This window comes from Streptomyces sp. NPDC050423 (assembly GCF_040655445.1).
Classification (GTDB): domain Bacteria; phylum Actinomycetota; class Actinomycetes; order Streptomycetales; family Streptomycetaceae; genus Streptomyces.
The window spans coordinates 112,988-163,222 of the sequence record NZ_JBFAJY010000012.1 but is presented as its reverse complement, the minus strand read 5'-3'; the positions used below and the strand labels follow the sequence as shown (position 1 = coordinate 163,222).

The 50,235-nt window shown below is 71.9% G+C and carries 41 protein-coding genes (1 of these 41 running past the window's edge); 28 read left to right on the top strand and 13 right to left on the bottom strand.

The features are described from left to right. The first annotated feature begins 279 nt into the window (after positions 1-279). Together AB0I52_RS12245 and AB0I52_RS12240 are read left to right on the top strand one after the other, a co-directional pair. Positions 280-459: a hypothetical protein gene (locus AB0I52_RS12245; RefSeq protein WP_363071539.1), complete on the top strand. Its 180-nt coding sequence runs from the start codon at positions 280-282 to the stop codon at positions 457-459. 120 nt (positions 460-579) lie between these two features. Next, positions 580-987: a rodlin gene (locus AB0I52_RS12240; RefSeq protein ID WP_363071537.1), complete on the top strand. Its 408-nt coding sequence runs from the start codon at positions 580-582 to the stop codon at positions 985-987. A 130-nt stretch (positions 988-1,117) separates the two neighbouring features. On the opposite strand, the gene AB0I52_RS12235 is transcribed toward AB0I52_RS12240, so the two are convergent. Next, positions 1,118-1,618 (bottom strand): DUF5949 family protein, encoded by a 501-nt coding sequence (locus tag AB0I52_RS12235; protein WP_363071535.1) that lies wholly within the window; start codon positions 1,616-1,618, stop codon positions 1,118-1,120. Between the two features lie 343 nt (positions 1,619-1,961). Between AB0I52_RS12235 and rsgA the strand changes: the two genes are divergently transcribed. Both rsgA and AB0I52_RS12225 read left to right on the top strand, forming a co-directional pair. Then, entirely contained in the window at positions 1,962-3,149 is a 1,188-nt protein-coding gene (gene rsgA, locus AB0I52_RS12230; RefSeq protein WP_363071533.1) for a ribosome small subunit-dependent GTPase A, read from the top strand. A gap of 70 nt (positions 3,150-3,219) precedes the next feature. Beyond that, positions 3,220-4,587: an AlkA N-terminal domain-containing protein gene (locus AB0I52_RS12225; RefSeq protein ID WP_363071553.1), complete on the top strand. Its 1,368-nt coding sequence runs from the start codon at positions 3,220-3,222 to the stop codon at positions 4,585-4,587. Positions 4,588-4,593: 6 nt separating this feature from the next. On the opposite strand, the gene AB0I52_RS12220 is transcribed toward AB0I52_RS12225, so the two are convergent. From AB0I52_RS12220 to AB0I52_RS12210, 3 genes are all read right to left on the bottom strand, one after another. Further along, complete coding sequence (locus AB0I52_RS12220; RefSeq protein ID WP_363071531.1) at positions 4,594-6,975, bottom strand: glycoside hydrolase family 95-like protein; 2,382 nt, start codon at positions 6,973-6,975, stop codon at positions 4,594-4,596. A gap of 177 nt (positions 6,976-7,152) precedes the next feature. After that, positions 7,153-7,635 (bottom strand): DUF456 domain-containing protein, encoded by a 483-nt coding sequence (locus tag AB0I52_RS12215; RefSeq protein ID WP_363071529.1) that lies wholly within the window; start codon positions 7,633-7,635, stop codon positions 7,153-7,155. A gap of 111 nt (positions 7,636-7,746) precedes the next feature. Then, the gene (locus AB0I52_RS12210; protein WP_363071527.1) at positions 7,747-8,736 is read right to left on the bottom strand and encodes a helix-turn-helix domain-containing protein; all 990 of its coding nucleotides are present in this window, start codon (positions 8,734-8,736) and stop codon (positions 7,747-7,749) included. Positions 8,737-9,210: 474 nt separating this feature from the next. Between AB0I52_RS12210 and AB0I52_RS12205 the strand changes: the two genes are divergently transcribed. Then, positions 9,211-10,743 carry a protein phosphatase 2C domain-containing protein gene (locus AB0I52_RS12205; RefSeq protein ID WP_363071525.1) on the top strand — a complete coding sequence of 511 codons (1,533 nt, stop codon included), beginning with the start codon at positions 9,211-9,213 and terminating at the stop codon, positions 10,741-10,743. Between the two features lie 115 nt (positions 10,744-10,858). Next, complete coding sequence (locus tag AB0I52_RS12200) at positions 10,859-12,601, top strand: pyruvate dehydrogenase (protein WP_363071523.1); 1,743 nt, start codon at positions 10,859-10,861, stop codon at positions 12,599-12,601. A gap of 53 nt (positions 12,602-12,654) precedes the next feature. Here AB0I52_RS12200 and AB0I52_RS12195 read toward each other — a convergent pair whose 3' ends face one another. After that, a complete protein-coding gene (locus AB0I52_RS12195) occupies positions 12,655-15,768 on the bottom strand; it encodes a glycoside hydrolase family 38 C-terminal domain-containing protein (protein ID WP_363071521.1) in 3,114 nt (1,037 codons plus the stop codon). A 193-nt stretch (positions 15,769-15,961) separates the two neighbouring features. Here AB0I52_RS12195 and AB0I52_RS12190 point away from each other — a divergent pair, with 193 nt between their 5' ends. The 6 genes from AB0I52_RS12190 (at position 15,962) to AB0I52_RS12165 (ending at position 21,968) form a co-directional block, all read left to right on the top strand. Next, positions 15,962-17,131: an FAD-binding oxidoreductase gene (locus AB0I52_RS12190; protein WP_363071519.1), complete on the top strand. Its 1,170-nt coding sequence runs from the start codon at positions 15,962-15,964 to the stop codon at positions 17,129-17,131. Between the two features lie 131 nt (positions 17,132-17,262). Beyond that, positions 17,263-17,601, top strand: a complete 339-nt coding sequence (locus AB0I52_RS12185; protein ID WP_363071518.1) for a (2Fe-2S)-binding protein — start codon at positions 17,263-17,265, stop codon at positions 17,599-17,601. Further along, a complete protein-coding gene (locus AB0I52_RS12180) occupies positions 17,582-19,048 on the top strand; it encodes an NAD(P)/FAD-dependent oxidoreductase (RefSeq protein ID WP_363071516.1) in 1,467 nt (488 codons plus the stop codon). The genes AB0I52_RS12185 and AB0I52_RS12180 overlap by 20 nt, the downstream gene beginning before the upstream one ends. A 100-nt stretch (positions 19,049-19,148) precedes the next feature. Beyond that, a complete protein-coding gene (locus AB0I52_RS12175) occupies positions 19,149-20,057 on the top strand; it encodes a dihydrodipicolinate synthase family protein (RefSeq protein WP_363071514.1) in 909 nt (302 codons plus the stop codon). A 70-nt stretch (positions 20,058-20,127) separates the two neighbouring features. Continuing rightward, complete coding sequence (locus AB0I52_RS12170; RefSeq protein ID WP_363071512.1) at positions 20,128-21,129, top strand: proline racemase family protein; 1,002 nt, start codon at positions 20,128-20,130, stop codon at positions 21,127-21,129. 116 nt (positions 21,130-21,245) lie between these two features. Beyond that, on the top strand, positions 21,246-21,968 hold the full coding sequence (locus AB0I52_RS12165) for a GntR family transcriptional regulator (protein WP_363071510.1): 723 nt from the start codon (positions 21,246-21,248) through the stop codon (positions 21,966-21,968). Between the two features lie 43 nt (positions 21,969-22,011). Here AB0I52_RS12165 and AB0I52_RS12160 read toward each other — a convergent pair whose 3' ends face one another. Then, entirely contained in the window at positions 22,012-23,478 is a 1,467-nt protein-coding gene (locus AB0I52_RS12160) for an aminopeptidase P family protein (RefSeq protein ID WP_363071508.1), read from the bottom strand. 243 nt (positions 23,479-23,721) lie between these two features. Here AB0I52_RS12160 and AB0I52_RS12155 point away from each other — a divergent pair, with 243 nt between their 5' ends. Then, on the top strand, positions 23,722-26,109 hold the full coding sequence (locus AB0I52_RS12155) for a M9 family metallopeptidase (protein ID WP_363071506.1): 2,388 nt from the start codon (positions 23,722-23,724) through the stop codon (positions 26,107-26,109). 43 nt (positions 26,110-26,152) lie between these two features. On the opposite strand, the gene AB0I52_RS12150 is transcribed toward AB0I52_RS12155, so the two are convergent. Both AB0I52_RS12150 and AB0I52_RS12145 read right to left on the bottom strand, forming a co-directional pair. Beyond that, on the bottom strand, positions 26,153-26,542 hold the full coding sequence (locus AB0I52_RS12150; RefSeq protein ID WP_363071504.1) for a barstar family protein: 390 nt from the start codon (positions 26,540-26,542) through the stop codon (positions 26,153-26,155). 80 nt (positions 26,543-26,622) lie between these two features. Then, the gene (locus AB0I52_RS12145) at positions 26,623-27,015 is read right to left on the bottom strand and encodes a ribonuclease domain-containing protein (RefSeq protein ID WP_363071502.1); all 393 of its coding nucleotides are present in this window, start codon (positions 27,013-27,015) and stop codon (positions 26,623-26,625) included. 273 nt (positions 27,016-27,288) lie between these two features. On the opposite strand from AB0I52_RS12145, the gene AB0I52_RS12140 reads away from it, so the two are divergent. After that, positions 27,289-27,651 (top strand): ATP-binding protein, encoded by a 363-nt coding sequence (locus AB0I52_RS12140; protein ID WP_363071551.1) that lies wholly within the window; start codon positions 27,289-27,291, stop codon positions 27,649-27,651. Positions 27,652-27,720: 69 nt separating this feature from the next. Here AB0I52_RS12140 and AB0I52_RS12135 read toward each other — a convergent pair whose 3' ends face one another. Both AB0I52_RS12135 and AB0I52_RS12130 read right to left on the bottom strand, forming a co-directional pair. After that, positions 27,721-28,800 (bottom strand): DUF2637 domain-containing protein, encoded by a 1,080-nt coding sequence (locus AB0I52_RS12135; RefSeq protein ID WP_363071500.1) that lies wholly within the window; start codon positions 28,798-28,800, stop codon positions 27,721-27,723. Positions 28,801-28,991: 191 nt separating this feature from the next. After that, a complete protein-coding gene (locus AB0I52_RS12130; protein ID WP_363071498.1) occupies positions 28,992-29,840 on the bottom strand; it encodes a (2Fe-2S)-binding protein in 849 nt (282 codons plus the stop codon). 145 nt (positions 29,841-29,985) lie between these two features. Here AB0I52_RS12130 and AB0I52_RS12125 point away from each other — a divergent pair, with 145 nt between their 5' ends. After that, on the top strand, positions 29,986-30,759 hold the full coding sequence (locus AB0I52_RS12125; RefSeq protein WP_363071496.1) for a GntR family transcriptional regulator: 774 nt from the start codon (positions 29,986-29,988) through the stop codon (positions 30,757-30,759). A 35-nt stretch (positions 30,760-30,794) separates the two neighbouring features. On the opposite strand, the gene AB0I52_RS12120 is transcribed toward AB0I52_RS12125, so the two are convergent. Together AB0I52_RS12120 and AB0I52_RS12115 are read right to left on the bottom strand one after the other, a co-directional pair. Beyond that, on the bottom strand, positions 30,795-31,580 hold the full coding sequence (locus AB0I52_RS12120) for a hypothetical protein (protein WP_362954659.1): 786 nt from the start codon (positions 31,578-31,580) through the stop codon (positions 30,795-30,797). A 324-nt stretch (positions 31,581-31,904) separates the two neighbouring features. Next, the gene (locus AB0I52_RS12115) at positions 31,905-33,638 is read right to left on the bottom strand and encodes a PucR family transcriptional regulator ligand-binding domain-containing protein (protein ID WP_363071494.1); all 1,734 of its coding nucleotides are present in this window, start codon (positions 33,636-33,638) and stop codon (positions 31,905-31,907) included. A 317-nt stretch (positions 33,639-33,955) separates the two neighbouring features. On the opposite strand from AB0I52_RS12115, the gene AB0I52_RS12110 reads away from it, so the two are divergent. The 13 genes from AB0I52_RS12110 to AB0I52_RS12050 all read left to right on the top strand — a co-directional run bounded on the left by AB0I52_RS12110 (position 33,956) and on the right by AB0I52_RS12050 (position 50,125). After that, on the top strand, positions 33,956-34,846 hold the full coding sequence (locus tag AB0I52_RS12110) for a xanthine dehydrogenase family protein subunit M (RefSeq protein WP_363071492.1): 891 nt from the start codon (positions 33,956-33,958) through the stop codon (positions 34,844-34,846). A gap of 2 nt (positions 34,847-34,848) precedes the next feature. Continuing rightward, positions 34,849-35,442 (top strand): (2Fe-2S)-binding protein, encoded by a 594-nt coding sequence (locus AB0I52_RS12105; protein WP_363071490.1) that lies wholly within the window; start codon positions 34,849-34,851, stop codon positions 35,440-35,442. Between the two features lie 3 nt (positions 35,443-35,445). After that, complete coding sequence (locus AB0I52_RS12100; protein ID WP_363071488.1) at positions 35,446-37,830, top strand: molybdopterin cofactor-binding domain-containing protein; 2,385 nt, start codon at positions 35,446-35,448, stop codon at positions 37,828-37,830. 266 nt (positions 37,831-38,096) lie between these two features. After that, complete coding sequence (locus AB0I52_RS12095; RefSeq protein ID WP_363071486.1) at positions 38,097-39,554, top strand: NCS2 family permease; 1,458 nt, start codon at positions 38,097-38,099, stop codon at positions 39,552-39,554. Between the two features lie 36 nt (positions 39,555-39,590). Further along, the gene (locus AB0I52_RS12090; protein ID WP_363071484.1) at positions 39,591-40,742 is read left to right on the top strand and encodes an XdhC/CoxI family protein; all 1,152 of its coding nucleotides are present in this window, start codon (positions 39,591-39,593) and stop codon (positions 40,740-40,742) included. 107 nt (positions 40,743-40,849) lie between these two features. Next, positions 40,850-44,605: a S8 family serine peptidase gene (locus tag AB0I52_RS12085; protein ID WP_363071482.1), complete on the top strand. Its 3,756-nt coding sequence runs from the start codon at positions 40,850-40,852 to the stop codon at positions 44,603-44,605. A gap of 242 nt (positions 44,606-44,847) precedes the next feature. Continuing rightward, the gene (locus tag AB0I52_RS12080; RefSeq protein WP_363071480.1) at positions 44,848-45,150 is read left to right on the top strand and encodes an urease subunit gamma; all 303 of its coding nucleotides are present in this window, start codon (positions 44,848-44,850) and stop codon (positions 45,148-45,150) included. Continuing rightward, positions 45,147-45,485 carry an urease subunit beta gene (locus AB0I52_RS12075; RefSeq protein WP_363071478.1) on the top strand — a complete coding sequence of 113 codons (339 nt, stop codon included), beginning with the start codon at positions 45,147-45,149 and terminating at the stop codon, positions 45,483-45,485. The genes AB0I52_RS12080 and AB0I52_RS12075 overlap by 4 nt, the downstream gene beginning before the upstream one ends. A gap of 1 nt (position 45,486) precedes the next feature. Continuing rightward, positions 45,487-47,190, top strand: coding sequence for an urease subunit alpha (locus AB0I52_RS12070; RefSeq protein ID WP_363071476.1), 1,704 nt, complete (start codon positions 45,487-45,489; stop codon positions 47,188-47,190). Continuing rightward, a complete protein-coding gene (locus tag AB0I52_RS12065) occupies positions 47,190-47,855 on the top strand; it encodes an urease accessory UreF family protein (RefSeq protein WP_363071474.1) in 666 nt (221 codons plus the stop codon). Before AB0I52_RS12070 ends, AB0I52_RS12065 begins: the two co-directional genes overlap by 1 nt. Positions 47,856-47,922: 67 nt before the next feature. Beyond that, positions 47,923-48,579, top strand: coding sequence for an urease accessory protein UreG (gene ureG, locus AB0I52_RS12060; RefSeq protein ID WP_363071549.1), 657 nt, complete (start codon positions 47,923-47,925; stop codon positions 48,577-48,579). Continuing rightward, on the top strand, positions 48,576-49,292 hold the full coding sequence (locus AB0I52_RS12055; RefSeq protein WP_363071472.1) for an urease accessory protein UreD: 717 nt from the start codon (positions 48,576-48,578) through the stop codon (positions 49,290-49,292). Before ureG ends, AB0I52_RS12055 begins: the two co-directional genes overlap by 4 nt. An 89-nt stretch (positions 49,293-49,381) precedes the next feature. Beyond that, complete coding sequence (locus AB0I52_RS12050; RefSeq protein WP_363071470.1) at positions 49,382-50,125, top strand: SDR family oxidoreductase; 744 nt, start codon at positions 49,382-49,384, stop codon at positions 50,123-50,125. Here AB0I52_RS12050 and AB0I52_RS12045 read toward each other — a convergent pair. Then, positions 50,112-50,235: the end of an MFS transporter gene (locus tag AB0I52_RS12045; RefSeq protein WP_363071468.1), read on the bottom strand. It continues 1,145 nt past the right edge of the window; the window shows 124 of its 1,269 coding nt (coding positions 1,146-1,269); its start codon lies beyond the right edge, outside the window; its stop codon occupies positions 50,112-50,114. The two genes, AB0I52_RS12050 and AB0I52_RS12045, sit on opposite strands and share 14 nt — an antisense overlap.

The window sequence follows — 50,235 nt, the reverse complement described above, 5'->3', positions numbered from 1 at the left end:
GCCCGAATACTGGATGTATTCGGGCGTTCCGACAACGCAGCGAGGTGCCGTAGCTGTCGTCGTGCGCCCGCCAGGAATTGCGGGACAGCCCTTAGTCGCATCTGTCGTACCCGTGGGGCCGACCCGTCCACGCGGCAGCCGGATTCCGGCCGCCCGGACGCGTCGGCCCCACGGCGTTTCCCGGGGCGCAGCCCGAAACTCCTCCGAAAGGACGGGTCCGCTGGGCCGGTTGCCGTAGTGGCACCGGGCCGTTCCCGCCGTACCGGGTATGGCCCTCTCATGGACCAGTACGACAGCAGGAGCCCGCAGGACCGCCGCCGCCCGGAAGGCCTCACGCCGATCTACGACCGCCTTCTCGCCGAATGGCAGGCGTCCCGGGGCGACCCGGAGCCCGACCCGCCCCGAGCTGGCGGCCTCGTGCCGGCGGCGCGCACCTCGGGCGAGGCCTTCCGAGGTTGACGGAAAGGTGTCGAACTTACGCTGGATCGAACCCATTTGAGTGGAACTGCGGAACCGATGCACTCGCTGGGGGGTTGATCAGTACGTTCCTGAACGGAACGCTCCGAAAGGTGAAGTGTGATGAAGAAGATGATGGCCGGCGCGGCAGTAGCCGTGTCCATGGTCGGACTGTCCGCCGCAGTGGCCCCCGCGGCCATGGCGATCGGTAACGACCAGGGCACGACGTCGGTCAACGGCAACGGCGCCCAGTCCTCGTTCGGCAACAGCGTGACCCGGGGCGACGGCAGCCCGCAGGCCCAGCTCATCCAGGGCTCGCTGAACAAGCTCTGCCTCGGCGCGCCGATCAAGGCCAACGTCGGTTCGCTGATCGGGCTCGTCCCGATCGCGGTCCAGGACGTCCAGGTCCTGTCCTCGCCGCAGAACCAGCAGTGCGCCGACAACTCCGTCCAGGCCAAGGGTGACGAGCCCCTGTCGCACCTGGTGGACGACATTCCGGTCCTCTCCGGGAACGGCGTCGCCAACAACTGACGCCTGACACACGTGTCGCGGGCGGTCCGGGAAGTCCCGGGCCGCCCGCGGTCCGTCCGGCGGGGCACCTGATACGCGCGATGCCCACCGCTCCACGGGGGCGGTGGGCATCGTCCGTGTCCGGGGGCGGTCAGCCCAGGCTGCGCACCGGCAGGACGCAGTGGGCGGAGGTCGCGATGACCTCCGGGTCGCCGGCGAAGGACCGCAGCGAGTCCTCGGTCACCGGACGCCCCGGCGCCCCCTGCGGCCACGGGCGGGTGGCGAACATCGCGTGTACCTCGCCCTGTTCGCGGGCGGCCGCCAGCCACTCCGGCCGCGCCGGGTACTGGGCGGTGAAGTGGGGCAGTGTCAGGACGGCCTGACCCGCCTGGATGAGGAGCTTCACCGGGAGCCCGGGGTTCTCGTCGGCGCGCACGGGACCGCCGCCGACCGGAAGGCCGCTGCGCTCCAGGGCGATGTGCATGGCGCTCTCGCCGGCCGCCGGGCCGTCCGACCCGTCGCCGAGTGAGTACACGAGGAGGAAGGCGACGTCCTGCCCGTTGTGGGGATGTTCGCCGCTCCAGCCGATCAGGGTGAGGGTGCCCAACTGGGCCTGGGTGAAGGTGCCGGTGGCTGTCTGGGGGGAGGTCATGTCCGGCACCCTAACCGGCTGCGACCGGTCGATCTCCATGCGTATCACCCGATCGGGGGAGAGTTGCGGATATCGGTGGTCCGCGCCCCCGTACCGCGTTAATTCGGTTGACGCTCCCCGCCCGCTCCGGGCTATCGTTTGCGACGTTACGGAGGGCGGACGAGACCGCTGCTCCCGGACCGTGCGTGAACCAGGAGGTGAGGACATTGATGACTGTCGTTGCGGTGGGCGCTGCCCACAAGCCGAAGTGCATCGTTCCCACCCCCGTGGCCGCCGGCTGACCTTCTTCGAGACTTCCGCGCCGCCGTGCGCAGTGCCGGGGCCACCCTGTGAAGGGTCTCCCTTGTCTTTCCCGTCTTCATCCTCTCTTTCCTCCCTCTCCTCCTCCGCCCCGCAGGACTCCTCGCCGTCGCACCCGCTGGCCGCGTACGGCTGGGACGACGACTGGGTGGCCGAGTTCGCCCCGTACGCCGCGCAGGGGCTGCTGCCCGGACGCGTGGTGCGGGTGGACCGCGGGCAGTGCGACATCGTCACCCCGCGGGGCACCCTCCGCGCCGACACCGCGTTCGTCGTGCCCCGCGACCCGATGCGGATCGTCTGCACGGGCGACTGGGCCGCCGTCGACCCCGAGGGCGATCCGCGGTTCGTCCGTACGCTGCTGCCCCGGCGCACGGCGTTCGTCCGCTCCACCTCGTCCAAGCGCTCCGAGGGCCAGGTGCTCGCCACCAACGTCGACCACATCGCCATCTGCGTCTCACTGGCGGGGGAACTCGACCTGGGGCGGGTCGAACGGTTCCTGGCCCTGGCCATGTCCAGCGCCGGCGGTGACGCGCTGCTGCGTGACGGGGCGTCGGCCGGGGACGGGGCCGCCGAGACGGTCGTCGTCCTGACCAAGGCCGACCTGGTCCCGGACGCCGCCACGCTGTCCTACCTCGTCCAGGACGTCGAGCGCCTCGCGCCGGGGGTGCAGGCGCTGCCCGTCAGCTCCGCGACCGGTGAGGGCGTCGACGTGTTCGCCGCGATCGTCTCCGGCGGTACGAGTGTGCTGCTCGGGGCCTCCGGCGCGGGCAAGTCCACCCTCGCCAACACTCTGCTCGGGCACGACGCGATGGAGGTGCGGGCCACCCGCGACATGGACGGCAAGGGCCGGCACACCACCACGACCCGCAATCTGCTGGTGCTGCCCTCCGGCGGGGTCCTGATCGACACCCCGGGGCTGCGCGGAGTCGGCCTGTGGGACGCGGAGACCGGCGTCGGCCAGGTCTTCTCCGAGATCGAGGCGCTGGCCGAGCGGTGCCGGTTCCAGGACTGCGCCCACGAGGCCGAGCCGGGCTGCGCGGTGCTGGCGGCGCTCGAGGACGGATCGCTGCCCGAACGGCGCATGGACAGCTACCGCAAGCTGCTGCGCGAGAACCAGCGCATCGTCGCCAAGACCGATGCCCGGGTCCGCAACGAGCTCCGGCGCGACTGGAAGCGCAAGGGCGCCGAGGGCCGGGCCGCCATGGAGGCGAAGCGCGGCCGGGTCAGGTAGCCGGGTCCCCTGGTCGGCGTCCGAAAACCGCGAGTGCGGTGGTGCGCGATGTCGCACACTGGACGGTGTGATGGACGAAGAGACCAGGTACGAGGCGGTGAGCAGCCGCGACGCGCGTTTCGACGGAGAGTTCTTCTTCGCCGTCGAGACGACCGGCATCTACTGCCGGCCGAGCTGCCCAGCCGTCACCCCCAAGCGGAAGAACGTCCGCTTCTACCCGACCGCGGCCGCCGCCCAGGGCAACGGCTTCCGGGCGTGCCGACGCTGCCGCCCGGACGCCGTCCCCGGCTCCGCGGACTGGAACGTCCGGGCCGATGTGGTCGGCCGCGCCATGCGGATGATCGGCGACGGTGTGGTCGACCGGGAGGGCGTCCCCGGTCTCGCCGGCCGGCTCGGCTACAGCTCACGGCAGGTGCAGCGGCAGCTCAACGCGGAGCTGGGCGCCGGTCCCGTCGCCCTGGCGCGCGCCCAGCGCGCGCACACCGCACGGGTCCTCCTCCAGACCACGGCGCTGCCCGTCACCGAGATCGCCTTCGCCGCCGGTTTCGCGAGCGTGCGCCAGTTCAACGACACGATCCGGCAGATCTACGCCCGTACCCCCAGCGAGCTGCGGACCGAGGCGGGCACCGGCCTCGGCGCCGCGGTCAAGGAGGCGCGCACCACTGGAATCCCGCTCCGGCTCGCGCACCGGGGACCGTACGCCGCCCGCGAGGTCTTCGACCTGCTCGCCGCCGGGACGGTCGCCCGCGTCGAGGAGGTCAGTGGCGAGCCCGGCAGCCGTACCTACCGGCGCACCCTGCGCCTTCCGTACGGCACCGCCATCGCCGCCGTGGACGAGCGGTCCGCCGGGAACTGGCTGGAGGCCCGGATCCACCTCACCGACCTGCGCGATCTGACCACGGCGGTGCAGAGGCTGCGCCGGCTCTTCGACCTGGACGCCGATCCGTACGCCGTCGGCGAACTGCTGGCCGCCGATCCGCTGCTCGCCCCGCTGGTGGCCGCCCGCCCCGGGCTGCGCTCGCCGGGTGCGGCGGACCCCGAGGAGTTCGCCGTACGGGCCCTGATCGGTCCGGCGGCTGCCGAGGAGCTCGTGGAGACGTACGGGAAGCGCCTGGACGTGCCCTGCGGCGGGCTCACCCATGTGTTTCCCGAACCGGGCGTGCTGGCCGGTTCGGCGTCCGACCCTCGGCTGCGTGCGCTGGCGGCGGCGCTCTCCGACGGGAGCGTGCGGCTCGACGCGGGCGCCGACCGGGACGAGGCCGAGCAGGCGCTGCTGCGGCTGCCGGGTATCGGCCCGGCGACCGCGGCGCTGATCCGGATGTGCGCGCTGGGTGACCCCGACGTCGATCCGTACGGAACGCCCGGCTCGCACCGGTGGCGGCCGTGGCGCTCCTACGGCGTACGCCACGCGGAGGTCGCGGGCCGGGCGTCCGGGTAGCGGCGGTCAGGCCGGCAGGCCCCAGCTGGGTGCCGGCTCGTTCGCGGTGACCGGGCGGACGGTCAGGTCCGGGCGGTCACCGGCCGCGGTGATCAGCGCCGAGTCGCCCTCGCGGAGCCGGATGCGGACCGATCCGTCGGCCAGTTCCTCATGGCCCAGGGGGCGGCCGTGCCGGTCGCGGACCTCGATCGCGCCCTCGATGCCGTGCCGCACGACACAGGGCGCGCCCGCCTCGCTCGTCAGACGCACCCAGCGGGTCCGGCCCTCTTCCCGTACCGCGCTGAGCAGGAAGGCACCCTGCGTGCGGAAGTCGTGGACGGTCAGCTCACGCCAGGCGGCGGGCAGCGCGGGGAAGACCCTGATGGTGCCGCCCCAGGACTGGCAGACCATGTCGTGCAGCGACTGGGCCGCCGACAGCGGGGTCTCGATGACCGGGCCGGACTCCTTGTACATGGTGTTCGCCTGGATGAACCGGCTCATCAGCCGGCCGAGGTACTTCAGCGCGTCCTCGCCCTTGCCGAGCAGCGCCGACATGGAGGCCGCGCCGGTGAACGTATAGCCCTGGAGGGCGCCCTCGAAGCCGACCCAGTGGGCGAGGGACTTCTCGATCAGGGCGCGCTCCGCGTCGGTGGAGCCGTTGATCTCGTACAGCGGGTAGACCGCGAGCATGTGCGAGTAGTGGCGGTGGGACATCGCGAACGGCACGCCGGCGCCGATCATGAAGCCGTTCTCGTCCACCGGGTACGGGGCGAGCCTGGCCAGGACCTCTTCCCAGCGGGCGGTCAGCGGGTCGCGGACGCCCAGTTCCCGGGCCGAGTCGAGCAGGGTGCGGCAGCCCCAGCGCAGCAGCATCAGGTCGTAATTGCAGTCGGGGGCGTTGACGCCGTACTCCGGGGAGAAGGTCGCCGGGAGGTGCAGCTTGCCGTCGGCGCCCGGGGCGAGGAAGTGCAGGTAGTAGTTGACGGCCTTGCGCAGCAGCGGAAACAGCGTGTCGCGCAGGATCGAGCGGTCCATGGTGTGCCGGTAGGAGAGCCAGACGTTGTGCAGGGCCCAGGTCAGGTTGCCGACCTCGGGCGTGGGCGGGTCCTGGCCGGGGATGCCGACCCCGTATCCGCCGTCGGCGACGGCCGCGCCGTTGACCAGCTGCGGGTCGGTGGTCCGGGGAATGCCCGCCGAGTCCGCCCGGTAGGGGGCGGCGACCTCGCGGGAGAGCTGGTCGCGGAACTCGCTCAGGGCCCGGGTGACGGCGTCCAGCTCCAGGTGGTTGGAGCCGTGGATCAGCCAGTACTCCAGCTGGACGTTGAGGTTCCACCAGGTGTTGGGCCAGGGTGTGGGCTCCAGCCAGGGGCCCGAGGTGGCCATCACGGGCGCGTCCTTGCGCGCGGCCGACGCCGTTTTGTAGAGCTGGATCCAGTAGAACCGCTGGAGCCGGGCATCGGGCAGGGACAGGAAGCTCTTCCGGTAGAAGCGGTCCCACCAGAGCCGGTGCGGGGCGGCCAGCAGGGTGTACGGGAGGGCCGAGGCGACCGTGACGGTCCGCAGCGCGCGGTCGCGGGCGGTGTTCTTCGGGTGGGAGTGCGCGACGCTCGCGTACAGGGTGCGGCCGGCGCCGCGCGCCCGCTCGCGCCAGGCGGTGACGTGCTGTCCGCCGCCGAGCAGCGACTGCACGGCGGCGGAGGTGGCGCCGTGCTGCTCGACGACGGCCGGGGGATTGCCCGTGTAGCCGTCGGGCAGCGGCTTGAAGGCGGCCCGGGGGCTGATCGCCTCGGCCGGGTGGAAGACCCAGCGGAAGTCCTTCTCGCCCGCGCTCGGGGTCACCTCGACGGCCAGGACGTCGCCGGTGGACCGGACGAAGGCGCGGAGCGTGAGGGTGCCGGCGGAGGTGGTGACCGTGCCCTGGAGTTCGGCCGTGCGCAGCCGCATCCGCCAGTCGACGCCCGTGATGGTGCCGGCCGGCTCCAGGGTGAAGTGGCCGATCGGGAGCCGGGCCAGGCCGAAGAGCGAGCCGTACTCGGGGCGGTGGTCCTGGACCTCGGAGTGCTGGACGTTGAACCGGATCGCCGTGGTCTCGGCGCCGGGCTCCGCGTAGATGCCGGAGCCGAGCCGGCCGTTGCCCAGGTACGGGCCCTCGTACCAGGTCTTCGGCAGCTTCTGCCAGTGCAGATCGGCGTCGTCGAGGACGGTGTTCCAGCTGTCGGCGGGGGAGTGCACCGCGACCGGGGCCGTCGCGGCGGCCGCCGGGGCGGCGGCCTGGGCGGGGACGGCCGCGCCGCCCACCACGAGGGCGCCGCCGAGCGCGGTCCCGGTGGCGAGGACGGTTCTGCGCGAGGGCGCGGGCGACGGGGATTCGGTCCGGGGGGAGGCGGCGGGGTCCGGTGCTGTGGGCAAGGCATCTCCTGGCGACTCGTACGCAGTCGGGCGCAGCAATTCATCCGAGCTATGTCCTCACGGAAGGTAGGCTTGTGCCATCCGGGCGTCAATAGGGTGCGAGAGATCCGATGTGTTTCTATCCATGTGATCGGATTCCGTCTACGTGACGTCAGCGCCGGAGCGGCACGCCCCGCGTCAGCGCCAGAGCAGCACGCCCAGCCATGCCCCTGTCACCAGCAGACAGGCGAACAGTTCGACCAGTACGGAGTAGCCGGTGGCCCGCATCACCGAGCGGACCGAGGCCCACCCCGCCCCCCGGCTGCCCAGTCGCAGCCGCTCCGCCCCGTAGATCACGCCCACGTACCCGGCGATCGCGCCGACCACCGGGACGACGAAGAAGCCGGCGATCGCGCCGATCCCCCCGAGCATCAGCGTCCGGCGCGGCACACCCGACTCACGCGGGCGGCGCGGTGCGAGCAGCGGCTTCAGCGCCTGGTTCAGCAGGAGGAGGGCCGTGGCGCCGATCAGCACGCCCCAGGCGGCCGGGGTGTTGTCCGCCAGTGCCCACCACAGCACGGCGGCCCACACGATCGCCTGACCGGGCACACCGGGCACCAGCACACCGATCAGGCCGAGCAGGATGACCAGGCCGACGGCGACGAGCTGCCACACACTCATCTGACAAGCGTGCCGGAATCCGGCCGGTCCCGCCCGTCGTCAATATCCCCAGCGGCGCCGTCGGCGCAGCTCAGAGGGCATCTCGCCCGGGATTCGAGGACCGACGGCCGCTCAGGCGCGCGGCTCGCGGGACACCCAGCCCCGCTCGTAGGCGTGCCAGCCCAGCTGCAGCCGGGTCGACACCCCGGTGAGCTCCATCAGGCCCTTGACCCGGCGCTGCACGGTCCGCAGCCCCAGTTCCAGCTGCTTCGCCACACTGGCATCGGTCAGCCCGGCCAGCAGGAGTGACAGGACCTCCAGGTCCGTCGGATCGGGCCCGGTCACGTCCTCCCGCAGCAGCCCGCTCTCGCCGAGCCGCAGCGGCATCGCCTCGCGCCACACCGCCTCGAAGAGCCCCATCAGCGACTCCAGCAGCCCGGAGGCGTGCACGACCAGGGCCGCGGGCTCCGCGCCACGGCCCGTCAGCGGCACCATCGCCAGCGAGGCGTCGGCGACGACCAGTTTCGTCGGCACCCGGTCCACGACCCGGCACCGCTCGTCACGGCTCAGCGCCGCCGACAGCTCCAGGATCCCGGACGGCAGCGCGAGCACCTCGCGCTCGACCACCACCCGGAACGTCACCCCACGGGTGGCGGCCTGCTCCTCGGACTCGTTGTCGAGACCGCTGACCGCGATCGGCTTCCCGGTGACCAGGGCGCACACCTCGCTCGTCGCACCCAGCTGGAGCTGATGGAACCGGTGTGCCACCGCGCTCGCACCGGTGACCACCTCGACCAGGTCGTGGACGGCGGGTTCGGCGGCGTCCGCCCGGTACTCCTCGGCCAGCAGCGCCGCCGCCAGCTCCGCCTGCTCCAGCTCATGGCGCTGCTGCGTCAGCAGCGCGCCCAGCGCGACCCCCGGCGGCGCCGCCACCCACCGCCCCGTGCGGGCCGACGACTGGGCGGCCAGACCGTGCTGCTCCAGCCGTCGCAGCGTCCGCTCGGTCTCCGGTTCCCCAAGCGCCAGCCGGTGTGCCAGATCGGAGAGCTCCGCGGCCCCCAGCGCCACGAGCGCGCGATAGGCCGACTCCTGTCTTTCGTCGAGACCTATGGCTCCCAGCATCCCCGGACCCCTCCCGGACGCAGTGCTTCCACGTCATGTCGTGCTCTTCGGCCGGCCGGCCGGACGTGGCGGAAAACGGCCACGGCGTAAACCCGCCTGGGCACATCATCGCCGTACCGCCCGCCCCTCTGCCAATGTGGCGCCACCGCAGCACCAACAACCTCCGGAACGTGGTGCTTTGTTCGGCCCGTTCCGGTTTCACTCGGGGAGGGCGATACCTCCGGCATCGCGTACGGCACTGGGGACGGCCACTCCCGCGGTCCTGGCCGTCACGACAACGTGCCGGTGAGCAAGGTCAGTTGAGACCGTGACCGACGCCTGCGCCGTGCGCTGACGACGGACCACCCCGACCGGTCCGCCGGGCGTCCTTCCCGTGGGGGGTGGGGCCGCCCGGCGGACCTCTTTCCCGGGGGCTCTCACCACATTTTCGGGATGATCCGTTTTGCGACGGCCCCCGCGGTGGACAATATGGGCATGAGTCAGCAGGGGGAGAGGCCCGCCGCCCACGAGGACGACTGGTGGCGCAGGCTGTACGACGAATCCGCCCCGGACACCGGGGCGAGCCAGGCGGCCGACAGTCTCGACGACCGCTTCGACTCGGCGTCGGACGCCGTGGGGCCCGGCGGCCATGACGCGTACGAGGCGGCCGCGGCGGTGCCCGAGCCACGGGTCGAGCCACCGCAGTCCGGCCGCACGGCGCGGACCCCGCCCGCTCCGCCACCGCCGCCGACGCGCGAGGCACCCGTACGCGCCCCCTGGGAGCCCCCGGCCGGCACACCCGGGCCCCGCACCTTCGCGGCGCCGGCGCCCATACCCGCACCGGTGCCCGAAACCGTGGCACCTGAGCCCCCCGCCGCACCCGCGCCCGTGCCGCCCCCGCCTCCCCCCGCCGATCCCCGCATCGCCCCGCCGCTGCCCAGACGGCCGGTCGTCGAGTGGAACGAGAGCGAGCGACCGGACGAGAACGAACGACCGGACGCGAAGACCCTGGCCCCCACCGCCCCCGCCGCCGGGAAGCGAGCGCCCCGCCCCGCGTCGTACGTGGGCGCCAGGCCGCCCACGTACGACGCGGAGCCCACCGCACTGCCCGCCACCGACCCGCGCGAGATACACGCCCTCGTCGCCGACACCGTGCTCGACGGCGCCGCCTACGGGACGTACACCCTGCGGGCCGCCTCCGTGCGCGGTGACTCCGCACGGTTCCGGGGCGAGCCCCGGCGCGACGCGCTGCTCACTGTGCGCTTCGGCACCGCCGAGAGCGCGCTCGTCCTGGTCGCCGTCGCGGGCGGCGCCCGTACCGCCGAGGGCGTGCATCCGGCCGCCGCCGATGCGTGCCGCTGGATCGGCGAGGCCGTCGGACGCAGCCATGCCCGGCTCTCCGAGGACATAAGGGCGGGCCGCCGAGGCGAACTCAAATCGGGTCTGCACCGGCTCGCCGACCGCAGCTACGGCAAGCTCCGCGCCCGCGCCGCCGAACTCGGGCTCGAACCGCACGAGTACACGTCGGGTCTGCGCTGCCTCCTGCTGTCCGCCGATCCCGACTGCCGCACCCGGGTCTTCTTCGGCGTCGGTGGCGGAGGGCTCTTCCGGCTGCGCGACGGCAGCTGGCAGGACCTCGAACCGGCGGTTCCGCACCCGGGCGCACTCACCGGGGAGGGCGTGGTCGGTTTCGGCTCCGCGTCCCCCGAGAGCGGGCCCGACGGCGAGCGGCTGACCATGGACCTGGGGATCACCACCGCCCCGCCCCCGTACATCGAGAGCCCGGTCCCGCCGCCCGCAGAACCGTTCCGCTTCCGGGCCTCGGTCGCCCGGCCGGGCGACACCCTGCTGCTGTGCAGCAACGGTCTGGCGGACCCGCTGCGCGACGAACCGGCGCTGGCCGACGAGCTCGCCGGCCGCTGGGCACCCGGCCCGGCGCCGGGCCTCGGGGAGTTCCTCGCGGACACCCAGCTCAGGGTCAAGGGGTACGCCGACGACCGGACGGCGGTCGGCGTCTGGGAGGCGTAACCGCGCGCGCCGTGGGTTGATGGACTCCGGAGAGAACCGGTCCGGCCGAGGTTTCGCGCCGCGGGGTCCGGACAGCCGAACGTGCACGGAGCACAGGCAGAGGGAGCACGCACCCATGGCCAAGCAGAACGTGTCGGAGCAGTTCGTCGACATCCTCGCCCGCGCGGGCGTCAAGCGGCTGTACGGAGTCGTCGGCGACAGCCTCAACCCGGTTGTCGACGCCATCCGCCGGCACCCGGGCATGGACTGGATCCAGGTCAGACACGAGGAGACGGCCGCGTTCGCCGCCGGTGCGGAGGCGCAGATCACCGGCACGCTGGCGGCCTGCGCCGGATCGTGCGGACCCGGCAACCTCCACCTCATCAACGGCCTCTACGACGCACACCGCTCCATGGCACCCGTACTCGCGCTCGCCTCGCACATCCCGTCGAGCGAGATCGGCCTCGGGTACTTCCAGGAGACCCATCCGGAGCTGCTCTTCCAGGAGTGCAGCCACTACAACGAGATGATCTCCAACCCGCAGCAGATGCCGAGGCTGCTCCAGACGGCCATCCAGCACGCGGTCGGCCGGGGCGGCGTCAGCGTCGTCTCGATGCCGGGCGACATCGCCTCGCAGTCCGCGCCGGAGAAGTCGATCGAGCACGCCATGGTCACCTCACGGCCCTCCGTGCGGCCGGGCGACGCGGAGATCGAGAAGCTCTGCCGGATGGTCGACGAGGCCAAACGGGTGACGCTGTTCTGCGGCAGCGGGACGGCGGGTGCGCACGCCGAGGTGATGGAGTTCGCCGAGCGGGTGAAGTCCCCGGTCGGGCACGCGCTGCGCGGCAAGGAGTGGATCCAGTACGACAACCCGTACGACGTCGGCATGAGCGGCCTGCTCGGCTACGGCGCCGCCTACGAGGCCACCAACGAGTGCGATCTGCTGATCCTGCTCGGTACGGACTTCCCGTACAACGCCTTCCTCCCCACCGATGTGAAGATCGTCCAGGTCGATGTGCGGCCCGAGCACCTGGGCCGCCGCTCCAAGCTCGATCTGGCGGTCTGGGGCGATGTCCGCGAGACGCTGCGCTGTCTGACCCCGCGGGTGAAGGCGAAGACCGACCGCAAGTTCCTCGACCGGATGCTCAAGAAGCACGCCGACGCGCTGGAGGGCGTGATCAAGGCGTACACCCGCAAGGTCGACAAGCATGTGCCGATCCACCCCGAGTACGTGGCATCGGTGCTGGACGAACTCGCCGACGAGGATGCGGTGTTCACGGTCGACACGGGCATGTGCAATGTCTGGGCGGCCCGCTATCTGTCGCCGAACGGCAAACGCCGGGTGATCGGTTCGTTCACCCACGGTTCGATGGCCAACGCGCTGCCGCAGGCCATCGGCGCGCAGTTCACGGACCGGAACCGGCAGGTCGTCTCGATGTCCGGGGACGGCGGATTCACCATGCTGATGGGGGACTTCCTCACCCTCGTCCAGTACGACCTGCCGGTGAAGGTGGTCCTGTTCAACAACTCCGCGCTTGGCATGGTCGAACTGGAGATGCTGGTGGCGGGGCTGCCGTCGTTCGGGACGACCAACAAGAACCCGGACTTCGCGGCCATCGCCCGTGCCTCGGGGGCGTACGGCGTACGTGTCGAGAAGCCCAAGCAGCTCGAAAGCGCCCTCAAGGATGCCTTCAGGCACAAGGGCCCGGCCCTCGTCGACGTCGTCACCGATCCCAACGCGCTCTCCATCCCGCCGAAGATCAGCGCGGACATGGTGACCGGTTTCGCGCTCTCCGCGAGCAAGATCGTGCTGGACGGCGGAGTGGGCCGGATGGTCCAGATGGCCCGCTCCAACCTCCGCAACGTGCCCCGCCCCTGACCCGCGACGGCCAGGGGCGAGGCCGGGGCGGGCCGGGGCGGTTCCTCACGTCCTCACGCCGGGGTCAGCCGCACCGTCAGGATCTGGAAGGGCCGCAGCGTCAGCGAGAGGCCGTGCGCGTCGGTCGTCGCCGCGTGCAGCGGCCGTTCCAGCAGGTCGGTGATCCGCGCCGCGACGACGGGGAACGACACCCGCAGCGTCGCGTCGGCCCGGCCCCCGGCCGACTCGTACAGCCGGACGATCACATCGCCGCTGCGGTCCTCGGCGAGCTTCACCGACTCCACGGTCACCGCCGGATGGCCGGTCGACACGACCGACGGCACCGCCGGGGCGACCGCGGCGCGCAGCGGCAGATTGAGCGCCAGCCCCTCCCGTACCGCGTCGGTGATCTCCACGCCGGGCGCGAGCGCGTACCGGAACCGGTGCGTGCCGAGGTCGGTCTCCGGGTCGGGGCTGTGCGGGGCGCGCAGCAGTGTCAGCCGTACGGTCGTGCCGAGGCCCGCCGCGTGCGGGGTGCGGGTCACCTCGTGCCCGTACGTCGAGTCGTTGAGCAGCGCGATGCCGTACCCGGGCTCGGCGACCCGCAGCCAGCGATGGGCGCAGATCTCGAAACGGGCCGCGTCCCAGCCGGTGTTGGCGTGCGTGGGCCGGTGGACGTGACCGAACTGGATCTCGGCCGTGGACCGTTCGGCGTGCACATCGAGCGGGAACGCCGCCTTGAGGACCTTCTCCGACTCCTGCCAGTCCACCTCGGTCTCGATATCGACCTGCCGGCTCCCCGCGGCGAGCCGGATCTCCTGCACGATCCGGGACGCGCCGAACGCCCGCACCACCCGCACGGCCGCCCGCAGCGGCCCCTCCTCGACCAGCTCGACCAGCTCGGCGTCGGTGAGATCGGTGCGTGAGCGGCGGTAGTGGGCGTCGATGTCCCAGGCGTCCCAGTTGTTCGGGTGGTCCGGGTGCAGCTGGAGGAGGTTGGCCCGGTGGCCCGGGGCCAGGACCTCACGGCCCGCCGCCAGGTCGAGGACGGAGGTGATCAGCCCGTCCCGGTCGACGGTGACGCGCAGCAGTCCGTTGTCGAGGACGGTCCCGTCGTCAGCGCGGACGACGGCCGAGACCTCCTGCTCAGGGACCGCCGCACCGTCCAGCAGCCCCGATCCGAGCCCCGGCGCCTCGGCGAGCACCGCGGTGCGCCCGTCGCCCAGCGGCTGCACATGAGCCCCGGACGGTAGCACCGCACTCGCCTCGGCGTCCAGCTCGACGACCTGACTGCGCGGATACGGGGAGGAGTTGAGCGCCACCAGGCCCTGTGCCCTGCCGAGCGCCGTCACCGCCTCCGCCACCAGGTCCGCCAGCCCCACGCGCACCTGCTCGTAGGTGTCACGGGCCTCGCGGTGGACCCAGGCGATGGACGAGCCCGGCAGGATGTCGTGGAACTGGTGGAGCAGGACCGTCTTCCAGATCCGGTCCAGCGCCTCGTACGGGTAGGCGTACGAGGGCGCCCGCAGGGCCGCCGCAGTCGCCCACAACTCGGCCTCGCGCAGCAGGTGTTCGCTGCGGCGGTTGCCCTGCTTCGTCTTCGCCTGAGTGGTGTACGTCGCCCGGTGCAGCTCCAGGTACAGCTCACCCGACCAGACCGGTGCCTGCGCCCCGTACTCCTCCTCGGCCGCGGCGAAGAACGCCGAGGGCTTCTCGATCTCGACCCGGGGGGAGCCCTCCAGATCGCTGAGTCTGCGGGCCTTCTCCATCATCTCCCGGGTCGGGCCGCCGCCGCCGTCGCCCCAGCCGAACGGCATGAGGGAGCGGGTGGCCCGGCCCTTGTCCGTGAAGTTCTTCTCGGCGTGGGCGAGTTCGAGGCCGTGGAAGTGGGCGTTGTAGGTGTCGACGGGCGGGAAGTGCGTGAAGATCCTGGTCCCGTCGATGCCCTCCCACCAGAAGGTGTGGTGCGGCATCTTGTTGGTCTGGTTCCACGACAGTTTCTGCGTCAGGAACCACCGGATACCCGCCAGCCGGGCCAGCTGCGGGAACGCGCCGGTGCAGCCGAAGGAATCCGGCAGCCAGATCTCCTCGGTCTCCACCCCCAGCTCCTGCTCGAAGAACCGCTTCCCGTGCACGATCTGCCGGGCCAGCGCCTCGCCGCCGGGCAGATTGGCGTCGGACTCCACCCACATCGAACCGACGGGCTCCCACTGCCCGTCCGCCACCGCCCGTACGATCCGCTCCCAGATGTGCGGCTGGTGCTCCTTGACCCAGGCGTACTGCTGGGCCTGCGAGCAGGCGAACACCAGCTCCGGGTAGTCCTTGGCGAGCGCGGTGACGTTGGCGAAGGTGCGCGATGCCTTCCGTACCGTCTCGCGCAGCGGCCACAGCCATGCCGAGTCGATGTGCGCGTGCCCGGTGGCCGAGATCCGGTGCGCGCTCGCCGAAGCGGGCCTGGACAGGACCTCGGTGAGCTCCGCCCGTCCGGCCGCCGCGGTGGCGGACACATCGTGCAGATCGAGCGCGTCGAGCATCCGCTCCAGCGCCCGCAGGATCTCGTGCCGCCGCGACCGGTCGGTGGGCAGCTCCCGCATCAGCTCGGACAGCACCTCGATGTCCAGTACGAGATGCCAGACGTCCTCGTCCAGCACGGCGAGGTCCGCCGACGCGAACCGGTAGAGCGGATCGTCGCCCGCCGTGAGTACGTCCCCGAGCGGCGTCGGCTCGAAGCCGTGTTCCAGCACCGCCGGGTTGGCCGCTGCCTCCAGCAGCAGGGAGACCTGCTCGCCACCGGCGGCGGGCGCGCCGACGGTCAGGTGCCGGTTGCGGGGGTGGACACCCTTCAGCGGGACGCCCTCGGTGTCGTAGAGCATCCCCTCGGCCTGGAAGCCGGGGGCCTGGCCGGAGAAGCCCGGATCGACCACCACCTCGACCCGGCGGCCGGCCCACTCCCGCGGCACCGCACCGTCGAGCCGGAACCAGCTGGTGGTCCACGGGCCGCCCCACACCGTCCCGGCCGCGAACGGTTCGTAGCGCGCCCCGAGAGCCTCCGCCACCGGAACCGGCTCGCCCGGCGCGTGCCACACCGCCAGCGTGAGCGGGGTCCGCGCCGCGTACTCGGCAGGGCGGATGAACTGGCGCAGGGCCCGCTCCAGCCGGCCCTCCACCAGTGTGCTGTCGTCGTGCATGTCGCTCCTCGTTGTCGGCACCCGCGCGCGGTCGGGGGCTTGCATTCCCCGGTGGCGGGCATCCACCCCTCACCGGCGGCCGGCCGCCGGCACCCGCAGGCCGTGACGTGGGCGCAGCGTACGTGACGGGGCGTCATACAGAGCGGGATGACGCCCTCTTGGCACCCCCTGAGCAATGTGACATATTACTGACGTGTTCATGAGACAGCCTTTGGACGTTGTCGTTGTCGGGGCCGGAGTGGTCGGCGCCGCCTGCGCCTACTACGCCGCCCGGTCCGGACTCGCGGTCGCGGTGGTGGACCGCGGACCGGTCGCCGGTGGCACCACCGGGGCCGGTGAGGGCAATCTCCTGGTCTCGGACAAGTCGCCGGGTCCGGAGCTGGACCTCGCGCTGCTCTCCTTGTCCCGCTGGCACGAACTCTCCCAAGTGCTGCCGCCGGCGATCGAGTTCGAGCGCAAGGGAGGTCTGGTGGTCGCGGCCGGCGCGTCGTCGCTGGCCACCCTGACCGCGACGGCGGCCGCACAGGGCGGGGCGGGAGTGCGGACCTGCGCGGTCGCCCCGCACGAGCTGCCGGAACTGGAACCGCACCTCGCGCCCGGCCTCGCGGGCGGAGTCCTCTATCCGCAGGACGCCCAGGTGCAACCCGCCCTGGCGGCAGCCCACCTGATACGCGCGGCACGCGACGCCGGGGCCGTCGTGCACCTGGGGGAGGCGGTCACGGCCGTGCTGACCGGGCCGACGGGCGCGGTGCGCGGTGTACGGACCGGGCGCGGTGACCTGCTCGCTCCCGCGGTCGTCAACGCCACGGGCGTCCTGGGCGGCGAGCTGGCCGCACTGGCGGGGGTGGACCTGCCCGTACTGCCCCGGCGCGGGTTCGTCCTGGTCACCGAGCCGCTGCCGCACCTGATCAGGCACAAGGTGTACGCGGCGGAGTACGTGGCCGACGTCTCCAGCGGGTCGGCCGCTCTCCAGACGTCACCCGTCGTGGAGGGCACCCCGTCGGGGCCGGTACTGATCGGCGCCAGCCGCGAACGGGTCGGCTTCGACCGCACGTTGTCCGTGCCGGTCATCAGCCGGCTGGCCGCGGCGGCGGCCGCGCTCTTCCCCGTGCTCGGGACGGCCCGCGTGCTGCGCGCCTACCACGGCTTCCGCCCGTACCTGCCCGACCACCTCCCGGCGATCGGACCCGACCGCCGGGTCCCGGGCCTCTTCCACGCCTGCGGCCACGAGGGTGCGGGCATCGGACTGGCACCCGCGACTGCGGCGTTGGTCGTCGCGGCGATCCGCGGGGAGGAACCCGCCATCGACCCCGAGCCGTTCCGGCCCGACCGGTTCGGCGTGACGCCCGGATCCGGACCGTGAACCGCCGACCGCGCCGCCGTACACCCCCGAGAAGCCCGCTACCGGACCGAGCCGCCCCGACCGCAGCCACGCGGGTCCCGTGAACTTCCCGCTGCCGGCCCGACCGCCCGATCACCGTGACAGGAGCCCTGGTGATACGTATCCGTAAGCGCGACACCACCCGCACCCCGGCCGGCCTGGCCGGTGCCGAGTCCGGGACGGGGTTCGAGATCACCTTCGACGGCCGTCCGGTCCGCGCCCTGCCGGGGCAGAGCGTGGCGGCAGCTCTCTGGGCGGCCTCCGTCCTCACCTGGCGCACCACCAGGGTGAACGGACGGCCACGGGGTGCCTTCTGCGGGATCGGCTCCTGCTTCGACTGCCTGGTCACCGTGAACGGCGTCCCCGGCCGCCGGGCCTGTCTGCTGCCCGCCGGCCCCGGCGACGTGGTCACGACCCAGGAAGGGGACGGACATGCCGGACTCCTCCACTGAGCCGCCCGGCTCCGCGGCCGCGCCGCCCTTCACCGAACTCGCGGTGGTGGGCGCCGGACCGGCCGGACTGGCGGCGGCGGTCACCGCGGCCGACCGCGGACTCGACGTGGTCCTGCTCGACGCCGCGGACGCACCCGGCGGCCAGTACTACCGTGCCCCGGCCCCCGGCCTGGGCGCCACCCGGCCCGAGGCACTGCACCACGGCTGGGCGCGGTTCGCCGCCCTGCGGTCCCGTCTCGACCGGCACCGTGACGCGGGGCGGATCCGCCACCTCGCCGGGCACCAGGTGTGGGCCGTCGAGAGGGCCGGGGCGGACTGGACCCTGCACGCCGTCACCGGCCCCGACAGCGAGGGTCCGGCCACGCTGCGCGCAGGCCGGCTGCTCATCGCGACCGGCTCCCACGAGCGCCAGCTCCCCTTCCCCGGCTGGACCCTGCCGGGTGTCGTGGGCGCGGCCGGGGCGCAGGCCATGCTCAAGGCGGGGCTGGTGCTGCCGGGACGGCGCATCGTCGTCGCGGGCAGCGGGCCGCTGCTGCAGGCCGTCGCGGTGTCCCTGACGCGGGCGGGCGCCCGGGTGCCCGCCCTGGTGGAGGCCGCCGGATACGTGGAGTACGGACGCGCTCCCCGCGTGCTGGCCGCCGACCCCGGCCGGCTCCGGGAGGGGGTACGGCACGGCATGGCCCTGGCCCGCGAGGGGGTACGGGTGCTGACGCACCGTGCGGTCACCGCCGTGCACGGCACCGATCGGGTGGAAGGTGTCACCGTCAGCCGCCTGGACCGCGACTGGCGTCCGCTGCCCGGGACCGGGCGCCGGATCGACTGCGACACGCTGGCCGTGGGCCACGGCCTGGTACCGCAGCTCGACCTCGCCGTCGGCCTGGGCTGCGTGACCCGGTGCGGTGCGGACGGGTCGGCCGCCCTGGTGCTCGACGAAGACCTCCGCACCACCGTGCCCGGTGTCTGGTCCGCGGGGGAGACGGGCGGCATCGGCGGGGTGCACCTCGCGCTGGCCGAAGGGGAGCTGGCCGCGCTTTCCGTGATCCGGGACGCACGGCACGGGACGCCGGGCCGGGACGCGGACCGGGTGACGGCGCTGCGCCGGACCCGGCGGCGGATGCGCGCGTTCGCCGAGCTGATGGGCGCCGTGCACCGTCCCGGCCCCGGCTGGACCGAGTGGCTCACCACGGACACGGAGGTCTGCCGTTGCGAGGAGGTCACCGCCGGCGCGATCCGCACGGCGGTCGACGACCTCGGTGCCGGGGACAGCCGTACGGTCAAACTCCTCACCCGGGCCGGAATGGGCTGGTGCCAGGGCCGGACGTGCGGATTCGCGGTCCGGGGACTGGCGGGCTGCGCCGCGGAGGCCGGAGCCCCCGACCGCCGTCCGCTCGCCTGCCCCGTCCCGCTCTCCGTGCTTGCCCGTGCGGCCCGCCCCGAGGACATGTGAAGCCCCGCGGCGCGCCCGTCTCCCGGTCCCCGCCCCGGGCCCGGCCCGCTGCCTCTCCTCCCTCGACGGTTCATGTCATGTCACCCCTTAAGGAGCCCAGATGTCGACGAACTCCGCTGTACGGAACAAGCCTTGGCGAGGCGTCATGGTCGCCACCCCGCTCACCCTGCGCGAAGACCGGTCCATCGACTTCGACGCGTACGCGGCCCATGTCCGCGACCTCGTGGACGCCGGCTGCGACGGGGTGGTGCCCAACGGCTCGCTGGGGGAGTACCAGACCCTCACGGACCAGGAGCGCGACCAGGTGGTGCGGGTCGCGGTCGAGGCGGCCGGGGACGGTGCCAGGGTCATGCCCGGGGTCTCCTCCTACGACAGCGCCCAGTCGCGCCGCCGGGCCGAACAGGCGGCGGAGGCGGGTGCCGGGTCCGTCCTGCTGCTGCCGCCCAACGGCTACCCGTGCGAGGACGCCGCGATCCGCGCGCACTACGCCGAAGTGGCGGGGGCGGGCGTGCCGGTCGTCGCGTACAACAATCCGTACGACACCAAGGTCGATCTGACCCCGCGGCTCCTCGCACAGCTCCACGCGGAAGGGTCCATCGTGGCCGTCAAGGAGTTCAGCGGGGACGTCCGCAGAGCCTACGAGATCGCCGAGGAGGCACCCGGGCTCGATCTGCTGGTCGGCGCCGACGACGTCCTGCTGGAACTCGCGCTGGCCGGTGCGGTCGGCTGGATCGCGGGCTGCCCCAACATGTTGCCCGCCGGCTGTGTCGCGCTGTACCGTGCCGCCGTCTCCGGGGACCTGGAGACGGCCCTGCCGCTCTACCGGCAGCTGCATCCGCTGCTGCGGTGGGACTCGAAGCCGGAGTTCGTCCAGGCGATCAAGGCGTCGATGGACATCGTCGGACGGCACGGCGGTCCCACCCGGCCGCCGAGGCTGCCGCTGGACGCCGATGCGGTGGCCGCCGTACGCGCCGCCACCGAGAAGGCACAGGCCGAGGGACTGGACTGACCGGGCCCCGGCACGCAGAACGGGCGAAGACCACACCGCAACGGACCGGCAGGACGACCGAGGGGGAGACTTGCGCACGCGTCACATATTCCACGCCGTCGACTCGCACACCGAGGGCATGCCCACCCGCGTCATCACCGGCGGGATCGGCACCATCCCCGGCGCCACCATGGCCGAACGACGCAATCACTTCATGGCGCACCGTGACACGGTGCGCACCCTGCTCATGTACGAGCCGCGCGGCCATGCCGCCATGAGCGGTGCCGTACTCCAGCCGCCGACCCGCCCGGACGCCGACTTCGGGGTCCTGTTCATGGAGGTCTCGGGCTTTCTGCCGATGTGCGGACACGGCACCATCGGGGTGGCCACCGTGCTGGTGGAGACCGGCATGGTGGAGGTCACCGAACCGGTCACCACGGTACGGCTGGACACCCCCGCCGGACTGGTCTCCGTCGATGTGCACGTCAAGGACGGAGCCGCCGTCTCCGTCACGCTCACCAACGTGCCCGCCTTCTCCGCGGGCCTGGGTCTCACGGCGAAGGTGCCCGGCTTCGGCACCGTCCCCTACGACCTCGCCTACGGCGGCAACTTCTACGCGATGGTGCAACTGGCCGACCTCGGCCTCCCCTTCGACCGCTCGCGCAAGGACGAACTGCTGGAGGCGGGGCTCGCCCTGATGGACGCGGTCAACGACACCGACCGGCCGGTCCACCCGCTCGACCCCGGCATCCACGGGCTCAAGCACGTGCAGTTGATCGCACCCGGCTCCGACGCCGTCCACTCCCGGCACGCCATGGCCATCCACCCCGGGTGGTTCGACCGGTCACCGTGCGGCACCGGAACCTCCGCACGCATGGCCCAGCTGCACGCGCGGGGCGAACTCCCCCTGGACACCGACTTCGTCAACGAGTCCTTCATCGGTACGTCGTTCACCGGCCGGCTGGTCGCGGAGACGACCGTCGGAACGCTGCCCGCGGTCGTCCCCACCGTCACGGGCCGCGCCTGGATCACCGGAACCGCGCAGTACTTCCTCGATCCGGCCGACCCCTTCCCCGAAGGGTTCCTGCTGTGAGTCCGTGACCCGGCGGACGCCCGCCGCCCGGCCCCGGATTCCTCGCACCACGGGGCCGGGCGGCAAGGCAACGTGACATTGTATTCTGGTGCTCCGTACGGTGCTGGAGGACAGACATGGCCCGCCTCACGTCGCTCAACGTGATCTCGGCGCAGGAACACCTGCGCGACCAGGTGGCGCACGCGCTGCGGGCGGCGCTGATCTCCGGGGAGCTGAGGCCGGGGACGATCTACTCCGCGCCCGCGCTCGCCTCGGAGTTCGGCGTCTCCGCGACGCCCGTCCGCGAGGCGATGCTCGATCTGGCCCGGGAGGGGCTCGTCGAGGCCGTCCGCAACAAGGGTTTCCGGATAACCGAGCTGACCGACCAGGACCTCGACGACTTCACCGAACTCCGCGCCATGATCGAGGTCCCCACCGTCGGCCGGATCGCGCGGATGGGCCTGACGCGCGAGCTGGAGGCGCTGCGCCCCGTCGCGCGGGAGATCGTGGAGGCCGCACGCCGGCACGACATCCTGGGCTACCTGGAGGCGGACCGCCGCTTCCACCTCGCTCTGCTCGGGCTGGCCGGGAACCGCCGGCTGGTCGAGGAGGTCAGTGAACTGCGCAAGCGCTCCCGGCTCTACGGGCTGAACCGCCTTGCCGAGTCGGGGCAGTTGACGGCCTCGGCCGAGGAGCACGTACAACTGCTGGATCTCGTGGTCGCCGGTGACGCCCCGGGCGCCGAGGCCTGCATGCTCGCCCATATGTCCCATGTCCGGTCCCTGTGGGCCGACGGCAAGCGGGTGGACACGGAGCGGGCGGGCGGGAAGCCCGAGGGCGTACCGGCCGCGAAGGCCTGAGGCCGCCGCACCGGCCGTGCACGGGGCGGCGGTCCGGCGTTCCTCAGCTCTCCAGCAGCTCCGCCATCCAGGCCTCGATGCCGTCCGGCGTCCGGGGCAGCGCGGATGACATCAGCCGGGCGCCGTCCGCGGTGATCACGAGGTCGTCCTCGATCCGGATGCCGATGCCCCGGAGCTCCCGGGGGAGCGTCTCGTCGTCCGGCTGGAGGTACAGGCCCGGCTCCACGGTGAGCACCTGCCCCGGCTCCAGGACCCCGTCCAGGTACGCCCCGGCGCGTGCCTGCGCGCAGTCGTGCAGGTCCATGCCGAGCATGTGGCCGCTGCTGCACAGGGTGTAGCGGCGGTGGAATCCGTTCTCGGGGGCCAGCGCCTCGTCGGCCGGCATCGGCAGCACGCCCCAGTCGTGCAGGCCGTCGGCGATGACCCGCATCGCGGCCCGGTGGAAGTCGCGGAACCGGGCGCCGGGACGCAGCGCCGCGATGCCCGCGTCCTGGGCGGCCAGCACCAGTTCGTACGCGGTGCGCTGGAGGGGGGTGAAGGTGCCGGACAGCGGGAGGGTGCGGGTGACGTCGGCAGTGTAGAGCGAATCGGTCTCCACGCCCGCGTCCAGCAGCAGCAACTGCCCGCGCTCCAGCGGGCCGTCGTTGCGGGTCCAGTGCAGCACACAGGCGTGCGCCCCGCCGGCGGCGATGGTCGCGTAGCCGGGACCGTTGCCGTCGAGCCGGGCCCTGAGGCCGAACACGCCCTCGACCATGCGTTCGCCGCGCGGATGGGCCAGGGCCCGCGGCAATGACCGTACGACGTCCTCGAACCCGGCGGTCGTCGCATCGACGGCTCGTTGCAACTCGCCCTGCTCCCAAGGGTCCTTGACGAGCCTCAGCTCGCTGAGGACGGTGTCGAGGCCGGCCGGGGCGGGCCGTGGCGCGGGGATCCGGCGAGCGTCCCCCAGCCAGGCGTCGACGGCCGGGTCGACGCCTGAGACGACCCGGGTGGGGGGCTGGGCTCCGGTCATCAGCTTGTCCCACGCGTCCAGGTGCTCGCAGCGGATGCCGGTGAGTCCGGCGGCCTCCGCGAGGCCGGGTCTGCGGCCGACCCAGAACTCCCCGTACCTGCGGTCCTGGTAGAACTCGCCGCCGGAACGCGGTGACCGGGGTCTCAGGTAGAGGACCGCCTCGTGGCGGGCGTCCCCGTCGGGCTCCAGGACCAGCACATGGCCGGCCTGGTCCTCCCCGGTGAGGCCGGTGAGCCAGGCGTAACCGGTGTGCGGTCTGAAGCGGTGGTCCGTGTCGTTGGACCGGACGGCGAGGGCGCCCGCCGGGAAGACCAGCCGCTCGCCCGGAAAGCGGGCGGCCACCCGTGCGCGGCGGGCCGGTGTCAGGTCATGGGCCGGAACGCGGTCACCCGCCGGGAGCGGGGTGTCTGCCCAGGTGGCGCGCATGAAGGCGTCCAGGGCCGGCGACACCGGCAGGTCGTGGCTGCTGGTGTGCAGGGGGAGTCGGGGATCGGTCACGGGGCGGAACTCCTCGGGCTGTGTCGACACCGGCCGCAAGCAGGGCGCCGCGGACGGGAGTTGGCGCGTCGATGAATCTGCGCGCAATGCCTTCCAAAGAACATGTGACATGTGCCATTGTACAGACGGCCGCGATTGAGGTCGTGCTCATGTCAGACATTTATCCCCATCCGACCTCGGCCGCGCACCATCCCCCACGGCCGCGCACCGTCGCGCGGCCACCACTCCGCTGGGAGGCGGCACGTGAAGAACCGAACGGTTCGTCAGAGATTCACCGGGCTATCCACCGTGGCCCTGGCGGCCTGCCTGGGCGTCGGCATGCTCGCGGCACCGAGCCGGGCCTCCGAGGTCCGTCCCTCCGCGACAGCCGCCGCAAGCGCGACGGCCGCCGCGCACAAGGCCGTTGACCCGACCGCACCGGATCCGGGCGGCCCCGCCGCGCAGTCCCTCACCGCGCCCGTCCAGGACGCCGCTCACATAGGCGACAAGGCGCTGAAGCCCGGGGACCGGGCGCCGCAGACCGCTTCCAAGGACGCGCTGCGACGCGACTACGACGACCAGGGCACCTCCGCCCCGAGCCACCGTGCCCCCTCGATGAAGGCGAAGGCCCGCTCCGCCGCCAAGTCGGCCGGAATCGGCGCGGCCGCCGCCTGCTCGGTCGCGGACTTCACCAGCCGCACCGGGAGCGCCCTGGTGCAGCAGATCAAGTCGTCGACGACCGACTGCGTCAACACCCTGTTCAGCGTCAAGGGCAACGACGGCTACCTCGCCTTCCGCGAGGCCCAGATGGTCAGCGTCGCCAACGCGGTGCGTGACGCAGCGACCGCCTACCCGGGTAACAGCAGCACCGGCATGCCGCAGCTGGTGCTCTTCCTCCGGGCCGGCTATTACGTGCAGTACTACGACCCCGGCACCGTCGGCAGCTACGGCGCCTCGCTGCGCACCGCCATCCAGGGCGGCCTTGACGGCTTCTTCGCCTCCTCGCACTCCCGCGACGTCACGGACGCCAACGGTGAGACCCTGGCCGAGGCCGTCATCCTCATCGACAGCGCGGAGCAGAACGCCCGCTACCTGTACGTCGTCAAGCGGCTGCTCGCCGACTACAACTCCTCGTACGACAGCTCCTGGTACATGCTCAACGCGGTCAACAACGTGTACACCGTGACCTTCCGCGGCCATCAGGTCCCGGAGTTCGTCAGCGCCGTCGAGGCCGACCCGAGCCTGCTCGACTCGCTCGCCGGCTTCGCCCGTGACCACCTGAGCCTGCTGGGCACGAACCAGTCGTACCTGACCTCCAACGCGGGACGCGAACTGGCACGCTTCCTCCAGGAGGCGCCGCTGCGGCCCAAGGCCCGCCCGCTCGTCACCGACCTGCTCGGCCGGAGTTCCCTGACCGGACCCACCGCGCCGCTCTGGGTCGGGCTCGCGGAGATGACCGACTACTACGACGCGGCCAACTGCTCCGCCTACGGCACCTGTGACCTGTCGGCGCGCCTCAAGAGCGCCGTGCTTCCGGTCAATTACACGTGCAGCAACAGCATTCACATCCTGGCCCAGCAGATGTCCTCGACCGATCTTGCGACCGCCTGCACCAGTCTGCGCAACCAGGACGCGTACTTCCACAATGTGGTGCGGGACAACGGGCCCGTCGCCAACGACAACAACACCACCATCGAGGTGGTGGTCTTCGATTCGAGCACCGACTACCAGACCTACGCCGGGGCCATCTACGGCATCGACACCAACAACGGCGGCATGTACCTGGAGGGCGACCCGGCCGCTGCCGGCAACCAGCCGCGGTTCATCGCCTACGAGGCCGAGTGGGTCCGGCCCGAGTTCCAGATCTGGAACCTGAACCACGAGTACACGCACTACCTCGACGGCCGGTTCGACATGGCCGGCGACTTCGACGCCGGCATCACGACGCCGACCATCTGGTGGATCGAGGGCTTCGCGGAGTACGTCTCCTACACCTACCGCGACGTCGCCTACGACGACGCCGTCACCCAGGCCGCCGCACACACCTACACCCTGCGCACCCTGTTCGACACCACGTACGACAACGCCGACCAGACCCGCGTCTACAACTGGGGCTACCTGGCCGTCCGTTACATGCTCCAGTCACACCGCGCCGATGTGGACAAGCTGCTCGGTCTCTACCGCAGCGGTGACTGGAACGGCGCCCGCACCCTGCTCACCTCCACCATCGGCAGCCGCTACGACGCCGACTGGAACACCTGGCTGACGGCCTGCGCGGCCGGCAGCTGCGGCACCACCACCAACCCGCCCACCGACCCGGTCAATGAGTGCGTCACCGGCGACAGTCGCGAGCTCGGCCAGGACTGCGCCCGCAGCGGGCAGCAGGCCACCAAGGGCAACTACTCCTACCTCTACGTCTACGTGCCCGCCGGCACCGCCACGCTGAAGATCACCACCAGCGGCGGCACGGGCGACGCCGATCTCTACTACAACGCCAACGGCTGGGCCACCACGGGTGCCTACACCAGCCGGGCGACCGGCACCGGGAACGCCCACACGCTGACCGTCGACCACCCGGCGGAAGGCGCCCACTACATCAGCCTCTACGGCGTGCAGGACTTCGGCGGAGTGAAGGTCTCCGCGCAGTACTGATCCACTCGGGGGGCACGGGCGCGGGCGACCGCACCCGTGCCCCTCAGCGCAGTCGCAGGGTGCCCGGAGCCGTCTCGTCCCGGATGATCTCCAGCAGCTGGTCGAACAGCGTCGGTCCCCGGCCCTCGTCCGCCTGCGCGAGCTCCCGCCGCAGCCGCGGCAGGTTGCTCGGGTGGGCGCGGCCGAGCAGACGGCGCAGATGGCGCGCGGTCTCCTCGTGTCCCAGGGCGCGTGCCGAGAGGGCGTGGTCCCGCCACTCGATGACGAAATCGCCGTCGTCCGGCGTGCCCATCCCGCCTCTCAGGCAGTCCGCGAAGGCGTCGAGACCGGTGCCGAAGTAGCCGCCGGGCCCGTTCACCGCCTCGCCGATCAGCTGCCAGAAGCGCTCCAGGCCGGTGACCTCGGAGCCGTTGATCACATAGGTCACGGTCATGGGGGGAGCGTACAAGTCCGATTCACCGGTGATCCGCGCCGCAGGTGGGGGGCTGCGGCGCGGATCCGTCCGGGAAGGGTTCAGCAGTGGAAGTCGACGAGGTCGAACGTCCCGTAGTGGTCGGAGGTGTAGTAGTCCTCCTGGGTCTCCTCGCCGGTGACGATCCTGCGTGCGCCGCGGGTCGGGGCGCCAGGGGTGATCACGGTGTACTCGTGGTAGTAGCCGGTGCTCTGTCCGGGCAGGACGCCTTCGCGGTTCTGGAAGACGACGCCGTCCTGGTCGTACGGGAAGGGGCCACCCGCATCGATGAGATCGAGGGTGTCGTGAGCCTGGGAGGGAAGGGCGGAGTAGCAGATGCTGCCGACCGAGGTGGTGGAGGCTGTCGCGGAGGTCGCGACGGTGCCGCCGACGACCAGGACGGACAGGAGGGCGGCGACGCCGCCGAGCGTGGTGATCCGTGGGGGGATTCGCATACCCACCATGATGACGCGCGTAGATGCGTTCCCGTCAACGCCAACTCCAGTGAATTTTTCGGAAGTTAACCCGAACAGCGGCAACTCCACGTCCGGACTGCCCGATCCGTACCGGATGGCGTGATTCCGCACGCCGTGACGCGGCGGCAAGCGTGACAGCCCGTGGGTGGGGCATGCATTGCGTGAAGCACGTTCGATACGAGAAGGGGGCGATTCACTGTGCGGGCGGGGGAGACGATGGAGCGTCAGGAACTGGGCCGGCTGCATCGCAGACTGGGCAGCGCGGATCTGGCCGCGATTTCCGAAGTGCGGTGTGCCGTAAGGGAATTACTGAGGTACCGGTGGAAGGAGGAGCCCGCGCAGGTGGCTGAGCTGCTGCTCAGCGAGCTGGTGACCAACGCGCTGGTCCACACGGACGACGGCGCGGTCGTCGCCGTCAGCGTGGCGCCGCGGAGACTGCGGGTGGAGGTGAGGGACTTCGTCCCCGGGATGCCCGTGTCGCACGTGCCGAACGCCGACGACGGTACGCACGGCCGAGGGCTGATCCTGGTGGAGAGCCTCGCGGACTCCTGGGGGATCAGCCCGCAGGCGCTGGGAAAGATGGTCTGGTTCGAGCTGGACGGCGAACGGCCCTGATCGTCCGACGGACTGTCAGGGCCGTTCATCGCCAACCGTGTCGAACACCTGCTCACCGGTCCGTACGGGTCAGCCGAACTGCTGCTCCAGGTCCTTCAGTTTCCGCTCCAGCGAGTCGAGCCGGGGCAGGGCCTGGGTGTCGTCCTCGGCAGTGAGGTCGACCGCTCTCGGGTCAGTCGTGCCCGGGTCCGAGGCGTTCTTGGAGCTGGAGCCGCTGACGGCTTGCAGGGATGGCCGGGGTCGCAGAGGCAGCTGACCCGGCTCGGATATGGCGGGCTCCGCGACGGACTGCGCGGAGCCCGTCGCGGCGGTGATGGCCTGGACATCCACCTGGGTGCCGCCCCGGCCCGCCCGGCCCCAGGCCCGGTTCTGCCGGTTCAGGGCCTTGATCTGCGCCCGGTCCAGCTTCTCCTGGTCCTTCCTGCGGAGACGGTTCTGCTCCTTCTCCCTGCGGTCCTCGCGCACCTCGTCGACCGCCTCGTCCAGCGTGCGTACGCCTTCTAGCAGCATCAGCGACCAGGCACCGAAGGTCTCCCGGGGCGCGCGCAGCCACCGTACGATCCGGATCTGCGGCAGTGGGCGGGGCACCAGGCCCTGTTCGCGCAGCGCGGCGACCCGGGTCTGCTTCAGCGCCCGGTCGAAGAGCACGGCCGCCGAGAGTGACATCCCCGCGAAGAAGTGCGGGGCGCCCGCGTGGTCCAGGCCGCGTGGTGCGTGCACCCAGTTGAACCAGGCGGCGGCGCCGGCGAAGGTCCACACCAGCAGCCGGGAGCCGAGGGCCGCGTCGCCGTGGCTGGCCTCCCGGACGGCGAGCACGGAGCAGAACATCGCCGCCCCGTCGAGGCCGAACGGCACCAGGTACTCCCAGCCCCCGGAGAGGCTGAGGTTTTGCCGGCCGAAGCCGACGAGCCCGTGGAAGGAGAGCGCGGCGGCGACGGCCGCGCAGCAGAACAGCAGAACGTACGAAGCCGTGGCGTAGAGCGCTTCCTTGCGCCTGCGCCGGTCCTCGCTGCGTTCCCAGGTGTCGTCGGCCGCGGATGTGTCAGCGGAGCGCTTGCCGCGTGCGACCACCGCCACCGCCGCCATGACCCCCACGAGCAGCATGGCGCCCGGAAGCAGCCAGTCGAGCGATATGTCGGTCAGTCTCATGCGCGGTCCCTTGCATCGCGTAGGGCGTTTCGGGCGCAATCGTGGCGGACATTCCCTCAAGTCCAGACGGTTTCGGGGCAAGTGAATGCCAATGGGGTGGCCGAGACGCCGGATTTCCGCGATCTGGTCGAACACCCCTCAGTGGCAAGCCAGTTGTGTTCGATTTACGTCACCCCTGCGGGCGGTGTGGATCAGGGCGCGGGCGTCAGCTTCCGCAGCCGGTCGGCATCGCAGGTGCGCGGGCAGGTGACACAGGTGTCCTCGGGCCGCAGCGTGTAGAAGAGGCAGCAGCTCGCCCGGTCGCGGGTGGGCAGCGAATCGCCGTTCGGGCCGGTCAGTTCGCGGAAGCCCGCCGTGCCGACGTACGGCTTCGTGGTGCCCGGCAGGAGCGCCTCCAGCTCGGTCATCGCGCGCCGCTCCTCGCCCAGGAGGTGGGCGATGTACCAGAGGCCCTCGACGATCTCGTCCGTCGCCATGCCCCACAGGGCCCGCTTGCCGCGCCGCATCCGCGGTCCGAAGCCGTCGAGCACCGGTCCGAGGTGCTCGGCCACGGACGAGAGGACCTCGGCGCGCAGCGCGGCCTCGTCGGCCACCACCCGGGCGCTCGGCAGCGCCGCCGCGGGATCGTCGGGCAGACAGGCGAACTCCCGCACCCGGACGGTCAGATGGCCCAGCGCCCGCTGGAACGCGACGTCCTCGACCGGGATTCGCGGCACCCGCCGGTGCAGGAACCACGGCACCGTCACCAGCAGGCAGGCCGGCCAGGCGTAGCGGTGCAGGCCGAAGCTGGCGACGACGTCGGGCCGGGCCTGCTGTCCGTAGTCCCGCAGCACCTGCGCGTTGTCCCACGCGAGGAAGGTGTCCAGGGCGCCGCCGCCGGCCGCGAGCTCGTGCGCGCCCACCCAGCCGACGCCGCCCGGGGCGGACTCGCCGTCCGCGAGCACCTCGGCCCGCAGGCCCGGGAAGACCTCGGCCAGGCGCGCGTACGCCTCGGTCACGGCCGAGGCTGTCGCTGCGGGGAGCAGGGCGGGGAGGGGCATGCGGGGACCACCGAATCGCGATCGTTTAGAGGTAAGCCTTACCTTACCCGACCTGATCGATGTTTGAACTGCGGCCTCCTGCGCCTATCGTGCACACGGGGCGCGGCGCACGCGAGCCGTGCCCGCGCCGGCCGAGGAGGTACCCGTGGAGCAGGGCAGAGCGTGCGAGGAGGTGCGGCCGCCGTACGCGTCCGTCGCGTCCGTGACCGCCCACTCCTCCGTCCGGGTGCCCGAACAGGCCCGCGGCGAGCACACCCACAGCGAGCCGCCGCCGCCCCGGGCCGTGGTGCAGCGGCACTCCGTGCGCGGCCAGATCCTGGAGGCCCTGCGCGCCGCCCTCGTCGACGGCGAGCTGAGCCCCGGGCAGGTCTACTCCGCCCCGGCCCTCGGCGCCCGCTTCGGGGTCTCCGCCACTCCGGTGCGCGAGGCGATGCAGCAACTGGCCGTCGAGGGGGCCGTCGAAGTCGTGCCGAACCGCGGCTTCCGGGTCGCCGAGCGCGGCCCGCGCGAGCTGGCCGAGCTGGCCGAGGTGCGGGCGCTGATCGAGGTCCCCGTCATGCTGCGGCTCGCCCGCACCGTGCCGCCGCCTCGCTGGTGCGCCCTGCGCCCGCTGGCCGACGCCACCGTGGCGGCGGCAGCCGTCGGCGACCGGGCCGGCTACGCGGAGGCCGACCGGGCCTTCCACGGAGCGGTGCTCACGCTCTCGGGCAACGTACAGCTCGTGGCGGTGGCCGACGAGCTGCACCGCCGCTCCCAGTGGCCCCTGGGGACAAACCCCGGGACCAACCCCGTCGCCCGCCGCGCCGACCTGCTGGCGGACGCCGCCGAGCACACCGCCCTCCTGGACGCGCTGATCGCCCAGGACGTGGTGGTCGTGCAGTCACTCGTGCGGGAGCACTTCACCGGCTCCGGGGGCTGACTCCGACAGGTGCGGCAGGGCCCCCGGGCGCGGCCTCAGTTCGCCTCGGCCGTCCCGGGGCCCGGCGGGTCGATGTGCGGGGCCAGCCAGGTCGGTACGCCGCCGAGCAGCCGGAAGAGCCTGCCCGCCTCGGCGCGCAGCCGGGTCGCCGCCTCGGGCTCCGGTTCGGCGTCCGCCATGGCGATGAGCGCCGGGGCCGTACCGACCAGGTAGCCCAGCTCCTCCCTTATCCGCAGGGATTCCGCGAAACCGTGCCTGGCCTCGGCGAGTTCCCCCTCGCGCAGGGCGATCAGGGCGAGGTGACGCCAGGTGGAGGAGAGGAGCAGTTCGTCGCCCTGGGCGGTGGCACCGGCATGGGCCCTGCGGTACGCGGCGCGTGCCGCCTGCGGCGAGTCCGCGATGTTCTGGGCGATCAGGCCCCGCCGGAAGTCGAGCAGCGGGCGGCCCGCGGCGGCCGGAGCGAGCAGTGCGGCGGCCCGGCTCAGCGCCACCCGGGCCTCGTCGGCCCGGTCCCGCACACCGAGCAGCGTCGAGGCGTACGCGAGATGTCCGCGCTCGCAGGCGGCGGCCCCGCGCTCGGCGTCGTCGTGGGCCAGGGCCTCGGCGGTTCGCAGCGCGTCCTCGGCATCGGTCCAGCCCTGTCCCGCGTACAGACACCGCTCGGTCAGCAGGGCTGTCCGCTGGAGCGCCGCGGCCGGATCGGTGGCGGCGTCGTGTTCGAGCAGTGCCGCGGCGTCCGTCCAGCAGGCGCGTGAGCGCAACCGCCATACCGCTGTCTGGAGCGGCGGATCGTCATCTGCTGTCGTTCCGGAACCAGACATGGCGGTATACGCCACATTGCCCTCCCCGAGCGCACCATTGAGCTGTGGAGAGTGTCCGGCCATCGGGGGCGGCGTCGCGGGGACGGGTACGCACGTCTGCGGCGTTGTGGTCACTCACCATGGCTCCGCCATGGCTCAACCCTCCGCCTTGCAGCCGCACGCACCCGGCCCCGCTCCTTCACCCACCCCCCAATGGCCGGACGCTCTGAGTCTGGCCGCATCACAGCACGGAATGGCACGCCGGGCCAAGAGGTGGAGGCAATGTCAGGTGAAAGTTTTCACAATCGACGGAAGCACCCGGGGGGCGCACGAGCCCCCCGGGACTCAGCTCATACGCAGGGCGAGGAAGAAATCGAGCTTGTCCTCAAGGCGTGAAAGGTCACGCCCCGTCAACTGCTCGATTCGCCCGATCCGGTAGCGCAGCGTGTTGACGTGCAGATGCAGCCGGGCCGCGCAGCGGGTCCACGAACCGTCGCAGTCCAGGAACGATTCCAGCGTCGGGATCAGCTCCGCGCGGTGCCGCCGGTCGTAGGCCCGCAACGGATCGAGCAGGCGTGCGGTGAACGCGCGGCGCACATCGTCCGGGACGAACGGCAGCAGCAGCACGTGCGAGGCCAGCTCGTGATGGCCGGCCGCGCAGACCCGCCCCGGACGGGCCGCCGCCACCCGGCGGGCGTGCCGGGCCTCCTCCAGGGCGCCGCGCAGCCCCTCGGGCGAGTGCACCGAGGCGCTGACCCCCAGTGTCAGGCGGCCGTCGTCGGCCAGACCGGCGGAGAGCGGGGCGCGGACGGCTGCCAGCAGGACATCGGCGTGCAGCGCGGGATCCTCCCCGGAGGGTTCCGGGCCGTCCGGGTCCGTCCCGTCGTCAGCGCCCCCGGCCGGTGGGGCGAAGGAGGGCAGCGGCACCAGCGCGACGGCCTCGTCGCCGGAGTGCGCGACCGCGATCCGGTCCGCGGAGTCGGGGCCGGTGACGGCCGGGTCGACCAGGATCTCCTCCAGCAGCGCCTGGGTGGCCGGGCCGCCCGCGACACCGGATCCGGCGGGGCCGGGCGCGCCCTGCTCGTCCCAGTCGACCCGGGCCACCACCACCTGCCAGTGCGGCGCGGTCCCGAGGCCGGGCAGCAGCACCGGCGTGGCCACCCGCAGCCTGGCCGCGATCTCGGCGGGCGGGGCGCCCGCCTGGACCAGTTCGAGAACCTCCTGGGCGAGCCTGCGGCGCACCGTACGGGCCGCGTCCCGCCGGTCCCGTTCGACGGCGATCAGCTGGGTGACGCCCTGGAGCAGGTCGAGCCGGGCGGCCGGCCAGTCGCTCGCGTCGGCCTCGACGGCGAGCAGCCAGTCGGAGAGAACCGACTCGCGCACATCACGGGAAGCCGGTACGGCACCCCGGCCGTTGTTCCGGATCGGGAAGAGCGAATACGCCACCCCGCCGATCGTCGCCCGGTACGGGGCGCGCCGGCCGGAGCGGACCGCGGCCAGATGCAGACCGGCCAGCTCCCCGCCGACCGGTCCGGGCAGCGGCGCGCCGGCGCCCGCGATCTGCCGGCCGGTGGGTGAGAGCACCCAGGCCTGGAGGTCCAGGTCGGAGCCGAGGAGATCGAGGACCACCTCCGGCCCGCCGCCCGCCGGTCCCGAGGTCATCAGCCGGCGGTGCCGGTCGACGACCGCAGCCAGATCGCCGGCGCGCTCGCCGGACACCTGGCGGACCACATGTTCGGTGATCGTTGCGAATGCGACGGTCTCGTTGACGGCGAAGAGCGGCAGCCGGTGCCGGCCGCACGCCTCGACCAGATCGGCCGGGATGTCGCCGAGCTCCGCCTCGCCCGCCGCGAGCCCGGCCACGCCGGCTCCCGCGAGGATCCGTACGAAGGGCTCGGAGTCCGTCTCGTCCCGGCGCCAGGCCAGTCCGGTCAGGACCAGCTCGCCGCCCGTCAGATAGCGGCTGGGGTCCCGCAGGTCGGTGGTCATCACGCCGCGGACCGACCGGTCCAGCTCGTCGTCGCCGCCGAGCAGCCGCAGGCCCAGCGCGTCGGTCTCCAGCAGTGCGCGCAGCCGCATCTCGTCGCCGCCGATCTCTTTCGTTGGTGCGGGTGAAAACTGGGTGTTGCGGTGAGGTCACAGAGACCCGTCATTCGTTCGAATCTACAAGACGAGGACGAAGACCAGCCAACTCCTTCATGGTTTCGGTGACTGCACCAGGTGGAGCAGGGCTTGTGTACTGGGCCACACAACGCGTTAACAACGTATGAACGACCAGTCGAGGGCCGGCCGTCCCCAGGGTCTGCCGTCGGTCGGCCGTCTGCCGCGGACGACGACGGCGGACCGACGGCAGACCCTGGCCCCAGCGAACGACCCGATTGAGAAGAGAGCCACTCATGGACTTCCTTCGCCCTGCCAGCTGGGAGGAGGCGCTCGCCGCCAAGTCCGAGCACCCTACGGCTGTGCCCATCGCGGGCGGCACCGATGTGATGGTCGAGATCAACTTCGACCACCGGCGGCCCGAGTACCTCCTGGACCTGAACCGCATCGGTGAGCTGTCCGAGTGGGAGGTGGGCCAGGAGAGCGTACGGCTCGGCGCCTCTGTCCCGTACAGCGCCATCATGGAGCACCTGCGGGCCGAGCTGCCCGGTCTGGCGCTCGCCTCGCACACCGTCGCCTCGCCGCAGATCCGCAACCGCGGCGGCGTCGGCGGCAACCTGGGCACCGCCTCGCCCGCCGGGGACGCGCACCCGGCGCTGCTCGCCGCGGGCGCCGAGGTGGAGGCCGAGTCCGTCCGCGGGACGCGGCTGATCCCCATCGACGCCTTCTACACCGGCGTCAAGCGCAACGCCCTCGAACCGGACGAGCTGATCCGGGCCGTGCACATCAAGAAGGCCGACGGGCCGCAGCAGTACTCCAAGGTCGGCACCCGCAACGCGATGGTCATCGCCGTCTGCGCCTTCGGCCTGGCCCTGCACCCCGAGACCCGCACGGTCCGCACCGGCATCGGATCCGCCGCCCCGACACCCGTACGGGCCAAGGAGGCCGAGGCATTCCTGAACGCCGCCCTTGAGGAGGGCGGGTTCTGGGACAGCCGCACGGTCATCACACCGTCCGTCGCCAAGCAGTTCGCCACGCTCGCCGCGGCCGCCTGCAATCCGATCGACGACGTGCGCGGCACCGCGAGCTACCGCAGGCACGCGGTCGGGATCATGGCCCGCCGGACCCTCGGCTGGACCTGGGAGTCGTACCGCGGCAACGGCCGCGGCACCGAAGGAGCTGCCTGATCATGCGCGTCAATTTCACGGTCAACGGCCGCAGGCACGAGGCCGACGACGTCTGGGAGGGCGAGTCCCTCCTCTACGTGCTGCGTGAGCGGATGGGCCTGCCCGGCTCCAAGAACGCCTGCGAGCAGGGCGAGTGCGGATCCTGCACCGTCCGTCTCGACGGGGTTCCGGTCTGCTCCTGCCTGGTCGCCGCCGGCCAGGTCGAGGGCCGCGAGGTCGTCACCGTAGAAGGTCTCGCCGACTTCGCCGCCCACCGCTCCGAGGCCCACCCCGGCACCGGCTGCGCCTCCGGTGCCTGCGGCACCGCGGTCGACAAGGCCCGCCGCTGGGAAGCCAAGCCGTCCGGCGACGAGACCCGCGACACCGGCGAGCTCTCGCCGATCCAGCAGGCGTTCATCGACGCCGGAGCCGTCCAGTGCGGCTTCTGCACCCCCGGCCTGCTGGTCGCGGCCGACGAACTCCTGGAGCGCACCCCGGACCCGTCCGACGCGGACATCCGCGAGGCGCTCTCCGGCAACCTCTGCCGCTGCACCGGCTACGAGAAGATCCTCGACGCGGTCCGCCTGGCGGCCGCCCGAGCGGAAGAGACGGTCTAGACGATGGGCGTTACCGGTTCCCCCTCCAATATCAACCAGGCCACCCGCACCAAGGGCGGCATCGGCGAGTCCACGCTGCGCCCCGACGGGATCCTGAAGGTCACCGGCGAGTTCGCGTACTCCTCCGACATGTGGCACGAGGACATGCTCTGGGGCCACACGCTGCGCTCCACCGTCGCGCACGCCGAGATCGCCTCGATCGACACCTCCGAGGCACTCGCCACCCCGGGCGTCTACGCCGTGCTCACCTACGACGACCTGCCGACCGAGGTGAAGAACTACGGCCTGGAGTTCCAGGACACCCCCGTGCTCGCCCACGGCAAGGTGCGTCACCACGGCGAGCCCGTCGCGATCGTCGCCGCCGACCACCCCGAGACGGCCCGCCGCGCCGCCGCGAAGATCAGGATCGACTACCGCGAACTCCCGGTCATCACCGACGAGGCCTCCGCGACGGCCCCCGGCGCGATCCTCATCCACGAGGGCCGCGACGATCACCACGCCGGGCACGTACCGCACCCCAACATCGTCCACCGCCAGCCGATCGTCCGCGGCGACGCGGAGGCGGCCAGGGGCCGCGCCGATGTGGTGGTCAGCGGCGAGTACGTCTTCGGCATGCAGGACCAGGCCTTCCTCGGCCCCGAGTCCGGCCTGGCCGTACCGTCCGAGGACGGCGGCGTCGACCTGTACGTCGCCACCCAGTGGCTGCACTCCGACCTCCGCCAGATCGCCCCCGTCCTCGGCCTGCCCGAGGACAAGGTCCGCATGACGCTCTCCGGCGTCGGCGGCGCCTTCGGCGGCCGCGAGGACCTGTCGATGCAGATCCACGCCTGCCTGCTGGCGCTGCGCACCGGCAAGCCGGTGAAGATCGTCTACAACCGCTTCGAGTCCTTCTTCGGACACGTCCACCGCCACCCCGCCAAGCTCTGGTACGAGCACGGCGCGACCCGTGACGGCAAACTCACCCACATGAAGTGCCGCATCGTGCTGGACGGCGGCGCCTATGCCTCCGCCTCCCCGGCCGTGGTCGGCAACGCCTCCTCGCTGGCCGTCGGCCCGTACGTCATCGAGGACGTCGACATCGAGGCGCTGGCCCTCTACACCAACAACCCGCCGTGCGGCGCGATGCGCGGCTTCGGCGCCGTCCAGGCCTGCTTCGCCTACGAGGCGCAGATGGACAAGGTCGCCGCCGAACTCGGCATGGACCCCGTCGAGTTCAGGCAGCTGAACGCCATGGAGCAGGGCACCCTGCTGCCCACCGGGCAGCGGGTCGACTCGCCCGCACCCGTCGCCGAGCTGCTGCGCCGGGTCAAGGCCAGGCCGATGCCGCCCGAGCGGCAGTGGGAGAGCGCCGGTGAGCACCCCGACGTACGCGCGCTGCCCGGCGGACTGTCCAACACCACCCACGGCGAAGGCGTCGTACGCGGCGTCGGCTACGCGGTCGGCCTGAAGAACGTCGGCTTCTCCGAGGGCTTCGACGACTACTCCACCGCCCGGGTGCGCATGGAGGTCATCGGCGGCGTACCCGTCGCGACCGTGCACACCGCCATGGCGGAGGTCGGCCAGGGCGGCGTCACCGTGCACGCCCAGATCGCCCGTACCGAACTGGGCGTCTCGCAGGTCACCATCCACCCGGCCGACACCCGGGTCGGTTCGGCCGGCTCCACCTCCGCGTCCCGCCAGACCTACGTCACCGGCGGCGCCGTGAAGAACTCCTGCGAGGCCGTCCGCGAACAGGTCCTGGAGATCGGCCGCCGCAAGTTCGGGACGTACCATCCCGCCTGGGCCACCGCCGAACTCCTCCTGGAGGGCGGCAAGGTCGTCACCGACGGCGGCGAGGTGCTGGCCGATCTGGCCGATGTGCTGGAGGACGAGGCGGTCGACGTCGAGCTGGAGTGGCGCCACCGGCCCACCGAGGCCTTCGACCTGCACACCGGACAGGGCAACGGCCACGTCCAGTACTCCTTCGCCGCCCACCGCGCCGTCGTCGAGGTCGACACCGAACTCGGCCTGGTCAAGGTCATCGAACTGGCCTGCGCCCAGGACGTCGGCAAGGCGCTCAACCCGCTGTCGGTCCTCGGGCAGATCCAGGGCGGCACCCTCCAGGGCATGGGCGTCGCCGTCATGGAGGAGATCATCGTCGACCCGAAGACCGCGAAGGTGCGCAACCCGTCCTTCACGGACTATCTGCTGCCCACCATCCTCGACACCCCGACCATCCCGGTCGACGTGCTCGAACTCGCCGACGACCACGCCCCGTACGGGCTCCGCGGCATCGGCGAGGCCCCCACCCTGTCGTCCACCCCGGCCGTCCTCGCGGCGATCCGGAACGCGACGGGACTGGAGCTCAACCGGACGCCGGTGCGCCCCGAGCACCTCACCGGCAGCTGACCCGGGCTCCTCCACAGCTCTCCGGGCGGTGCGCGCCTCCAGGGAACGTCACACTTCCTCCGCCCGCACCGCCCGGAGAAACCGAGCTCCGCACCGCTCGCGGCTCTTGACCGGAACCACCGGAGAAGCAGTACCCGTACATCCACTCTGCATGAACAGTTCGCCTCGGGCCGTCCCCCGGGTCGTGCCGCCCGCGCAGTCTTCCCAAATCCCGCATCTCGATTCTCCATCGCGGGTGCCCCTGTGAACCTTGGGAGTCAGGCATCATGACCCAGCAGTCAGTGGAGCCCACGACCACCGCGGAGGAAGCGGGCCCCGGCTCGCGCGTCCCCGCCGGCAGATCGTGGCTCGACCGGTACTTTCACATATCCGAGCGCGGATCGACCGTCGCACGCGAAGTGCGCGGCGGTGTCACGACCTTCATGGCCATGGCGTACATCCTGCTGCTCAATCCACTCGTCCTCGGCGGCAAGGACGTGGACGGCAACCTCCTCAGCCAGCCGGGCCTGATCACCGCCACCGCGCTCGCGGCGGCGGCGGCCACCCTGCTGATGGGGTTCGTCGGCAAGGTTCCCCTCGCGCTCGCCGCGGGGCTCAGTGTCTCAGGCGTCCTGTCCTCACAGGTCGCCCCCGAAATGACCTGGCCGCAGGCCATGGGCATGTGCGTGATGTACGGCCTGGTGATCTGCCTCCTGGTGGTCACCGGTCTGCGTGAGCTGATCATGAACGCGATCCCGCTCGCCCTGAAGCACGGCATCACCATGGGCATCGGACTGTTCATCGCGCTCATCGGCCTCTACAAGGCCGGATTCGTCGGCAAGGGCGCCGGAACCCCGGTGACCCTCGGCCCGGCCGGTGAACTCGCCGGCTGGCCCGTCCTCGTCTTCGCGGTGACGCTGCTGCTCATCTTCATGCTCCAGGCCCGCAACATCCCCGGCGCGATCCTGATCGGCATCGTCGTCGGCACCGTGGTCGCCATCGTGATCAACAAGCTCGCCGACGTCGACCCGAAGACCTGGAGCAGCGGCCCGCCCGAGCTCAACGGTTCCGCGGTCTCCTCGCCGGACTTCTCGCTCTTCGGGGACGTCCAGTTCGGCGGTTGGGGCGACGTCGGCGCGATGACCGTCGGCTTCATCGTCTTCACCCTCGTGCTGGCCGGCTTCTTCGATGCGATGGCCACCATCATCGGTGTCGGTACGGAGGCCAAGCTCGCCGACGACAAGGGGCGGATGCCGGGCCTGTCCAAGGCGCTGTTCATCGACGGCGCCGGCGGTGCGATCGGCGGTGTCGCCGGTGGCTCCGGGCAGACGGTCTTCGTGGAGTCGGCGACCGGAGTCGGGGAGGGCGCCCGGACCGGACTCGCCTCCGTCGTCACCGGCCTCTTCTTCGCGGCCTGTCTCTTCTTCACCCCGCTCACGGCGATCGTGCCGGCCGAGGTGGCGTCCGCCGCCCTGGTCGTCATCGGCGCCATGATGATGCAGAACGCCCGCCACGTGGACTGGAGCGACCGTGCCGTCGCCATCCCGGTCTTCCTCACCGTGGTCCTGATGCCGTTCACGTACACCATCACCACCGGTGTGGCGGCCGGTGTCATCTCCTGGGTCGCGATCAAGGTAGCCCAGGGCCGGGCCCGTGAGATCGGGGCCTTCATGTGGGGGCTGACGGTGATCTTCGTCGTCTACTTCGCGCTGCACCCGCTCGAAAGCTGGCTGGGCGTCAGCTGACGCCCTCCCCTTCACCCATCCGTCAAGGAGACCGAGATGCTGGACATCGCCGAGGAGCTCGACCGGTGGGCCGGGCAGGGACGCGAATTCGCGGTGGCCACGGTGGTGGCCGTCGGGGGCAGCGCTCCCCGGCAGCCGGGCGCCGCACTGGCCGTCGACCGCGACGGCACGGTCATCGGATCGGTCTCCGGCGGGTGTGTGGAGGGCGCGGTGTACGAACTGTGCCAACAGGCCCTCGATGACGGAATCACCGTACGGGAGCGGTTCGGCTACAGCGACGAGGACGCCTTCGCGGTCGGTCTGACCTGCGGCGGCGTCATCGACATCCTGGTGACACCGGTCCGGGCGGACGACCCCGCCCGCCCGGTGTACGCCGCCGCGCTCGCCACCGCCGCCCGGGGGGAGGCGGTGGCGGTCGCCCGGATCACCGACGGGCCCGCCGGACTCCTCGGCCGGCTCCTGCTGGTCCGGCCGGACGGCGGTCACGAGGGCGGGCTCGGGGGACACCCGGAGCTCGACCGCACCGCCGCCGCCGAGGCCCGCGCGATGCTGGACACGGGCCGCACCGGCCCCGTCACCATCGGCGCCGAGGGCTCGCGCTGCGGGCAGCCCCTCACCCTGCTCGTCGAGTCCAGCGTCCCGCCGCCCCGGATGATCGTGTTCGGGGCCATCGACTTCGCCGCCGCGCTGGTGCGGGCCGGGAAGTTCCTCGGCTACCACGTCACGGTGTGCGACGCCCGCCCGGTCTTCGCCACTAGGGCCAGGTTCCCGGACGCGGACGAACTCGTCGTCGACTGGCCGCACCGCTACCTCGCCGGGACCTGTGTGGACGCCCGCACCGTCCTGTGCGTGCTCACCCATGACGCCAAGTTCGACGTCCCGCTGCTGGAGACCGCGTTGAGGCTGCCGGTCGCGTACGTCGGCGCGATGGGCTCGCGCCGCACCCATCTCCAGCGCAACGACAGACTGCGCGAGGCCGGGGTCTCCGAACTCGAACTGGCCCGGCTGCGCTCGCCGATCGGCCTCGACCTGGGCGCCCGTACGCCCGAGGAGACGGCCCTGTCGATAGCCGCCGAGATCGTCGCTGACCGGCGCGGCGGCAGCGGTGTTCCGCTGACCGGCGCGCACACCCCGATCCATCACAGCGGCGCCGTGCCGCCCGCCGGGCGCATGGTCTCCGTGGCCTGAACAGGCCCCCCGCCGGCACCCGCGCCGACCGGCGGGTTGCCGCCACGGCGCATTCACGCCAGGGATGAACCTCACCGCAGCCGCCGATTTACCGGTAGATCAGCTGCATGACATTCACCCCCTCCACTGTCTCCGGCCGGGCGAGACCCGCTCGTGCGGGGCGCAGAGCCCTCCTCATAGCGACCTCCGTCGCGCTGGTGAGCGGCGCACTGCTTCCCGCCACGGGCTCCGCCTCCGCGGCCACCGGTCACCTCCCGTCCGCCGGCCACCCGGCCGCCCCCGTCGAGCGGTACGACATCACCCTGCTCACCGGTGACGTCGTCCACTACGCCGACGGGGCCGGAAAGCGGGACACCGTCACCGTGGACCGCCCCGACGGCGCGGCCGGCGGAGTGCACGTCCAGCAGGCGGGTGACGACATCTACGTCCTGCCCGACGAGGCGGCGGGCCTGATCGCCGCCGGCAAGCTGGACCGCCGGCTCTTCAACGTCACCGCGCTCGCGAAGATGGGCTACGACGACAAGAAGTCCGGCGGCATCCCGCTGATCGCCACCTACCCGGCGAGCAAGGCCCGTTCGCTGCCCGCCGCACCCCGGGGCAGTAAGACGGTCCGCCGGCTGGAGAGCATCCACGGCGCGGCGCTGAAGGCGGCGAAGTCCACCACCCGCGCCTTCTGGGACGACATCGCCGCCACGCCCAAGGCCCGTTCGCTCGACAACGGCATCGACAGGCTCTGGCTCGACGGCCGGGTCGAGGCCGCGCTGAAGGACTCCGTCCCGCAGGTCAACGCCCCGCAGGCCTGGGCCGCCGGCTACGACGGCAAGGGCTCCAAGGTCGCCGTCCTGGACACCGGTATCGACGCCACCCACCCGGACGTCAAGGACCGCGTCCTGGAGTCGAAGAGCTTCGTGCCCGGCGAGGGGGTCGACGACAAGCACGGCCACGGTACGCACGTCGCCTCCACGATCGCGGGCTCCGGCGCCGCGTCGGAGGGCGTCAACAAGGGCGTCGCGCCCGCCGCGGACCTGATCATCGGCAAGGTGCTGGACAACGAGGGCAACGGCGCGGACTCCGGCATCATCGAGGCGATGGAGTGGGCCAGGGCGGAGGGCGCCGACGTCGTCTCCATGAGCCTGGGCTCCAGCATCCCGGACGACGGTTCCGACCCGATGTCGCAGGCCGTCGACTCCCTCTCGGCCGACGGCGGTCCGCTCTTCGTGATCGCGGCGGGCAACGCCTACGGCGCGGGCACCATCGGCTCGCCCGGCTCGGCGGACAAGGCGCTCACCGTCGCCGCCGTCGACAAGCAGGACAACCGCGCGGACTTCTCCTCCATGGGCCCGCTGACCCGCAGTTACGGTCTGAAGCCGGACCTCTCCGCCCCGGGCGTCGACATCAACGCCGCCGCCTCGCAGTCGGTCCCCGGCATCGAGGGCATGTACCAGTCGATGTCCGGTACGTCGATGGCGACGCCGCACGTCGCGGGCGCGGCCGCCATCGTGAAGCAGCGTCACCCCGACTGGTCCGGTCAGCGCATCAAGGACGCGCTGATGACCTCGTCGAAGGAGCTGACGGACTACACGCCGTACGAGCAGGGCACCGGCCGGCTCGATGTGAAGGCGGCGATCGACGCCACGGTCGAGGCCACCGGCTCCGTCGCGGTCGCGTCCTACAACTGGCCGCACTCCGCCTCCGAACCGGTCACCGAGCGGACCATCACCTACCGCAACACCGGTGACAAGGACGTGACGCTGGACCTGGCGACCGACACGGACATCGATGCCTACACGCTGTCGGTGAAGCAGCTGACCGTGCCCGCCGGTTCGACCGCCGAGGCTGTCCTCTCGCTCGACCCGTCCGAGGTCGCCAACAACACCACCTTCTCCGGGCAGGTGATCGCGAAGGACGCCACGGGCGCCACCGTCGCGCACACCGGCTTCGCGCTCAACAAGGAGCAGGAGCTCTACGACCTGAGGATCGAGCTGCGCGACCGCGCGGGCAAGCCGATGGACGGGCAGGTCGTCCTCGCCGCCCTCGGTGACGAGAACATCGGCGTCGTCGGGGTGGCGGGCGAGACCACGCTCAGGCTGCCGCCGGGCAACTACACCGCCTGGACCGCCGCCGACATCAAGGGCGACACCGCCGACTCGCAGGCCCTCGCCTTCCTGGCGGCCCCCGAGATCATTCTCGACAAGTCGAGGACGGTCTCCCTGGACGCCTCGAAGGCCCACAAGATCGCCGTGAAGACGCCGAAGGAGACCGAGACCCGCCAGCTGCGCTACGACATGGCGCGCACCGCACCGGACGGCACCGTCCAGCGCGACGCGTACCAGATCCCGATGACGTACGACCAGCTGTGGGCGAGCCCGACCAAGAAGGTCACCAAGGGCAGCTTCTCCTTCCTGACCCGCTGGCGGCAGGGCGAGAAGCTGATCGACCTGACGGCCGACGGCCGCGATGTGCCGGTGGCCGTGCAGGGCGGATCGCCCGTCGCGGAGGACAGCGACAAGAAGCTCGGCAGCGTCTTCGCCGGTGACGGCGCCGCCGCCGGCTACCGGGGGATCGACGCCAAGGGCAAGGCGGTCGTGATCCGCAGCAGCGCCGCGGTGACCCCGGCCGACCGGCTCGCGGCCGCGGAAGCCGCCGGGGCCAAGGCGCTCTTCGTCGTCAACCAGGGCGACGGCGTGCTGATGGAGACGTACACCGACTACGGCACCACGGCGGCCATCCCGGTCGCCTCCGTTCAGCGCCTGGCCGGTGACCGACTCGTCAAGGCCGCCCAGCGCGGCAAGAAGGTGACCGTCGAACAGCGCAGGTTCGCGCGCTACGTCTACGACCTGGTCGACCGCCACGACGGCACCGTCCCGGACCGGTTGCTGGCCTTCGCCCCGACCACCCGTCAGCTGGCGAAGGTGGAGAACACCTTCTACGGCAACCGCGACATCGTCGGCGGCGGTTTCCGCTACGACATCCCGGACTACGGCCCCGGCATCGGCTTCCAGGAGTACGAGAAGTTCCCCGGCACCCGCACGGAGTGGGTCACCCCGCTGCCCGGCGACTCGTTCTGGTACGAGGACCACTCGGTCTTCAACGACGAGGGCACGGACACCGCGCTGGAGGAGCGCAGCGGCGCCATGGACTACCAGGGCGGCCGCAGCTACCGGGACACGTGGTTCGCACCGGTCAGCCACCCGAGGCTGGGCACCGGCTACTGGGGTCCGTTCCGCTCCTCGTACAACGACATCCAGTTCAACATCACGCCGTGGACGGACTCCGGCGCCGGTCACTCCGGCTCCATGCCCGACAAGGAGTACGACAGCGGCATCATCGCCTTCTTCCAGGGCGACAAGCAGCTCACCAAGTCGGCCGGCCGTGCGGGCTACGCCTGGGACCTCTCGCCGGAGAAGCTTCCGTACCGGCTGGCGCTCGACGCCTCGCGCGACGAGGGGATCTGGAAGACCTCGGTCCGCACGCACACCGAGTGGAACTTCCTCTCGGGCGCGCTCGACCCGGCCGGACCGGAGCAGGCCGACATCCCGCTGCTCCAGCTGGACTACGACGTCGCGACCGACCTGGCCGGTGACGTGAAGGCCGGGAAGACGACCGAGATCGGTCTCTCGTCCACCACGCAGGAGTGGCTGGACGGTGCCGTGAAGGCGACGAAGGCCTCGCTGTCGGTCAGCTACGACGACGGGGAGACCTGGAGCGCGGTGCAGCTGAAGAAGGACTCGGCCGGTTCCTGGACCGCCCGGTTCAAGACCCCGAAGAAGGGTGCCACCGCGGTTTCGCTCAAGGCGCACGCCGAGGCCGGCAGCGGTTTCACCGTGGACCAGGAGATCATCCGGGCCTTCGGCCTGAAGTGACCTGCTGAGTGCCCCTCTTGAGGCGGCCGCCCACCCCTGGACCGGGGTGGGCGGCCGCCTCTCGCATGGCCCCGCGATGACCAATATGTGTCTGCTTTGCCCGTATATAGTGGGTCATGATGCAAGAAAGGGACTTTTTGCGGTGTGGCGCGAGTTGCCACGGCCCCGCCCGGAGGCTTATAAGAGGAAGGTGGCCAAGGCGATTCCGGGAATTCCGTGAACTGCCGCCATGGAGGTTTCCCATGTTTCTCACTCCGTCCGACACGGAGAAATTGCTGCTGAGTGTTGCCGGAATGGTCGCCCGCGACCGGCGGGAGCGGGGCGTACTCCTCAACTACCCCGAGGCCGTTGCCCTGCTCGCCTGCTGGGCGATGGAACGAGCCCGGGAAGGTGCCGGGGTCGCCGACCTCATGACCCTGGGGCGGTCCGTTCTCACCCGCTCTGACGTGCTCGAAGGTGTTCCGGAGATGCTGCACGACGTCCAGGTCGAAGCGACCTTCCCCGACGGGCGCAAGCTCGTCACGATCACCTCGCCGATCCCGTGATCCCCGGCGAGATCCGCACCGGAGCCGGCGTGGTGCACGTAAATTCCGACCGCCGAAAAGTACGGCTCACCGTGGTGAACGACGGGGACCGCCCCATTCAGATCGGATCGCATTTCCATTTCTTCGACGTCAATCCGGCGCTTTCCTTCGACCGGTCGAAGACCGAGGGATTCCGGCTCGATATCCCGTCCGGCACCTCGCTGCGCTTCGAGCCCGGCGTCGGCGCGGAGGTCACCCTCGTCGAGCTCGGCGGACGCGGAACGGTGCCCGGCATCGTCGTCCGCACCGCGCCCTGGTCCCGGGGCACGCAAGACACCGCAACGGAGGGCGTGTGACATGGCACAGCTGACCCGCGCCGCCTATGCGGCGTTCTACGGCCCCACCACCGGCGACCGCATCCGGCTCGCCGACACCGACCTCTGGATCGAGGTCGAGGAGGACCGCTGCTTCGGCGGCGACGAGGCGGTCTTCGGCGGCGGCAAGTCCATCCGCGAGTCGATGGGCCAGGCCACCACGTCACGCGCCGACGGCGCCCTCGACCTCGTCATCACCAACGTCGTGGTCCTGGACCACTGGGGCATCGTCAAGACCGACGTCGGCATCCGGGCCGGCCGGATCGTCGCCCTCGGCCGCTCCGGCAACCCCGACATCGGTGACGGCATCCACCCCGAGCTGGTGATCGGCCCCGGCACCGACGTCATCTCCGGCGAGGGACGCATCCTGACCGCCGGAGCCGTCGACACCCACGTCCACTTCCTGATGCCGGAGACCCTCCACGAGGCCCTCGCCACCGGCACCACGACCGTCATCGGCGGCGGCACCGGAGCCACCGAGGGATCCAAGGCCACCACGGTCACCCCCGGCGCCTGGAACCTCGCGATGATGCACCGGTCCCTGGACCGCGTCCCGCTCAACATCTTGCTGTTCGGCAAGGGTTCCACCGTCGGCGAGGAGGCCCTGCGCGAGGCCGCGCTCGGCGGCGCGGGCGGCTACAAGGTCCACGAGGACTGGGGCGCCACCCCCGCCGCCCTCGACGCGGCACTGAAGGCCGCCGACGCCTACGGCCTCCAGGTCGCCCTGCACGGCGACAGCCTCAACGAGGCCGGCTACGTCGAGGGGACGCTCGAAGCCATCGCCGGCCGCGGCATCCACGTCTTCCACGCCGAGGGCGCCGGCGGCGGCCACGCGCCCGACATCATCACGGTCGCCTCGCAGCCCAACATCCTCCCGGCGTCCACCAACCCGACGCTCCCGCACACCGTCAACACCGTCGACGAACACCTCGACATGCTGATGGTCTGCCACCACCTCAACCCGCGCGTCCCCGAGGACCTCGCCTTCGCGGAGTCCCGCATCCGGGCCAGTACCATCGCGGCCGAGGACATCCTGCACGACATAGGGGCCCTCTCCATCACCTCGTCCGACGCCCAGGCCATGGGTCGCATCGGTGAGGTCATCTGCCGCACCTGGCAGGTCGCCCACGTGATGAAGCAGCGCTTCGGAGACCGCGGCACCGAGCTGCCCGCCGACAACGAGCGGGCCCGCCGCTACGTCGCCAAGTACACGATCTGCCCGGCCGTCGCCCACGGCATCAACCACGTCGTCGGCTCCGTCGAACCCGGCAAGCTCGCCGACCTGGTGCTCTGGGACCCCGCGTTCTTCGGCATCCGCCCCGCCGCCGTGATCAAGGGCGGCATGATGGTGTACGCCCCCCTCGGTGACGCCAACGCGGCGATCCCCACCACCCAGCCCGTCCTGCTGCGCCCCACCGCCGCCGCCGGGGCCGCCCCGCACCTCTCGGTCAGCTTCGTCGCCCCGGCCGCCCTGGCCGACGGCCTCGGCGAACGCCTCGGACTCGAACGCGAACTCGTCGCCGTGCGCCCCACCCGCCACCTCACCAAGGCGGACCTGCCGAACAACACCGCGCTCCCGGACATCGAGGTGGACCCGGAGACCTTCGCCATCCACATCAACGGCGAGCTCGTCGAACCATCACCCGCCACCCGACTGCCGCTGGCCCAGCGGTACTCCATGTTCTGATGGGCGCACTGGCACCCCTGCTGCTCGGCGACGGACGGCTCCCGGTCGGCGCGTACACCTACAGCGCCGGGCTGGAACCGGCCGTCGTCGCGGGCCTCACCCGTGACCGGATCCCCGCACTGCTGAAGGCCCGGCTGCACACCACCGCCCTCACCGAGGCGGCCGCGGCCGTCCTCGCGCTGCGGGCCGCGGGGCGCGACCCGGTCGACTACGGGCCCCTGCAGCAGGCCCTCTCGGCACGGACCCCGGCCGCACCCCAGCGGGAGACGTCGGCGGCGCTCGGCCGGGGCGTGCACCGGCTGGCCCGGCGCCTCGCCCCGGACCACCCGGCGGTCACCGCACTGGCAGCCCTGCGCCCCCGGGCCCTGCGGCCGGTCGCGCTCGGCGCGCTCGGAGCCGTACTGAACGTCTCCGAGGAGGAGCTGGCGCACGCCGTCGTCTACGACGAGCTGCAGACCGTCGCGTCCGCCGCGCTGAAACTGCTGCCCGGCGACCCGCTCGACTCGGTCGCCTGGATCCTCGCCGCCGAACCCGACGCGGCAGCGGCGGTGGCCGCCGCCCTCGCCGTACGGACCCCGGACGGACTGCCCGCCCGTACCGCCGCGCTCACCGAACAGTGGGCGCTCGAACACGCCCGACGCGAACGGAGACTCTTCCTTGCCTGACAACGACACCACCCCGGGGCAGCGGCCCAACCCCCACTTCCACGAGCCGCTCAACCAGCCCCGGGCCCTGCGCCTGGGCGTCGCGGGACCGGTCGGCACCGGAAAGAGCTCGATCCTGGCCACCCTGTGCCGTGAGCTCGCCGGCGAGCTCTCCATGGCGGTGGTCACCAACGACATCTACACCGACGAGGACGCCCGCTTCCTGCGCTCGGCGGGCGTGCTGCCCACCGAACGCATCCGCGCGGTCGAGACCGGCGCCTGCCCGCATACCGCGATCCGCGACGACGTCAGCGCCAACCTCGACGCCGTCGAGGACCTGGAGGAGGCGTACGGCCCGCTGGACCTGGTGCTCATCGAGAGCGGCGGCGACAACCTCACCGCCACCTTCAGCCCGGCCCTCGCCGACGCACAGCTCTTCTGCATCGACGTGGCGGGCGGCGGCGACGTCGCGCGCAAGGGCGGCCCCGGCATCACCGGCGCCGACCTCCTGATCGTCAACAAGACCGATCTGGCCCCCTATGTGGAGGTCGACGTGCCCGCCATGGTCGCCGACGCCGAGGAGGCCCGCGGCGGGCTCCCCGTCCTCGCCCTCTCCAAGAACAACCCGGCCGCCATCGCCGAACTCGCGGACTGGGTACGGTCCCTGCTGGTGCGCCACCGCTCCGGCACCCACATCCCCACCGACCCCGGCCCGATGGCGCCGCACAGCCACACCCACCCGTGACCGATCCGACCGTCGTCGCCGCGGAGCGCGACGGCTCGGGCCGCCATCTCGTCCGCGAACTGCGCCCCGGTGCCTTTCTCGCCCCCCGCCCGCTGCTGCCGTGCCCCGGCCGGACCCGGGTCGCCCTGGTCGGCATCCGGGCCGGACTGCTCGCCGGTGACGAGCTGAACCTGAGGATCTCGGTCGGTCCGGGCGCACACCTCGAACTCGTCGAGCCGGCCGGACTCGTCGCCTACGACCACCGGGGCGGCTCGGCCCGGTGGCGGGCCCGCGTCGACATCGCCGAGGGCGGCGAACTCACCTGGCACGGACTGCCGTTCGTGGTGTCCACCGGGGCCGACGTCGAACGCGTCATGGACGCCCGGCTCGGGGCCGGGGCCCGGATGCTGTGGCGCGACACCCTGGTCCTCGGCCGCTCGGGGGAGCGCGGCGGGCGGGTCCGGGCCATGACCCGGGTGATGTACGAGGGCCGGGAGCTCCTGGTCGAGGACCTCGACCTCACCGACCCGGACCTGCGCGAACTCCCCGGCGTCCTGGGCCCGAACCGCGTCATCGGCTCGGTCGCCGCATTCGGCGCGGCGCCGCCGGGACCGCCGCACCCCTACCGGATGGACCTGGCCGGGCCGGGGGCGCAGGTGCGGTTGCTGGACACGGTGGCACCGGCCGTCGACGCGGAGCTGACCGCGGTCTGGGAGTCGTGGCTCACCACCTGATATGCACCATACATAGAAAATGTATGGTGCATAGACAGGGTGCGGGGTGGGGTGCCGCGCCGGGCACAGCGAGTCGGAGGAACAGCGCAATGACACTGGAGAACAAGGTCGCCGTCGTCACCGGAGGAGCTTCGGGCATCGGCGAGGCCGTCACCCGGGTCTTCGTCGAACGGGGCGCGCGGGTCGTGGTCGTCGACCTCCAGCAGGAGGCCGGGGACGCCCTCGTCGCTGACCTCGCAGACGCGGTGGCGTTCATCCGGGGCGACGTCTCCGACCGCGCCGTCGCAGACCTGGCGGTGGCCACGGCCGTCGAGCGCTTCGGCGCCCTGGACACCCTGGTGAACAACGCCAGCGCCTCACGGGTGCGGCCCTTCACCGAGCAGACCGAGGACGACTGGAAACTCGCCCTGGACACCGGCCTCTTCGCCACCCGCAACTTCATGCTCGCCGCGTACCCCGAGCTCCGCAGGAGCCAGGGCGCGGTGATCAACTTCGCCTCGGGTGCGGGCATCGACGGCCAGCCGAACCAGGCGTCGTACGCCGCGGGCAAGGAGGCCATCCGCGGACTGAGCCGGGTCGTCGCCAACGAGTGGGCCGCCGACCAGATCCGGGTCAACGTCGTCGCGCCGATGGCGAGGACCGCGGGCGTCGCCGCCTGGGCCGAGGCCAACCCCGAGCAGTACGCCCTCTCCGCCGCCAAGGTCCCGCTCGGCCGCTTCGGTGACCCGCGCACGGACGTCGCCCCCGTCGTCGCGTTCCTGGCGAGCGACGACGCCCGTTACATCACCGGTCAGACCCTGATGGCCGACGGCGGCGCGATCAAGCTCCGCTGACCCGGCCCCCCGCCCCCGATCCCGCGCGCAGGGAGCGGGGGCGCACCGGCGCCGCCGCGCACAGCAGCGCGGGCGCCGCCGCCAGGGCGAAGCACAGGGCGAGCGGCAGC

What these genes read in the sequence shown, in the direction of transcription:
- AB0I52_RS12245 (WP_363071539.1), top strand. Translation starts at nt 280, where the DNA reads ATGGACCAGTACGACAGCAGGAGCCCGCAGGACCGCCGCCGCCCGGAA.
- AB0I52_RS12240 (WP_363071537.1), top strand. Translation starts at nt 580, where the DNA reads ATGAAGAAGATGATGGCCGGCGCGGCAGTAGCCGTGTCCATGGTCGGA.
- AB0I52_RS12235 (WP_363071535.1), bottom strand. Translation starts at nt 1,618, where the DNA reads ATGACCTCCCCCCAGACAGCCACCGGCACCTTCACCCAGGCCCAGTTG.
- AB0I52_RS12225 (WP_363071553.1), top strand. Translation starts at nt 3,220, where the DNA reads ATGGACGAAGAGACCAGGTACGAGGCGGTGAGCAGCCGCGACGCGCGT.
- AB0I52_RS12215 (WP_363071529.1), bottom strand. Translation starts at nt 7,635, where the DNA reads ATGAGTGTGTGGCAGCTCGTCGCCGTCGGCCTGGTCATCCTGCTCGGC.
- AB0I52_RS12210 (WP_363071527.1), bottom strand. Translation starts at nt 8,736, where the DNA reads ATGCTGGGAGCCATAGGTCTCGACGAAAGACAGGAGTCGGCCTATCGC.
- AB0I52_RS12205 (WP_363071525.1), top strand. Translation starts at nt 9,211, where the DNA reads ATGAGTCAGCAGGGGGAGAGGCCCGCCGCCCACGAGGACGACTGGTGG.
- AB0I52_RS12200 (WP_363071523.1), top strand. Translation starts at nt 10,859, where the DNA reads ATGGCCAAGCAGAACGTGTCGGAGCAGTTCGTCGACATCCTCGCCCGC.
- AB0I52_RS12195 (WP_363071521.1), bottom strand. Translation starts at nt 15,768, where the DNA reads ATGCACGACGACAGCACACTGGTGGAGGGCCGGCTGGAGCGGGCCCTG.
- AB0I52_RS12180 (WP_363071516.1), top strand. Translation starts at nt 17,582, where the DNA reads ATGCCGGACTCCTCCACTGAGCCGCCCGGCTCCGCGGCCGCGCCGCCC.
- AB0I52_RS12175 (WP_363071514.1), top strand. Translation starts at nt 19,149, where the DNA reads ATGTCGACGAACTCCGCTGTACGGAACAAGCCTTGGCGAGGCGTCATG.
- AB0I52_RS12165 (WP_363071510.1), top strand. Translation starts at nt 21,246, where the DNA reads ATGGCCCGCCTCACGTCGCTCAACGTGATCTCGGCGCAGGAACACCTG.
- AB0I52_RS12150 (WP_363071504.1), bottom strand. Translation starts at nt 26,542, where the DNA reads ATGACCGTGACCTATGTGATCAACGGCTCCGAGGTCACCGGCCTGGAG.
- AB0I52_RS12145 (WP_363071502.1), bottom strand. Translation starts at nt 27,015, where the DNA reads ATGCGAATCCCCCCACGGATCACCACGCTCGGCGGCGTCGCCGCCCTC.
- AB0I52_RS12135 (WP_363071500.1), bottom strand. Translation starts at nt 28,800, where the DNA reads ATGAGACTGACCGACATATCGCTCGACTGGCTGCTTCCGGGCGCCATG.
- AB0I52_RS12130 (WP_363071498.1), bottom strand. Translation starts at nt 29,840, where the DNA reads ATGCCCCTCCCCGCCCTGCTCCCCGCAGCGACAGCCTCGGCCGTGACC.
- AB0I52_RS12120 (WP_362954659.1), bottom strand. Translation starts at nt 31,580, where the DNA reads ATGTCTGGTTCCGGAACGACAGCAGATGACGATCCGCCGCTCCAGACA.
- AB0I52_RS12115 (WP_363071494.1), bottom strand. Translation starts at nt 33,638, where the DNA reads ATGCGGCTGCGCGCACTGCTGGAGACCGACGCGCTGGGCCTGCGGCTG.
- AB0I52_RS12110 (WP_363071492.1), top strand. Translation starts at nt 33,956, where the DNA reads ATGGACTTCCTTCGCCCTGCCAGCTGGGAGGAGGCGCTCGCCGCCAAG.
- AB0I52_RS12105 (WP_363071490.1), top strand. Translation starts at nt 34,849, where the DNA reads ATGCGCGTCAATTTCACGGTCAACGGCCGCAGGCACGAGGCCGACGAC.
- AB0I52_RS12100 (WP_363071488.1), top strand. Translation starts at nt 35,446, where the DNA reads ATGGGCGTTACCGGTTCCCCCTCCAATATCAACCAGGCCACCCGCACC.
- AB0I52_RS12095 (WP_363071486.1), top strand. Translation starts at nt 38,097, where the DNA reads ATGACCCAGCAGTCAGTGGAGCCCACGACCACCGCGGAGGAAGCGGGC.
- AB0I52_RS12090 (WP_363071484.1), top strand. Translation starts at nt 39,591, where the DNA reads ATGCTGGACATCGCCGAGGAGCTCGACCGGTGGGCCGGGCAGGGACGC.
- AB0I52_RS12085 (WP_363071482.1), top strand. Translation starts at nt 40,850, where the DNA reads ATGACATTCACCCCCTCCACTGTCTCCGGCCGGGCGAGACCCGCTCGT.
- AB0I52_RS12080 (WP_363071480.1), top strand. Translation starts at nt 44,848, where the DNA reads ATGTTTCTCACTCCGTCCGACACGGAGAAATTGCTGCTGAGTGTTGCC.
- AB0I52_RS12070 (WP_363071476.1), top strand. Translation starts at nt 45,487, where the DNA reads ATGGCACAGCTGACCCGCGCCGCCTATGCGGCGTTCTACGGCCCCACC.
- AB0I52_RS12065 (WP_363071474.1), top strand. Translation starts at nt 47,190, where the DNA reads ATGGGCGCACTGGCACCCCTGCTGCTCGGCGACGGACGGCTCCCGGTC.
- AB0I52_RS12050 (WP_363071470.1), top strand. Translation starts at nt 49,382, where the DNA reads ATGACACTGGAGAACAAGGTCGCCGTCGTCACCGGAGGAGCTTCGGGC.